At 74.4% G+C, this 54,455-nt stretch carries 59 protein-coding genes, 2 tRNA genes and 1 pseudogene (2 of these 62 cut by a window edge); 30 read left to right on the forward strand and 32 right to left on the reverse strand.

The genetic code is table 11. The features are described 5' to 3' along the window. From QSK00_RS25130 to QSK00_RS25140, 3 genes are all read left to right on the forward strand, one after another. Positions 1-380, forward strand: the 3' end of a protein-coding gene (locus QSK00_RS25130; RefSeq protein ID WP_285595291.1) for an aromatase/cyclase. It extends 610 nt beyond the left edge of the window; only the last 380 of its 990 coding nucleotides appear in the window; the start codon falls outside the window, past its left edge; the stop codon is at positions 378-380. Further along, positions 380-1,621: an NAD(P)/FAD-dependent oxidoreductase gene (locus QSK00_RS25135; protein WP_285595292.1), complete on the forward strand. Its 1,242-nt coding sequence runs from the start codon at positions 380-382 to the stop codon at positions 1,619-1,621. The genes QSK00_RS25130 and QSK00_RS25135 overlap by 1 nt, the downstream gene beginning before the upstream one ends. Positions 1,622-1,713: 92 nt before the next feature. Then, positions 1,714-2,319 carry a response regulator transcription factor gene (locus tag QSK00_RS25140; protein ID WP_285595294.1) on the forward strand — a complete coding sequence of 202 codons (606 nt, stop codon included), beginning with the start codon at positions 1,714-1,716 and terminating at the stop codon, positions 2,317-2,319. Positions 2,320-2,329: 10 nt separating this feature from the next. Here QSK00_RS25140 and QSK00_RS25145 read toward each other — a convergent pair whose 3' ends face one another. The 4 genes from QSK00_RS25145 to QSK00_RS25160 are packed head-to-tail and all read right to left on the reverse strand — an operon-like array spanning position 2,330 to position 6,424. Continuing rightward, the gene (locus tag QSK00_RS25145; RefSeq protein ID WP_285595296.1) at positions 2,330-2,527 is read right to left on the reverse strand and encodes an acyl-CoA carboxylase epsilon subunit; all 198 of its coding nucleotides are present in this window, start codon (positions 2,525-2,527) and stop codon (positions 2,330-2,332) included. An 11-nt stretch (positions 2,528-2,538) separates the two neighbouring features. After that, positions 2,539-4,182, reverse strand: a complete 1,644-nt coding sequence (locus QSK00_RS25150; RefSeq protein WP_285595298.1) for an acyl-CoA carboxylase subunit beta — start codon at positions 4,180-4,182, stop codon at positions 2,539-2,541. Between the two features lie 11 nt (positions 4,183-4,193). After that, complete coding sequence (locus tag QSK00_RS25155) at positions 4,194-5,141, reverse strand: MBL fold metallo-hydrolase (protein WP_285595300.1); 948 nt, start codon at positions 5,139-5,141, stop codon at positions 4,194-4,196. Further along, a complete protein-coding gene (locus tag QSK00_RS25160; RefSeq protein WP_285595302.1) occupies positions 5,138-6,424 on the reverse strand; it encodes an acyltransferase domain-containing protein in 1,287 nt (428 codons plus the stop codon). The genes QSK00_RS25155 and QSK00_RS25160 overlap by 4 nt, the downstream gene beginning before the upstream one ends. A gap of 142 nt (positions 6,425-6,566) precedes the next feature. Between QSK00_RS25160 and QSK00_RS25165 the strand changes: the two genes are divergently transcribed. Beyond that, positions 6,567-6,701 (forward strand): hypothetical protein, encoded by a 135-nt coding sequence (locus tag QSK00_RS25165; protein WP_285595304.1) that lies wholly within the window; start codon positions 6,567-6,569, stop codon positions 6,699-6,701. A gap of 6 nt (positions 6,702-6,707) precedes the next feature. Here QSK00_RS25165 and QSK00_RS25170 read toward each other — a convergent pair whose 3' ends face one another. The 6 genes from QSK00_RS25170 to glp all read right to left on the reverse strand — a co-directional run bounded on the left by QSK00_RS25170 (position 6,708) and on the right by glp (position 11,882). After that, on the reverse strand, positions 6,708-7,769 hold the full coding sequence (locus QSK00_RS25170) for a winged helix DNA-binding domain-containing protein (protein ID WP_285595306.1): 1,062 nt from the start codon (positions 7,767-7,769) through the stop codon (positions 6,708-6,710). Positions 7,770-7,843: 74 nt separating this feature from the next. After that, a complete protein-coding gene (locus QSK00_RS25175) occupies positions 7,844-8,278 on the reverse strand; it encodes an SRPBCC family protein (protein ID WP_285595308.1) in 435 nt (144 codons plus the stop codon). A gap of 168 nt (positions 8,279-8,446) precedes the next feature. After that, positions 8,447-8,522 (reverse strand) — tRNA-Ala (locus QSK00_RS25180). Positions 8,523-8,678: 156 nt separating this feature from the next. Further along, positions 8,679-9,686: a divisome protein SepX/GlpR gene (sepX, locus tag QSK00_RS25185; protein WP_285595310.1), complete on the reverse strand. Its 1,008-nt coding sequence runs from the start codon at positions 9,684-9,686 to the stop codon at positions 8,679-8,681. 273 nt (positions 9,687-9,959) lie between these two features. Further along, entirely contained in the window at positions 9,960-10,634 is a 675-nt protein-coding gene (locus QSK00_RS25190) for a GNAT family N-acetyltransferase (RefSeq protein ID WP_285595312.1), read from the reverse strand. Positions 10,635-10,649: 15 nt separating this feature from the next. After that, the gene (gene glp / locus QSK00_RS25195; RefSeq protein WP_285595316.1) at positions 10,650-11,882 is read right to left on the reverse strand and encodes a molybdotransferase-like divisome protein Glp; all 1,233 of its coding nucleotides are present in this window, start codon (positions 11,880-11,882) and stop codon (positions 10,650-10,652) included. 125 nt (positions 11,883-12,007) lie between these two features. Here glp and QSK00_RS25200 point away from each other — a divergent pair, with 125 nt between their 5' ends. The 3 genes and pseudogenes from QSK00_RS25200 to QSK00_RS30455 form a co-directional block, all read left to right on the forward strand. Next, positions 12,008-13,363, forward strand: a complete 1,356-nt coding sequence (locus tag QSK00_RS25200) for a UTP--glucose-1-phosphate uridylyltransferase (RefSeq protein ID WP_285595318.1) — start codon at positions 12,008-12,010, stop codon at positions 13,361-13,363. After that, positions 13,360-13,986: a 5-formyltetrahydrofolate cyclo-ligase gene (locus QSK00_RS25205; protein WP_285595320.1), complete on the forward strand. Its 627-nt coding sequence runs from the start codon at positions 13,360-13,362 to the stop codon at positions 13,984-13,986. The genes QSK00_RS25200 and QSK00_RS25205 overlap by 4 nt, the downstream gene beginning before the upstream one ends. Positions 13,987-14,050: 64 nt before the next feature. Further along, positions 14,051-14,206: pseudogene (locus tag QSK00_RS30455) on the forward strand (FmdB family zinc ribbon protein); the annotation flags it as partial. 14 nt (positions 14,207-14,220) lie between these two features. Here QSK00_RS30455 and QSK00_RS30460 read toward each other — a convergent pair. Continuing rightward, positions 14,221-14,454, reverse strand: coding sequence for a hypothetical protein (locus QSK00_RS30460; protein WP_352231171.1), 234 nt, complete (start codon positions 14,452-14,454; stop codon positions 14,221-14,223). Positions 14,455-14,647: 193 nt separating this feature from the next. Further along, positions 14,648-15,544 (reverse strand): DMT family transporter, encoded by an 897-nt coding sequence (locus tag QSK00_RS25215; RefSeq protein WP_285595324.1) that lies wholly within the window; start codon positions 15,542-15,544, stop codon positions 14,648-14,650. 141 nt (positions 15,545-15,685) lie between these two features. On the opposite strand from QSK00_RS25215, the gene QSK00_RS25220 reads away from it, so the two are divergent. Next, positions 15,686-16,474: an SAF domain-containing protein gene (locus QSK00_RS25220; RefSeq protein ID WP_285595326.1), complete on the forward strand. Its 789-nt coding sequence runs from the start codon at positions 15,686-15,688 to the stop codon at positions 16,472-16,474. 127 nt (positions 16,475-16,601) lie between these two features. Here QSK00_RS25220 and QSK00_RS25225 read toward each other — a convergent pair whose 3' ends face one another. Continuing rightward, positions 16,602-17,138, reverse strand: coding sequence for a MogA/MoaB family molybdenum cofactor biosynthesis protein (locus tag QSK00_RS25225; RefSeq protein WP_285595328.1), 537 nt, complete (start codon positions 17,136-17,138; stop codon positions 16,602-16,604). 46 nt (positions 17,139-17,184) lie between these two features. On the opposite strand from QSK00_RS25225, the gene QSK00_RS25230 reads away from it, so the two are divergent. Further along, positions 17,185-18,255, forward strand: a complete 1,071-nt coding sequence (locus tag QSK00_RS25230; RefSeq protein ID WP_285595330.1) for an NAD-dependent epimerase/dehydratase family protein — start codon at positions 17,185-17,187, stop codon at positions 18,253-18,255. 156 nt (positions 18,256-18,411) lie between these two features. On the opposite strand, the gene QSK00_RS25235 is transcribed toward QSK00_RS25230, so the two are convergent. Continuing rightward, on the reverse strand, positions 18,412-19,863 hold the full coding sequence (locus tag QSK00_RS25235) for a hypothetical protein (protein WP_285595332.1): 1,452 nt from the start codon (positions 19,861-19,863) through the stop codon (positions 18,412-18,414). 160 nt (positions 19,864-20,023) lie between these two features. Between QSK00_RS25235 and QSK00_RS25240 the strand changes: the two genes are divergently transcribed. From QSK00_RS25240 to QSK00_RS25250, 3 genes are read left to right on the forward strand one after another with little or no spacing between them, the layout of a single operon-like run. Then, positions 20,024-20,716, forward strand: coding sequence for a glycosyltransferase family 2 protein (locus QSK00_RS25240; protein ID WP_285595335.1), 693 nt, complete (start codon positions 20,024-20,026; stop codon positions 20,714-20,716). Continuing rightward, entirely contained in the window at positions 20,713-21,483 is a 771-nt protein-coding gene (locus QSK00_RS25245) for a TIGR04282 family arsenosugar biosynthesis glycosyltransferase (protein WP_285595336.1), read from the forward strand. Before QSK00_RS25240 ends, QSK00_RS25245 begins: the two co-directional genes overlap by 4 nt. Before the next feature lie 5 nt (positions 21,484-21,488). Further along, positions 21,489-22,235: a class I SAM-dependent methyltransferase gene (locus tag QSK00_RS25250; RefSeq protein ID WP_285595452.1), complete on the forward strand. Its 747-nt coding sequence runs from the start codon at positions 21,489-21,491 to the stop codon at positions 22,233-22,235. Positions 22,236-22,305: 70 nt separating this feature from the next. On the opposite strand, the gene QSK00_RS25255 is transcribed toward QSK00_RS25250, so the two are convergent. Further along, on the reverse strand, positions 22,306-23,739 hold the full coding sequence (locus tag QSK00_RS25255; RefSeq protein ID WP_285595337.1) for a S1C family serine protease: 1,434 nt from the start codon (positions 23,737-23,739) through the stop codon (positions 22,306-22,308). A 229-nt stretch (positions 23,740-23,968) separates the two neighbouring features. Between QSK00_RS25255 and QSK00_RS25260 the strand changes: the two genes are divergently transcribed. Continuing rightward, entirely contained in the window at positions 23,969-25,417 is a 1,449-nt protein-coding gene (locus QSK00_RS25260; RefSeq protein WP_285595339.1) for a HAMP domain-containing sensor histidine kinase, read from the forward strand. A gap of 12 nt (positions 25,418-25,429) precedes the next feature. Here the strand turns inward: QSK00_RS25260 and QSK00_RS25265 are convergent, their stop codons facing one another. Continuing rightward, a complete protein-coding gene (locus tag QSK00_RS25265) occupies positions 25,430-25,606 on the reverse strand; it encodes a hypothetical protein (RefSeq protein ID WP_285595342.1) in 177 nt (58 codons plus the stop codon). A gap of 226 nt (positions 25,607-25,832) precedes the next feature. On the opposite strand from QSK00_RS25265, the gene QSK00_RS25270 reads away from it, so the two are divergent. After that, positions 25,833-26,717 (forward strand): heparin lyase I family protein, encoded by an 885-nt coding sequence (locus QSK00_RS25270; protein WP_285595344.1) that lies wholly within the window; start codon positions 25,833-25,835, stop codon positions 26,715-26,717. 7 nt (positions 26,718-26,724) lie between these two features. On the opposite strand, the gene QSK00_RS25275 is transcribed toward QSK00_RS25270, so the two are convergent. The 3 genes from QSK00_RS25275 to QSK00_RS25285 form a co-directional block, all read right to left on the reverse strand. Continuing rightward, complete coding sequence (locus QSK00_RS25275) at positions 26,725-27,417, reverse strand: response regulator transcription factor (RefSeq protein WP_285595346.1); 693 nt, start codon at positions 27,415-27,417, stop codon at positions 26,725-26,727. Between the two features lie 102 nt (positions 27,418-27,519). Continuing rightward, positions 27,520-28,089 carry a hypothetical protein gene (locus QSK00_RS25280; RefSeq protein WP_285595348.1) on the reverse strand — a complete coding sequence of 190 codons (570 nt, stop codon included), beginning with the start codon at positions 28,087-28,089 and terminating at the stop codon, positions 27,520-27,522. 51 nt (positions 28,090-28,140) lie between these two features. Further along, on the reverse strand, positions 28,141-29,088 hold the full coding sequence (locus QSK00_RS25285; protein WP_285595350.1) for a helix-turn-helix transcriptional regulator: 948 nt from the start codon (positions 29,086-29,088) through the stop codon (positions 28,141-28,143). Between the two features lie 64 nt (positions 29,089-29,152). Here QSK00_RS25285 and QSK00_RS25290 point away from each other — a divergent pair, with 64 nt between their 5' ends. Continuing rightward, a complete protein-coding gene (locus QSK00_RS25290) occupies positions 29,153-30,070 on the forward strand; it encodes a DNA-3-methyladenine glycosylase family protein (protein WP_285595352.1) in 918 nt (305 codons plus the stop codon). 11 nt (positions 30,071-30,081) lie between these two features. Further along, complete coding sequence (locus tag QSK00_RS25295; RefSeq protein WP_285595354.1) at positions 30,082-30,651, forward strand: TIGR03086 family metal-binding protein; 570 nt, start codon at positions 30,082-30,084, stop codon at positions 30,649-30,651. Between the two features lie 45 nt (positions 30,652-30,696). Here the strand turns inward: QSK00_RS25295 and QSK00_RS25300 are convergent, their stop codons facing one another. Further along, on the reverse strand, positions 30,697-31,578 hold the full coding sequence (locus QSK00_RS25300; RefSeq protein WP_285595356.1) for a class I SAM-dependent methyltransferase: 882 nt from the start codon (positions 31,576-31,578) through the stop codon (positions 30,697-30,699). A gap of 46 nt (positions 31,579-31,624) precedes the next feature. Beyond that, complete coding sequence (locus QSK00_RS25305; RefSeq protein WP_285595454.1) at positions 31,625-32,665, reverse strand: YeiH family protein; 1,041 nt, start codon at positions 32,663-32,665, stop codon at positions 31,625-31,627. A gap of 90 nt (positions 32,666-32,755) precedes the next feature. On the opposite strand from QSK00_RS25305, the gene QSK00_RS25310 reads away from it, so the two are divergent. The 6 genes from QSK00_RS25310 to QSK00_RS25335 all read left to right on the forward strand — a co-directional run bounded on the left by QSK00_RS25310 (position 32,756) and on the right by QSK00_RS25335 (position 36,626). Next, positions 32,756-33,547, forward strand: coding sequence for a GntR family transcriptional regulator (locus QSK00_RS25310; RefSeq protein ID WP_285595358.1), 792 nt, complete (start codon positions 32,756-32,758; stop codon positions 33,545-33,547). Next, the gene (locus tag QSK00_RS25315; protein ID WP_285595360.1) at positions 33,544-33,870 is read left to right on the forward strand and encodes a rhodanese-like domain-containing protein; all 327 of its coding nucleotides are present in this window, start codon (positions 33,544-33,546) and stop codon (positions 33,868-33,870) included. Before QSK00_RS25310 ends, QSK00_RS25315 begins: the two co-directional genes overlap by 4 nt. Continuing rightward, on the forward strand, positions 33,867-34,271 hold the full coding sequence (locus QSK00_RS25320; protein ID WP_285595361.1) for a nuclear transport factor 2 family protein: 405 nt from the start codon (positions 33,867-33,869) through the stop codon (positions 34,269-34,271). The genes QSK00_RS25315 and QSK00_RS25320 overlap by 4 nt, the downstream gene beginning before the upstream one ends. A 20-nt stretch (positions 34,272-34,291) precedes the next feature. Beyond that, positions 34,292-34,957 carry an SDR family NAD(P)-dependent oxidoreductase gene (locus QSK00_RS25325; RefSeq protein WP_285595363.1) on the forward strand — a complete coding sequence of 222 codons (666 nt, stop codon included), beginning with the start codon at positions 34,292-34,294 and terminating at the stop codon, positions 34,955-34,957. Positions 34,958-35,143: 186 nt separating this feature from the next. Next, positions 35,144-35,216, forward strand: a tRNA-Arg gene (locus QSK00_RS25330). Positions 35,217-35,363: 147 nt separating this feature from the next. Then, entirely contained in the window at positions 35,364-36,626 is a 1,263-nt protein-coding gene (locus QSK00_RS25335) for a TMEM143 family protein (RefSeq protein WP_285595366.1), read from the forward strand. A gap of 4 nt (positions 36,627-36,630) precedes the next feature. Here QSK00_RS25335 and QSK00_RS25340 read toward each other — a convergent pair whose 3' ends face one another. The 3 genes from QSK00_RS25340 to QSK00_RS25350 form a co-directional block, all read right to left on the reverse strand. Continuing rightward, positions 36,631-37,257, reverse strand: a complete 627-nt coding sequence (locus QSK00_RS25340) for a polysaccharide deacetylase family protein (RefSeq protein ID WP_285595368.1) — start codon at positions 37,255-37,257, stop codon at positions 36,631-36,633. 59 nt (positions 37,258-37,316) lie between these two features. After that, on the reverse strand, positions 37,317-37,892 hold the full coding sequence (locus QSK00_RS25345) for a LamG domain-containing protein (protein ID WP_285595370.1): 576 nt from the start codon (positions 37,890-37,892) through the stop codon (positions 37,317-37,319). A 120-nt stretch (positions 37,893-38,012) separates the two neighbouring features. Further along, a complete protein-coding gene (locus tag QSK00_RS25350) occupies positions 38,013-38,276 on the reverse strand; it encodes a hypothetical protein (protein ID WP_285595372.1) in 264 nt (87 codons plus the stop codon). Positions 38,277-38,383: 107 nt separating this feature from the next. Between QSK00_RS25350 and QSK00_RS25355 the strand changes: the two genes are divergently transcribed. Continuing rightward, positions 38,384-39,319 (forward strand): DUF808 domain-containing protein, encoded by a 936-nt coding sequence (locus QSK00_RS25355; RefSeq protein WP_285595374.1) that lies wholly within the window; start codon positions 38,384-38,386, stop codon positions 39,317-39,319. 65 nt (positions 39,320-39,384) lie between these two features. Beyond that, a complete protein-coding gene (locus tag QSK00_RS25360) occupies positions 39,385-40,230 on the forward strand; it encodes an SDR family oxidoreductase (RefSeq protein ID WP_285595376.1) in 846 nt (281 codons plus the stop codon). 22 nt (positions 40,231-40,252) lie between these two features. Here the strand turns inward: QSK00_RS25360 and QSK00_RS25365 are convergent, their stop codons facing one another. Then, the gene (locus tag QSK00_RS25365; RefSeq protein ID WP_285595380.1) at positions 40,253-40,552 is read right to left on the reverse strand and encodes a hypothetical protein; all 300 of its coding nucleotides are present in this window, start codon (positions 40,550-40,552) and stop codon (positions 40,253-40,255) included. Between the two features lie 219 nt (positions 40,553-40,771). On the opposite strand from QSK00_RS25365, the gene QSK00_RS25370 reads away from it, so the two are divergent. Next, on the forward strand, positions 40,772-41,950 hold the full coding sequence (locus tag QSK00_RS25370) for a cytochrome P450 (protein ID WP_285595382.1): 1,179 nt from the start codon (positions 40,772-40,774) through the stop codon (positions 41,948-41,950). Here the strand turns inward: QSK00_RS25370 and QSK00_RS25375 are convergent. Beyond that, positions 41,947-42,726: an aldo/keto reductase gene (locus tag QSK00_RS25375; protein WP_285595384.1), complete on the reverse strand. Its 780-nt coding sequence runs from the start codon at positions 42,724-42,726 to the stop codon at positions 41,947-41,949. The two genes, QSK00_RS25370 and QSK00_RS25375, sit on opposite strands and share 4 nt — an antisense overlap. 12 nt (positions 42,727-42,738) lie before the next feature. Between QSK00_RS25375 and QSK00_RS25380 the strand changes: the two genes are divergently transcribed. Continuing rightward, a complete protein-coding gene (locus QSK00_RS25380; RefSeq protein ID WP_285595385.1) occupies positions 42,739-43,794 on the forward strand; it encodes a flavin-containing monooxygenase in 1,056 nt (351 codons plus the stop codon). Between the two features lie 30 nt (positions 43,795-43,824). Continuing rightward, positions 43,825-44,619, forward strand: a complete 795-nt coding sequence (locus tag QSK00_RS25385; protein WP_285595387.1) for an MOSC domain-containing protein — start codon at positions 43,825-43,827, stop codon at positions 44,617-44,619. A gap of 107 nt (positions 44,620-44,726) precedes the next feature. Here the strand turns inward: QSK00_RS25385 and katG are convergent, their stop codons facing one another. The 3 genes from katG to QSK00_RS25400 all read right to left on the reverse strand — a co-directional run bounded on the left by katG (position 44,727) and on the right by QSK00_RS25400 (position 48,820). Continuing rightward, positions 44,727-46,904, reverse strand: coding sequence for a catalase/peroxidase HPI (katG, locus tag QSK00_RS25390; protein WP_285595456.1), 2,178 nt, complete (start codon positions 46,902-46,904; stop codon positions 44,727-44,729). Between the two features lie 22 nt (positions 46,905-46,926). Then, positions 46,927-47,394 (reverse strand): Fur family transcriptional regulator, encoded by a 468-nt coding sequence (locus tag QSK00_RS25395; protein ID WP_285595389.1) that lies wholly within the window; start codon positions 47,392-47,394, stop codon positions 46,927-46,929. Between the two features lie 97 nt (positions 47,395-47,491). Continuing rightward, positions 47,492-48,820 carry an ammonium transporter gene (locus QSK00_RS25400; protein WP_285595391.1) on the reverse strand — a complete coding sequence of 443 codons (1,329 nt, stop codon included), beginning with the start codon at positions 48,818-48,820 and terminating at the stop codon, positions 47,492-47,494. A gap of 161 nt (positions 48,821-48,981) precedes the next feature. Between QSK00_RS25400 and QSK00_RS25405 the strand changes: the two genes are divergently transcribed. The 3 genes from QSK00_RS25405 to QSK00_RS25415 all read left to right on the forward strand — a co-directional run bounded on the left by QSK00_RS25405 (position 48,982) and on the right by QSK00_RS25415 (position 51,961). Further along, entirely contained in the window at positions 48,982-50,100 is a 1,119-nt protein-coding gene (locus QSK00_RS25405; RefSeq protein ID WP_285595393.1) for an NDMA-dependent alcohol dehydrogenase, read from the forward strand. Positions 50,101-50,135: 35 nt separating this feature from the next. Beyond that, positions 50,136-51,059, forward strand: a complete 924-nt coding sequence (locus QSK00_RS25410; RefSeq protein ID WP_285595395.1) for an AAA family ATPase — start codon at positions 50,136-50,138, stop codon at positions 51,057-51,059. 77 nt (positions 51,060-51,136) lie between these two features. Beyond that, positions 51,137-51,961 carry a VWA domain-containing protein gene (locus tag QSK00_RS25415; protein ID WP_285595397.1) on the forward strand — a complete coding sequence of 275 codons (825 nt, stop codon included), beginning with the start codon at positions 51,137-51,139 and terminating at the stop codon, positions 51,959-51,961. Positions 51,962-52,029: 68 nt separating this feature from the next. Here QSK00_RS25415 and QSK00_RS25420 read toward each other — a convergent pair whose 3' ends face one another. The 3 genes in view from QSK00_RS25420 to QSK00_RS25430 are tightly spaced (each overlapping or abutting the next) and all read right to left on the reverse strand, a layout consistent with a single transcriptional unit that may run on beyond the window. Further along, positions 52,030-52,290: an acyl carrier protein gene (locus QSK00_RS25420; protein ID WP_285595399.1), complete on the reverse strand. Its 261-nt coding sequence runs from the start codon at positions 52,288-52,290 to the stop codon at positions 52,030-52,032. Then, positions 52,290-53,876, reverse strand: a complete 1,587-nt coding sequence (locus QSK00_RS25425; protein WP_285595402.1) for an amino acid adenylation domain-containing protein — start codon at positions 53,874-53,876, stop codon at positions 52,290-52,292. The genes QSK00_RS25420 and QSK00_RS25425 overlap by 1 nt, the downstream gene beginning before the upstream one ends. Continuing rightward, positions 53,873-54,455: the 3' portion of an LLM class flavin-dependent oxidoreductase gene (locus QSK00_RS25430; protein ID WP_285595405.1), read on the reverse strand. The gene runs 431 nt beyond the window's last position; only the last 583 of its 1,014 coding nucleotides appear in the window; the start codon falls outside the window, past its right edge; the stop codon is at positions 53,873-53,875. Before QSK00_RS25430 ends, QSK00_RS25425 begins: the two co-directional genes overlap by 4 nt.

Raw genomic sequence — 54,455 nt, forward strand, 5'->3', positions numbered from 1 at the left:
AGGACGAGCCGGGCGTGCAGGTGATGTCCATGGACACGCGCTCCACGGACGGCTCGCTGCACACGACGGAGTCGGTGCGGGTGTGCCTGCCGGACGGCGGCATCGTCTACAAGCAGACCGCCACCCCCGCGGTGATGGCCGCCCACACCGGCCGGTGGAGCATCACCGAGGTCCCGGCGCGGCCCGGCCGGGTGGTCGCGACCTCGGCCCACACCGTGGTGCTCCGACCCGAGGAGGTCGCCGCGCTCCTCGGGACCCGCGACCTCGTGCGGGCCCGCGCCATGGTCCGGCACGCCCTCGGGACCAACAGCCGGACCACCCTGGCGCACGCGAAGGCCTTCGCCGAGGGCCGGGCCGCGACCGGGCGGGCGGCGGCCTGATGGACGTCGTCGTCGTCGGCGCCGGACAGGCCGGCCTCCAGGTCGCGGCATCGCTGCGCGATCACGGCCACGACGGCCGGGTGGTCCTGCTCGGCGCCGAGGACGACGCGCCCTACCAGCGCCCGCCGCTGTCCAAGCACTACCTCGGCGGGCCGGGCGGCTCCCGCTCGGTCGCCCTGCGCGGGCCCGCCTGGTTCGCCGAGCACGGGATCGACCTGCGCACCGGGGCCCGGGTGAGCGCGATCGACCGCGCCGCCCGCTCGGTCCGGCTCGCGGACGGCACGGCCGTCGGTTACGACCACCTCGTCCTCGCGCTCGGGGCCCGGCCCCGGCGGCTCCCGGTCCCGGGGGCCGACCTCGCGGGCGTGGTCACCCTCCGCTCCCTGCCCGACGCCGACGCGCTCCGGCTCGCCCTCGCCCGGGACGTCCTCGACGTCGTGGTGATCGGCGCCGGCTTCCTCGGCCTCGAGCTGGCCGCGGCCGCCCGCACGCTCGGCCACACCGTGACCGTCGTGGAGCGGGCCGCCGCCGTCCTGCCCGGCGCGCTCTCCGCGCCGACCGCGGACGCCCTGGCCGCCGCCCACCGGCAGCAGGGCACCACGCTGCTGCTCGATCGACGCGTGGAGGGGTTCCTCGGCCGGGACGGTGCGGTGCGTGCCGTCCAGCTCGCCGACGGGACCCGGCTCGCCGCCGACCTCGTGGTCGTGGCCGTCGGCGCCGTCCCGCGCACCGGGCTCGCCCGCGCCGCGGGGCTCGCCGTCGGCGACGGCGCGCCCGCGGGTGTCGAGGGTGTCGAGGGTGTCGAGGTCGACGCGGCCCTGACGACCACGGACCCCGCGATCCGCGCCGTCGGCGACTGCGCCGCCTTCCCGTGCCCCGTCGGCGGGGCCCGCATCCGCGTCGAGTCCGTGCAGAACGCCGTCGACCAGGCCCGTTTCGTCGCCGCGTCCCTCCTCGGGACCGCAGCCGGGCCGACGTACTCCGACCTGCCGTGGTTCTGGACGAGCCAGCACGGCCTCACGGTGCAGATCGCCGGCCGAGCCGCCGGCCGGGACCGGACGAGGACCCTCGGGGACCCCGGTTCCGGCCGGTTCTCCACGCTGCGCTTCGGCGACGGCGTCCTCCGGTGCGTGGAGTCGGTGAACCGCCCCGCCGAGCACCTCGCGGCCCGGCGGCTCCTCGCCGCCGGCACGGTCGTGACCGCCGAGGTCGCAGGCCGTGCCGATTTCGCCCTCTGCTGAACCCCCTCCCCGTGCCGCTAGAGTGATCTCCGGGACGGCACCGGCCGGGGGGCGGCATCGCCGCGACGGAGCGTGGTCGGAGGGGCAACGCCGTGATCGACGTGATGATCGCCGAGGACATGCACATGGTCCGGGGGGCGCTCATCGCGCTGCTCGATCTCGAGCCCGACATGCGCGTGGTCGCCGACGTGTCCTCGGGGGACCGCATCCTGCCCGTCGCGCGGCAGTTCCGTCCGCACGTCGCGGTCATCGACATCGACCTGCCCGGCACCGACGGCCTCACGGCGGCCGCCGAGCTGCACGAGAAGCTGCCCACGACCCGGACCCTGATCCTCACCAGCCTCGGCCGCCCGGGCACCCTCCGCCGCGCGCTGGCGGCCAAGGTCTCCGGCTTCGTCCTCAAGGACGCGCCGCCGTCCGAGCTCGCGGACGCCGTCCGGGGCGTCGCCGCCGGACGGCGGGTGATCGACAGCAACCTCGCGCTCTCGGCGTGGGACAGCGGCGAGTGCCCGCTGACCGGTCGGGAGCTGGAGGTCCTGGCCCTCGCCGCCGACGGCACCGACGCCGACGACATCGCCGGCCGCCTCTACCTCTCCCTCGGGACGGTCCGCAACTACCTGACCTCGGCGGCCACCAAGCTCAACGCCCGCAACCGGGTCGACGCGGTGCGGATCGCCCGCGACGCCGGCTGGCTCTGACCCCGGCACGTCACGCGACGCGCCGGTCCGACCCGGTGACCACCCACGAGCCCGGCGCCCGGTGCACCTCGGGCCGCCACCACGTCGGGGGCACGTCCGGGACCGGTGGCCCCGCCCGGGTGCCTCCGAGCGCCGCGGCCAGGGCGACGACGACGGCGGCCAGCTCCTCCGGGGTCGGAGACCCGGAGGTGACGACGATGTGGTCCATCGCGCGCTCCCTCAGACCGGCGGGTTGCCGTGCTTGCGCACGGGCGAGGCCCGGTACTTGGCCCGCAGCATGTCCAGCGACCGGATGAGCGTCAGGCGCGTGGAGGCCGGGCAGATGACGTCGTCGACGAGGCCGCGCTCGGCCGCGTAGTGCGGGTCGACGAGCTCCTCGCGGTAGCGCGCGAGCATCTCGGCCCGGGCCGCCTCGGGGTCGTCGGCCGTGGAGATCTGACGTCGGAAGATGACGTTCACCGCCCCCTCCGCCCCCATCACGGCGATCTCGTTGGTCGGCCACGCGAACGACAGGTCGGCGCCGATCGACCGCGAGTCCATGACGATGTAGGCGCCGCCGTAGGCCTTGCGCAGGATGAGCTGGATCCGGGGCACCGTGGCGCTGCAGTAGGCGTAGAGCATCTTCGCGCCGTGCCGGATGATGCCGCCGTGCTCCTGGTCGGTGCCCGGGAGGAAGCCGGGGACGTCGAGCAGGGTCACGAGCGGGATGCTGAACGCGTCGCAGGTCTGCACGAACCGCGCCGCCTTGTCCGACGCGTCGATGTCCACCGTGCCGGCCATCGACCGCGGCTGGTTGGCGACGATCCCGACGACGTGGCCGTCGAGCCGGGCGAGCGCGCAGACGATGTTGGTCGCCCAGCCCTCCTGGAGCTCGAGGAAGTCCCCGTCGTCGACGAGCTCGGTCAGGACGTCCCGCATGTCGTAGACGGCCGTCGTGTCCACCGGCACCAGCTCGAACATCCGCTCGTTGCCCCGGTCGACGGGGTCGTCCGTCGGCTCGACGGGCGGGGTGGAGCGGTTGTTCGAGGGCAGCATCGAGAGCAGGTGACGGACCTCGGCCAGGCACGACTCCTCGTCGTCGTGCACGAAGGTCGCCACGCCCGAGGTGCTCCCGTGCACGTCCGCCCCGCCGAGGCCGTTCTGGTCGATGGTCTCGCCGGTGACGGTGGCGACGACGTCCGGCCCGGTGATGAACATCTGCGCGGTGCCCCGCACCATGAAGATGAAGTCGGTGAGGGCGGGCGAGTAGGCGGCCCCACCCGCACAGGGTCCGAGGATGACGCTGATCTGGGGGATGACCCCCGAGGCCTCGGCGTTGCGGCGGAAGATGCCGCCGTACCCCGCGAGCGCCGTGACCCCCTCCTGGATCCGCGCCCCGGCCCCGTCGGACAGGCTCACCAGCGGTGCGCCGGTCGCGATCGCCATGTCCATGATCTTGTGGATCTTCTGCGCGTGCGCCTCCCCCAGCGACCCGCCGAAGACCCGGAAGTCGTGCGCGTACACGAAGACCGTGCGGCCGTCGACGGTGCCCCATCCGGCGACCACGCCGTCCCCGTGCGGCCGGTTCGCGTCCATGCCGAACGCGGTGGCGCGGTGCCGGCGCAACGGCTCCAGCTCGACGAAGGAGTCCTCGTCGAAGAGCAGGTCGAGGCGCTCGCGCACGGTCAGCTTCCCCTGGGCGTGCTGCCGTTCGGTGGCGGCCGACGGCCGCACCCGGAGCTCGGTCTTGAACCGGGTGAGCTCGGCGGCGTGGTCGCGCAGGTCGACGGGTCGGCGCCCGAACAACGGGTGCACGGTGGCACCGGCGGTCGGCGGATCGGCCGGGGCCGGCCGGACGGACAGGGGGACGGCGGGGTCGGTCATGGTGATGCTCCTCAGGCGTGGCAGTCGGGGAGTCCGCCGTGGAAGGCGACCATCTCGCGGAAGGACGCCCCGACGTCGAGGGGACGACCGGGTCGGTGCGGGTCGGCCTGGTCGGCCAGGGCCCGGTGCAGGTTGCCGACCAGTCGCTCCGGGTCGACGAGGTCCGCGAACTCCCCCAGGTCGGCGGCCCGGGCGATCTCGAGCGCTCCGAGGCCCGCCGCGGCGCCCTCCCGGGCGAGGCCCTCGACCCAGCGGAGGTAGCGGGCCGTCCCGGCGAGGATCTCGGGTCCGCCCACCGGTCCGTGGCCGCACACCACCGTGGTGGCGCCGAGGCCGGCGAGCCGGTCGAGCGCCGTCAGGGACCCGCTGACCGAGCCCATGAGGCAGTAGGGCGTCACCCCGGACATGGCCACGTCGCCGGCGAGGAGCACCTTGCGGTCGGGCACCCAGACGACGACGTCGTTGGTCGTGTGGGCGGGTCCGACGTGGATCAGCTCGACCCGGAGCTCCCCGGCCCAGAGCGTGAGGCGGTCGGCGAACGTCACGTCGGGCAGGACCAGGGGATCCTCGCCCCAGTCCACGTCCGGCCACAGCGTCCGCAGCCCGAACCCCGCCTCGGCCATCTCCTGCCGGGTGCGCTCGTGGGCGACCACCACCGAGCCGGGGGCGAAGGCGGCGTTGCCGAAGACGTGGTCGCCGTGATGGTGGGTGTTGACGAGCACGTCGGGGACGCCGCCGACCACCCGGCCGACCGCACCCCGCAGCCGCCGCGCCCGGCGGGCGGTCGCGGCGGTGTCCACGAGGACGCTGCGCCCCTCCCCGACGATCAGGCCGGCGTTGCTCACGCACCAGCCGCCGCCCTCCGCGACCGCGGCGAAGACGCCGTCCGCGACCTCCTGCAGATCCTCCTGCGGGGACGGCGGGGCCGATCCGGCTCGCACGGACGGGGTGAGGGTCATCGCTGCTCCCGGGGGTGATCGACGGGCGGGAACCCGTCGGGGTCGATGGGGTGGCCCTCCAGCCAGAGGGCGAGGGCGGCCTCGAGCACGGCACGCCGGTCCGGGACGTCCCCGGGCGCCAGCGACACCACCGTGCTCCGGCCCGAGCGCACGGCGCGGTGCCGCCGGGCGAACGCCGAGAGGACCTGACCCGGCCCCGTCTCGAGCAGCATGCGGTCACCCCGGGCGAGCAGCGTGTCCAGCGCCGGCCCGAACCGGACGGTGTCCGCGAGCTGGCGGGCCCAGAACCGCGGACACCGGGCGTCCTCGGGCCGCAGGGGCGCGGCGGTGTAGCCGCTGACCAGCGTGCACCACGGGGTGCCGGGCTCGGGGGGTTCCGCGTCGCGCAGCAACCGCTCCACCGCGGGTTCCATCGCAGCGCTGTGGAACGGCGTGGTGGCGGGGACGGCGCGGGCCACCAGGTCGTGCCCGGCGAGCACGGCGGCGACCGCGGCGAGCTCGTCCGTCGGTCCGGCCAGCATCGTCTGGCGGGCGGCGTTCACCGCGGCGACCCCGACGCCTCCGGTCAGGTGCGGCGCGAGTTCGGCGACGGACGCCGCCACGGCGAGCATGCCCCCGGGGACGTCCACCGCCGCGGCGACGCGGTCCCGCACCATCCGGGCGGCGGCCTCCGGGGCCAGGACACCCGTGAGGGCGGCGGCGACGAGCTCACCGGCGCTGTGGCCCAGCACCTCGGCCGGCTCGACGCCCCAGCGCAGCACCGCCGCTCCCAACGCCACCCCGAGCGTGAACAGCAGGGGCTGGGCGCGCCGGGCGTCGTCGAGCTCGACGCGGGGCCGGGCGGCGAGCCAGTCCGAGCGGATGGCCCGGCCCTCCTCGCCCCAGGTGTCCAGCACCCGGTCCACGTCCCGCCGGAACCGCGGGTCGGCGGCGGCGAGCCCGGTCAGCATCCCCGGGTGCTGCGAGCCCTGGCCGGGGAACAGCAGCGCGACCGGGCGGGGGCCGCCGGGACGGGGCGGGACCACGGGGGCGCCCGCGATGTCCCGCGCCGCCGTGGCCGGGGTGGTCACCACCCCGGCCCGCACGGTGCCGCGCCCGGCCGGGCCGATCCGGACGACCGTCCGGCGGCCGGCCAGCTCGGCCGAGCCGAACAGGCGCCCGCGCACCCAGCGCTCGTGCTCGGCGTCCTCGGCCGACCACAGCACGAGCCGCGGTGCGGCTGCGGTCCCGCCGGCCCCGGGCGTCCCGGTCCCGCCGACGGGACGGTCCTGAAGCGTCGTCATGCCGGCTCCCTCCGTCGCCGACGAGAGTCCGTCGCCGGTCTCGCGGCCCCCTCGAGCGGGGCGTCGAGCACGGGTCCGGCCCCCGTCGAGAACCGCGGGCGAGGGTGATCGGGGACACCCACCCCGACCGAGCGGAGATCCGATGTCCCCCACCGGCTGCAGCGAGACCCACCACGCCACCACGGTCGTCGACCGCCCGGTCCGTGACCGCGCCCGCGACGAGTTCCCCGCCGACGACGCCCACGACGAGCCGCACCTGGTCCGCGGTCTCGACTAGGGCGCGTCAGTCCGCCGCGGCGAAGGCCTCCAGCCGCGCGATCTCCGCGTCCAGCTCCGTGCCGGCGGACGCGGGGACCGCGGCGAAGAGCGACGCCCGGACACGGCCCGCGTCCCACTGCCACGTGCCCGCCACCCGCCCGTCCACGAGGACCACCGGGGTCGACTGGGGCATCCGGGTGTGGAACACCTTCTCCCGGTGCTCCGCCGGCACCACCCCGGCCCGCTGGGCATGGCCGAGCAGCAGGAGTGCGTCGAAGTTCGACAGGAGCCGGACGGGGGCGTGGACGTCCTCGTCCGGCAGCGGCGCACGCGGGAGGTCGACGAGCTCCCGGCCGTCGGGATCGACGAACGGGCGGAGCTCCATCCGGGCCAGGACGCCGCGGGTCGCCGTCACCGTCCACCCCGCGAACCGCGCCACGTCCGGCGGGCTCGCGGGGCCGTACCCACGCAGGTAACGCTGCACGAGCCGCTCCTCCGCCGCCGGGAGGTCCCCCGGCCGCCGGCGGGGGAGCCAGGTCCGGGCGAGTCCGTAGACGTGGGCGCGGGGCTGCTCCCAGGTGCCGGCGGGTGGGACGCGGACCAGGTCGGTCCAGAGCTGCGCGGCCGTGAACGCCGACCGTGGGAGGCCCGCGGCGTCGAGGACCTCGACGATCTCCGCCTGGCGGCGGGGACCGTCCGCCAGCACGTCCTCGACGATCGCGGCCACCCGCGGGAGATCGAGCTCGCGGGCGTCCGGGAAGGTCCGACGGAACCACGTCCGCCGGGCCTCGCGCACCGCCAGGCACAGCGGGGCGTGGTCCCCGGCGGAGACCATGTGGATGGTCGAGCGCATCACCCAGCCCTGCACCACCCGGCGTCGGGAGAGGGCGTCGGTGAGGTCCTGCCGGCGGAAGTCCGCCAGCCGCGAGAAGAGCCCGACGTAGGCGGACGGGGCGTACTGGGTCTGGAGCCCGCCGAGGCGCTCGATCCCCTGCTCCGGCCCCAGCGCCGCCCGCTCGAGCAACAACTGGCGGGCCAGCAGGCTCCGGTTCAGCCGTCGCCACGACAGCGTCCGTGGTCGCACCACCCTGTCGTCCCTCCTCGCCCGCCGGGAGGCACCAGCCTGGCGCGGGCGCCTCGAGCCGTGGTCGAGGCGCCCGATCAGGCGCCCAGGGCGCGCTCCCGCAGGAACACGCCCTCGCTGTCCAGCAGCGACGTCACCACGGCGTGCACCCCCCGGTCGGCCGTCGCCGCCATCAGTCCGCCGATGGCCCACGTCAGGCGGACCGTGCACGCGTCCGTCCCGCCGGTCAGGACCCGGCGTTCGAACCAGTGCCCGAGCCCGAGCGAGGCGCTCACGGCGGCGAACCGCGATCCTTCCTCCACGAACGCCACGCGGTAGTCGTGGCACCACATCCCCGTCGAGGTCAACGTCAGCCGCGCCCCCGGCACGAGGCCCTCCTCGGAGAGGTCGACGTGCGCGACCGCCGGGTTCCAGCTCGGCCATCGCCCGACGTCGCGCATCAGCTCCCACACCACCTCGGCGGGGGCGGGGACGTCGACCCTGCGGACCCACTGCATCGTCGGACCTCCCACGTCGTCATCGCACGGGACAGACGACCCCCGCCGACTCGAATCGCGCACGAAGCCGGCTCGGCCCGAGACGCGAGGGCCGGCCCGCGGTCGGGCGGGCTCGCCGACCCGACACCACCGGGAACGACGAAGGCCCGGCCCCCGACGGGGACCGGGCCTCTCGTGAACTGCTGGTGGAGCTGAGGGGAATCGAACCCCTGACCTACTCGATGCGAACGAGTCGCGCTACCAACTGCGCCACAGCCCCGACGACGTGGAACTCTACGCCACGACGTGCGGCGGGCGATCAGCGGGTGGGCCCGGACGCCGCCGGCCCCGTCGTCGGGTGGAGGCCCACCGTCCGCCGTCGGGGGATGGCAGCGGTCGGTGGGCGTCCACCCGGCGACGGGGCCGGAGTATCGGTTCAGGCGCCGCGGCGATAGGCCGGGACCCGGTGGTCGTCCAGGTCGCAGAAGGCGGGGTCGTCGTCGGTGTCGTCGACCAGCTCCGTGCCCGCGGGCACCTCCGGCGCCGGGGTGCGCGGCGCGATCCACCGCGGCCCGGGCACCTCGTCGTCGAGGAACTCGTCCTCGCGCCGGGCCTCCGGGACCTCGGGCAGCTCGTGCTCGCCGGACTCGTAGCGACCCCACCGCTCGGCCTCGGCGAGCCGCTCCTCGTGCTCGACCTGGCGCTCGCGGCGGGCCTCCAGCGCGCGGCGCTCCCCGGAGAGCCGGGCGGCACGACGACGACGGACCTCGTCCTCGATGCGGGTCTGCCGCCGGAGGAAGACCAAGTAGCCGGCCAGCCCGACGACGGTGACCACGAACAGCCACCAGAGCGCCGAGGAGACCACCAGCGCGGCGAACACCGAGAGCACGGCGACGACGATCAGCGCGATCGCCACCCGCTGGCGGAACGCGTAGCGGGCGTGGGCCGCCGCCTCGGCCGCCTCGGCGTCGAAGCCGCCCCGGCCGGGCCGGTAGGTACGTGGCCGAGCGGCGGGAGCGTCGTCGTAGCCGGCCTCGTACCCGTCGTCGTACCCGTCGTCGTACCCGTCGTCGACGGGCTCGTCGCGACCGTCCTCGTAGCCGTCGTCGTACTCGTCGTCGTACCCGAGGTCGTCGTCCTCGTGGAGGTCCGCACCGCGCCGGGCGCGGTCGAGGACCCGCCCCTCGGGCGCGGCCTCCGGCGCCGACGCGAGGACGTCCTCGTCCCGGACCTCGTCCGTCGTGCTGGTCATCGTGACCTCCTCGTCCCCCGTCGCTGTGCCCGTCGCCACGGCAGCCACCGGCCGCTCCGGCCGGGCGAGCACCCGCGCGCTCAGATCGGCGTCGGCGGGCCTCGGCACCATCTGGCGACGCCGGGCGACCACCGGGACGAGCACCGCGAGCCACGCGACCACCAGCGCGGCGAAGACCAATGAACTCGGCACCCGTCCACCTCCCCGACCCGATGGCCCGTTCCTCCGACCGCCAACCACGCTAGTCACACGAGCCCCATCAGCCCCGGAACCGCGACGGCGTGTCGTGTGCGAACCGTGACCATCACCCTCCAGTGAGGGAAGGAGTCGGCGGGGTCGACCGGCCGATGACCACTCGATGGGCTGGTCAAACCCTGAGGTCGCTGGGCCGTGTGGGTGGTCCAGCGCCGGTCGAGCGTCGTCACCGGCCGTCAGGACCGCACGACCCGCCGTGAGGACCGCAGGTCAGGCGCGTTCGGCCCGCCCGGCACGGAGCAGCCGGGCCACGAGGCCGTCCGGGAGGACGTCCTCGGCGGTGACCGCGAGCACCACGTGGTCGCGCCAGTCGCCGTCGACCTCGAGGTAGCGCTTGAGGAGCCCCTCCTCGCGGAAGCCGAGCTTCCCGAGCACCCGCAGGCTCGCCGCGTTCTCCGGTCGGACGGTCGCCTCGACGCGATGCAGCCCCACGCGGGAGAAGCAGTGGTCGACGGCGAGGGCCACCGCCGCCGTCGTCGCACCCTTGCCGGCGTGCTCGGCCGAGACCCAGTAGCCGACGTAGGCCGACAGCAGCGGCTCCCGGACGATGTTGCCGACCACGACCTGACCGGCGAACCGGCCGTCGACGGTGAGCGCGTACGGCAGGGCGGTGCCCGCCCGCCCCATGGCGCGCAACGTGCCCCAGCGGCCGGGCCACTCGACGAGGGCGTTGTGGTCCGACCAGCGGCCGGGGGGCATCGGCTCCCAGGGCGTCAGGTAGTCCTCGTCGCGCAGCCGCAGCCGCGACCACTCCCGGCCGTCGGTGAACCGCACGGGGCGCAGCGTCACCACCCCGGCGGGCACACGCAGCGACCGCAGCCGGTCGGGCCACCCGGGGTGCCGACCGGTGGGTCTGGTCCCTCCCCAGATCGGCGCGCCGCCCATGGGGAGCAGTGTGCGCTAGCGGGGGGACAGGAACGCCACCCGGACCGGGGTGTCGAGTCCGGCCTCGGTGGTCTCCTCGTCGAGCACGATGAGCGCGTTCGCCTCGGCCAGCGACGAGAGCAGGTGCGAACCCGCCGTCCCGAGCGGCTGGGCGAGGTACTCGCCGGAGGTGCGGTCGCGCAGCAGGCGCCCCCGCACGTAGCTGCGGCGGCCCGGCCGGGAGCTCACCGGGGACAGCAGGCGCGCGGTGACCTCGCGACGGTGCAGCTCCGGGCGGCCCAGCGCGAGCCGGATGAGGGGCCGGACGAGGATCTCGAAGACGACCAGCGCCGACGTCGGGTTGGCGGGCAGCAGGAAGGTCGGGATCTCGTCGTCGCCCAGGCGCGCGAAGCCCTGGACACTCCCGGGGTGCATGGCGACGCGGCTGGTGTCCACCGGGCCGAGCTCGCCGAGCTCGGCCGCGACCGCCTCGCCGTGGGCGCCGCCGACGGCCCCGGCGACGAGCACGACCTCCGCGAGCCCGAGCCGCGCCTCGACGGCCTCGCGCACGGTCGACGCGTCGGCGCCGACGATGCCCACCCGGGTCACCTCGGCGCCGGCGTCGCGGGCCGCGGCCGCCAGCGCGTAGGAGCTGACGTCGACGACCTGGCCCGCGGCGGGGGTTCGGTCGACGTCGACGAGCTCGTCGCCGACCGCGATGACCGACACGCGGGGGCGGGGGTGCACGAGGACCTTGGTGCGGCCGACCGCGGCCAACAGCCCGACCTGGGCGGGCCCGACCACGACGCCGCGGCGCACGGCGACGTCGCCCGGAGCGACGTCCTCCCCGGTACGCCGGACGAACTCGGCGCTCGCGACGGGGTGCTTCACCGTGACGCGGGCGCGGCTGGACGGCCCGGCGTCGTCGGTGTGGTCGTGCGGGGCGACGGCGTCGGCGAGCGTCGGCAGCGGGGCGCCGGTCGCCACGCGCACGGCCTGCTTGGGGCTGAGGCGGTGCGCCTGGCGGGAGCCCGCCGCGACCTCCCCGACCACCGGCAGCTCGACGGGCTCGACGTCGGCCGAACGCACGTCGACCGCGCGCACGGCGAACCCGTCGACGGCGGCCTGGTCGAATCCCGGCAGCGCGCGATCGGCCACGACCTCCTCGGCGCAGAGCAGCCCCTGTGCGTCCGAGATCGCGATCCGGATCGGGGCCGGGCGCACCGCGGCGTCGAGCACCCGTCGCAGCTGGGCATCCACGGTCCTCACGGACCCATCGTGCCCCGGAGGAGGGGCCGGGCAGCGTAACGACGCGCCCTCAACGCGGGTGTCCGACCCCTTCGCTAGCCTCGCGGTACCGGGCGAACCACCCACGACGAGTACCGGAGCGCGCATTGACCAGCGACCACCCCGCCGTCGAGAAGTTGGCGAAGGCCGGGGCCCATCCCGTCGAGGTCGCGGCCTTCCGGCGTCGGCTCGCGCAGCTCTCCGACCCCGACGCCGGCCTGGTCCCGGGTGACGTGCTCTCGCCGGTCGAGCCGTTGCCGCGCCTGGACGACCTGCCCGAGCCCGACGCGGAGACCACGCGCTCGGTGCTCGACCGGCTCGCCGTCGTGAAGCTCAACGGAGGCCTCGGTACGTCGATGGGGCTGGACGGGCCGAAGTCCACGCTGGAGATCAAGCCCGGGCAGAGCTTCCTGGACGTGATCGCGCGCCAGACGCTCGCGCTGCGCGCGTCCACCGGGGCGCGGCTCCCGCTGCTGCTGATGGACTCCCCCACCACGCGCCCGCCGTCGCTGGAGCGGCTGGCCGCGCACGCGGGCCTGGCCGACCAGGGCCTGCCGCTGGACTTCCTGCAGGGGATCGAGCCGAAGCTCGACGCGGGCTCGTGGGAGCCGGTGGAGTGGCCGGCGAACCCGGAGCTGGAGTGGTGCCCGCCGGGGCACGGCGACATCTACACGGCCCTCGCGGCCAGCGGGATCGCCGCGTCCCTGGTGGAGGCCGGGGTGCGGTGGTGCTTCGTCTCCAACGCCGACAACCTCGGTGCCCGCCCCGACCCGCGGATCGCGGCGTGGCTCGCCGAGCAGGAGGTGCCCTTCCTGCTCGAGGTGGTGCGGGGCACGGAGTCCGACCGCAAGGGCGGGCACCTCGCGATGCGCGACGGGAGGCTCGTGCTGCGCGAGTCCGCCCAGGTGCCCGACGGCGACCCCTCGTTCGGCGACCTCACGCGCTGGCACTACTTCAACACCAACAACATCTGGTTCGACCTGCAGGCGATCACCGCCCTGCAGGAGGCCGACCCGGCCGCCCCCGACCTCCCGCTGATCGTCAACCGCAAGACCGTCGACCCCACGGACAAGACCTCCACCAAGGTCATCCAGCTGGAGACGGCGATGGGCGCGGCGGTCTCCTCGATCGCCGGCGCGGGGGCCCTGGAGGTGCCGCGGACGCGGTTCGCGCCGGTCAAGACGACCGACGACCTGCTCGTCGCCCGCTCCGACCTCTGGGAGCTGCGCGAGGACGGCACGATGGTGCCGCACTTCGAGAGCAAGCCGCCGGTGGTCTCGCTGGACAAGGCGCACTTCGGGATGCTGCGCGACTTCGAGGCGCGCTTCCCCGCCGGGGCGCCGTCGCTGATCGACGCCGAGCGCCTCGAGGTGCGCGGGGACGTCACCTTCACCGGCCCGACGACGGTGCGCGGCACGGTCGTCGTCGAGGGCCCGGCGGAGGTGTCCGGGACGCTGTCGTGACCGCGAGCAAGACCGAGCTGCGGGCCCAGCTGCTGGCTCGCCGTCGGGAACGGTCGGAGGCCGCCCGGTGGCAGGACGCCGCCAACCTCGCGGCCTCGCTGCCCGGCGTCCTCGACTCGCTCGGCGCCGACCCCGCCCGGCCGCTGTGCCTGTACGTGCCGGTGCGCTCCGAGCCCGGGGCGGCGCCGAACGGGGCGCTGCCGCTGCTCGACGCGGCGGTCGCGATCGGGCGCCGGGTCCTGCTGCCCGTCGTGACGCGGGCGAGCGGAGCGACGGGGGAGAGCGAGACGGGTCCGCTGGACTGGGCGGGGTTCCGCGACCGCGGCGACCTGGTGCCCGGGCCGCACGGACTGCTCGAACCCTCCCGACGGCGGGAGGGGCCGGCCGCGATCGCGTCCGCCGGCGTCGTGGTGGTGCCGGCCCTCGCGGCCTCGCCCGACGGGGTGCGGCTCGGGCGGGGCGGCGGGCACTACGACCGGTCGTTGCCGCTGGTCTCGGGCTCGACGTCGATCGTGGCGGTGGTGGCCGACGACGAGCTCCTGCCGGAACTCCCCCACGAACCGCACGACGTGCGCGTGCACGCCGTGTGGCGTCCGACGGCGGGGCTGATCGGAACAGCCTGAGGTGTGGCGTTGTTGGCACTCCCGTCGGGTGAGTGCCAGATACACTCCCCCGCGACCCTCCGGGATGACAGGAGTGCACGTGCCCACCTACCCCTATGCCTGCACCGAGTGCGATCACCGCTTCGAGCAGGTCCAGGCGTTCACCGACCCCTCGCTGACCGAGTGCCCCGTGTGCGGCGGACGGCTGCGCAAGGTGTTCTCGTCGGTCGGCATCGTGTTCAAGGGCAGCGGTTTCTACCGGAACGACAGCCGGTCCGGCTCGACCTCGAGCACCTCGGGCTCGTCGGACTCCGGGTCGTCGTCCGCGTCGTCGGACTCCGGCAGCTCGTCGTCGTCGAACTCGTCGTCGTCCTCGTCGGACTCCGGATCGTCGTCCTCGAGCACGTCCTCGTCGTCCGGGACGTCGGGATCCTCGGGCGGTTCGTCCGGGTCCTCGTCGAGCGGGACCTCGTCCTCGTCCTCGTCCACGGCGACCAAGAGCGCCTGACGAGAGAGGTCCGGGTCGACGACCCCGAGTCGTCGACCCGGACCCACACGCGGCTCGACCCGCTCCCCAGCGGTCGGCGGCCCCGTGCTCCGTACAACGAGAGACGCGCCCGCCCGACGCGCGTTGCCTCGGAACATGTTTCGGCGACAAGTCTCACCCGGTCGACCGAACGGGTCAGAGCACCCGACGACCGCCCGTGGCCTTCGTGGTCCGGCCGGCGGAGGGCGTGCCCTCCTGGGCCGCCAGCACCGGCGAGCGCGCCAGCAGGAACACACCGACGGTGAGCAGCGCCGCCCCGGCCACGCCCCCGAGCACCCACCACCCACCGGCGACCTGCTCGCCGAGCAGCCCGGTGCCCCACAGGAACGCGAGGATGGGGTTGCCGAGGGTGAGGCCCGGCTGGCTCGCGAGGAGACGGCCCGCACGCAGGCCGCTCTGCAGGGTCCAGAACGCGACCGGACCGACCGGGATGAGCAGGTAGCTCTGCCAGGTGGTGAAGACCTCGCCGAGGCCCCCCGCGGCGAGTGCGTCGGCCATCGCCTTGATGATCACGGCGACGAAGCCCGACCCGATGCCGGCCGCGATCCCGAAGAACGCGGCCTTCCCCACGGCACGCGAGGTCTCCGCGATCCACACGCACACGCCCAGGGCGGCCAGCGTGACGATCGTGCCGAGCACCCACTTCAGGTCGCCGGCCGCGAGGGCGGCCCCTCCGTGGGGACGCAGCGACGCGAGCAGCACCACCAGCCCGACGCTCATCAGGCCCACGGCCGACCACTCGTAGGGCCGGAGCGCACCGCCGAGGATCCACCAGCCGACGAGCAGGGTGAACGGCAGTTCCATCACCAGCACGGGCTGGACGAGCGAGATCGACCCGAGCTGCAGCGCCAGCACCTGGCAGATCACGGCCCCGCCGAAGATGACGATGCCGAACAGCCAGGGCGGCCGGCGCACCATGTCCCGGAACGAGCCGGCCGACAGGCCCCGCTGCCGCGCGCTGTCCTGCGCCGCCTTGCGTTGCAGGGTGAGCGCCAGCGCGTTCCCGAGACAGGCCAGGAGGACGAGCACCACGGCCATTCGGGTGCAGCCCCTCACGTGTCCGGCGGATCGGATGGAGCCCGGCCATCCACAACCGGCGCCCTCCGAACCCATTGTCCACAAGCCGTGGACGCCACGCCCGGTGGGTGCGTTCTGACCCCTACCGTCGGATTCGTGAAGCTTTCCGGACGGCGGGTCGGGGCCCGCGGGCGCGGGCCCGTCGGGTGGCGCCGGGCCCTGCTGCTGCGGCGACTGGCCGCGGGCGGGCTCGTGGCGCTGGCCGGGGTGGTGGGCGGGCTGGGCGCCGCGTCCCCGGAGGTGACCGGCTCCCCGGTCGTGGTGGCGGTCCGCGACCTCGCGCCCGGCATCCCGCTGGCCCCGGGCGACGTGGCCGTGGTGGACCGGCCGCCCGACACCGTGCCGGACGGGGCGGTGACCGCGCCGGACGCGGTCGTCGGCGGGCACCTGGTCGGCGGGGTCCGGGCCGGGGAGGTGCTCACCGACGTGCGGCTGGTCGGGCCCGACGCGGCCCGGGCCTCGGCGGGGGCGCCCGACGCGGCGGGCGTGCCGCTGCGTCTGGCCGACCCGGCGCTGGCCGGGCTCGTGCGGCCGGGCACCCAGGTCGACGTGGTGGGCGGGGCACGGGGCGGCGGGGAGGGCGGGGCGATCCTGGCGTCCGGCGCGCGGGTCCTCGCGGTCCTGCCCGCCGAGGACCGCACGAGCAGCCCCGTCGTGCTGGTCGCGCTGCCGGGTCCGGTCGCCGCCCGCGTCGCGGCCGCGACCACGGGGCAGGAGGTCACCCTGACCCTGCGGGTCCGGCCGGGGCCGCCTGCGAGGGCTACACCACGCAGCTTCCCGGGCCCCCGGAGCTGCCTGACGTCACCCTCGCGGAGGAGGCGGAGCAGGAGGCCGCGTCCGACTCACCGCTCCCGGTCGTGGTGCGGCGGCCGCTCGGCCTCGTAGAAGCTGCGTGGGTCCTCGTCGCGCACCCGGTCGGCGTCGTCCCGCTCGTCCGCGCTCGCCGGGGAGTCGGCGCCGAACAGCGCCTCGCGGGCCCGGCGTCGGGCCCGCTCGGCGCGATCGGGGTCCGTCAGTTCTCCTCCAGCCCGGAGAGCTCGGCGATCACGTGCGCGATGAGCGGCGTCAGCGTCGCCATGCCGTCGCGGACGGCGGCGCGCGAGGAGGCCAGGTTCACCACGAGCGTCGAACCGGAGACGCCCACCAGCCCGCGCGAGAGGCCGGCGTCGACGGCGCCCGCGGCGAGCCCGGACGCCCGGATGGCCTCGGCGATGCCGGGGATCGGACGGTCGAGGACGCCGGCGGTCGCGTCGGCCGTCACCGCCCGCGGGGAGACGCCCGTGCCGCCGACGGTGATGACCACGTCGACCCCGCCGATCACCGCGGTGTTCAGCGCGTTGCGGATCGCGACCGACTCGCCCGGCACCACGATCGTGCCGTCGACGACCAGCCCGGCCTCGCCCAGCAGCTCGGTGACCAGCGGGCCGGTGGTGTCGGTCAGCTCCCCGGTGGAGATGCGGTCGTCGACGATGACGACGAGTGCCCGACCGAGCAGGTCGTCGCTGCCGCCCAGGTTCTCGATCGACGTCGTGCCCCGCGGGAGTTCCATACCCCAGACCCTAGTCGGCCCGCACCGAACGCCTACCGTGACCGCCGTGCGCGTCCTCCTGACCGGCGGTGCCGGTTTCATCGGCTCCGCGATCGCCGACCAGCTCGCCGAGCGTGGCCACACGCCCGTCCTCCTCGACGCCCTGCTGCCGCAGGCCCACGCCGACGGCAAGGCTCCGGAGTGGCTCGACCGCTACGAGCTGGTCCACGGCGACGTCCGCGACGCCGACCTGCTCGACCGGCTCCTCCCCGACGTGGACGCGGTCTGCCACCAGGCCGCGATGGTCGGGCACGGCGTCGACCCCAACGACGCCCCGGCGTTCGCCGAGAACAACGACGTCGCCACGGCCGTGCTGCTCGCCGCGATGTACCGCTCCGGGCACCGCAAACTCGTGATGGCGAGCTCGATGGTGGTCTACGGCGAGGGCCGCTACTCCTGCCCGGAGCACGGCGTCCAGCCGCCGCCCGCGCGCACGCAGGCCGACGTCGACGCCGGGCGCTACGACCTCCCGTGCCCGGTCTGCGGCCGCGACCTGCAGGGCGAGCTCATCCCGGAGGACGCCGCCCTCGAGCCGCGCTCCACCTACGCCGCCACGAAGCTCGCCCAGGAGCACCTCGCCGTCGCCTGGGCCCGCGCGACCGGCGGCCGCGTCTACGCCATGCGCTACCACAACGTGTACGGCCCGCGGATGCCGCAGAACACCCCCTACGCCGGCGTCGCGTCGATCTTCCGCTCCTCGCTCGAGCGCGGCGAGGCGCCCCGCGTCATGGAGGACGGCCGCCAGCGCCGTGACTTCGTGCACGTCAGCGACGTGGCCGGCATCAATGTCGCCGCCCTCGAGGCCGCCGAGGACACCACCCCGGCCGGCACCTGCGTCCCGCTCAACGTCTGCTCCGGCGAGGTCCGCACCATCGCCGACCTCGCGGGTCAGCTCGCCGAGGCGATGGACGGCCCCGCCCCGCAGATCGTCGGCGGTGCCCGTCCCGGCGACGTGCGGCACGTCACCGCCGACCCCGCCCGCGCGGCCGAGCTGCTCGGGTTCCGCGCCCGGGTCGGGTTCGCCGAGGGCATCACCCGGTTCGCGACCGACCCGCTGCGCGCCGCGATCCGTTCCTGACGACGGGTCGGGCGCGGCTCGCCGGGGTCTCCCGCTCCGGACGAACGGGTCGTCGGTTCGGGTCCGGGAGGCTCCGAGCAGACACGCGCGGCCGCCGCGACCGTGGCGCCCCGCGCACGCCCGTCGTCAGCAGTGGGCCACGGCTGACGCGCGGGTCTACCAGGTCGTGAACAGCAGGCTGTTGACCAGCAGTGCGAGCACCGCCTGGGCCGCGAGCCACCAGCGCACCGACCTCGCCGGCAGCAGGGCGCACGCCAGCACCATCCACGTGCCGAACGGCAGCCAGATCCGCTCGACCTCGGACTTGGAGAGCCCGGAGAGGTCGGCCGCCAGCACCGCGAGCACGGCCGCGCCGACGAGCGCGAGCAGCGCGACGGGGACCTGTTTCGGCCACCACGCGAGCCGGCGCAGGCCCACCACGACCGCGGGGCCGATCGCCAGCGCCAGGGCGGCGAAGTTGGCCCACACCCAGTAGCGGTAGGGACGCAGGAGGCCGAACTCGCCGGGCTGGTAGTAGCGGATCTTGACCTGCGTGTAGCCGTCGAACCAGAAGAAGCCGCCGAGGTGGAACAGGCCGACGACCGCCAGCACGCCGACGGTCGCGACGACGAGCGGCCACCACCGCCGCACCAGGACCGCGATCACGATCGGCGCGAGGCCGAAGGCGGCGAGCCCGTAGGACAGGAACAGGCTCGCGCCGAAGAGGAGCCCGCCGACCAGGCACAGCACCGAACCGAGCACGGTGCGCCGCACGGCGCCGAGGGCGAAGAACGCCACCGCCCAGGCGAACACCGCCGCGAACATCCCGTCGGCCGAGACGCCGACCCACACCGCGCCGGGGAACAGCACGCCGAAGGGGATGTACCGGCGGGCGAGGGCCCGGCCGGCCTCGACCGCGTCGGCCGACAGGGGCAGCTCCACCGAGCCCGGCCGCAGCGGGCCCCAGCGCACCCCGCCGAGCGCACCGATCGTGATCGCGACCGCCACCGCGGCCGAGGCGCCGACGAACAGCGTGACCAGCGAGGCCGCCTCGCCACCCGGCTCCCAGAACTCGGCGATCCAGACGTAGACCAGCGTGGCGAGCGGCGGGTGTCCCGAGGAGTGCGTGACGAGCGTGTCGGGGGTCATCCCGACGATGCGGTCGGCGAACGTCGTCAGGAACGGCCGCAGGCCCGGGTAGCGCCCGACCTCGACGAGGTACTCGGTGGGCGTGGTCAGCCGGTCGACGATCCCGAGCTGGTAGCCGTCGATCAGCGCCAGGCCGAAGGTCCACGCGGCCGCGGTGAGGTAGGTGACCAGCAGCAGCGGGCCCCAGCGCAGGCGCGCGGCGACCGTCGGGCCGGCGACGACGACGAGGAGGGCGATCACGACCGCCGCGACCCCGCCGCGCCGGAAGTGCGGCATCCACTCGGCGAGGACCGGCGGCCAGCCGACGAGGATCTTGACGCCGCGGTCGATCTCGGCCCAGCCGTAGAGGGCGGCCACCGCCACGAGGGCGCACCCGAGGGCCGCCGCGATCAGGTCGCCCCGCAGCCGCGGACCGCGCCGCCCGCGGGTGTCGGGGGCCTCGTCGTCCTGGGGGCGCGTGGGCCCGAGCACCGTGCTCATCGCCACGGAGCGTACGAACCCGGCGTCAGGGTGCGGTGAGCAGGGCCCGAGCGGCGGGGCAGGGTGCTCCGATCGGGCGTGGCTCACGTCCGCTTCACGGTGGACACGAGAAACCAACCCGGTTGTACACGGCGGGAAGCGACCTCATAGCGTGACCGGCGTGAGCGGTCGTGTCGATGTCGTGCTCCCCTGCCTCAACGAGGTGGAGGCGCTCCCCGGCGTGCTCGACGCGCTGCCCGACGGCTTCGACGCCGTGGTCGCCGACAACGGCTCCACCGACGGCACCCCCGAGCTCGCGGCCGGCCGCGGTGCGCTCGTGGTGCACGAGACGCGCAAGGGCTACGGCGCCGCCGTGCACGCCGGGCTGGAGGCGAGCCGCACCGAGGTCGTCGCGACCATCGACGCCGACGGCTCCCTCGACGTCGCCGAGCTCCCGGCCATGGTCCGCCTGCTGCTCGACACCGACGCCGACCTCGTCGTCGGGCGACGGGTGCCCGCCGCGAAGGGCGTGTGGCCGTGGCACGCCCGCCTGAGCAACCTCGTGCTCTCCGGCCTCATGCGGGTGCAGGGCGTCGGGGTGCGCGACATCGCACCGGTCCGCGTGGCCCGCCGTCAGGCGCTGCTGGACCTCGGCATCACCGACCGCGCCTTCGGCTATCCCCTCGAGCTGCTGATCCGGGCGGGCGCGGCGGGGTGGACCATCCGCGAGGTGGACGTGGCGTACCGGCCGCGGGCCGGCGGCCGCTCCAAGGTGTCCGGTTCGGTGCGCGGCACGGCGCGTGCCGTCCGCGACATGACGAAGGCCCTGGCCCGGACCCGCGCCCACGGCGCCTCGATCCGGGTGAACCGATGACCGAGCCGGCTGCGAACGCGTCGATCATGCAGGCCGATGAGGCAGTCCGCCGGGTGGTGCTGGTGCTGGCGAAGGCACCCGTCGCCGGGCGCGCGAAGACCCGGCTCACCCCGCCGGCCACCCCCCGGGGCGCGGCGCGCATCGCCGCCGCGGCCCTCCTCGACACCCTCGAGGCCGCCGCGGCCGTCCCCGGCGCGGCGGTCCTCGTCGCCCTCGAGGGCGACCTCGCCGACGCCGAGCGCGGCGACGAGATCGCCGGCGTGCTCGCCGCCCACACGGTCGTGCGCCAGCGCGGCGACGCGCTCGGCGAGCGCATCGAGGCGGTGCACGCCGACGCCGCCGACCTCTTCCCGGGCGCGGCGACCGTGCAGATCGGGATGGACACCCCCCAGCTCGACGCCGCCCTGCTGGACCAGGCGCTGCGGACGGTGGAGGCGGGCGCTCCGGCCGGAATAGGGATCGCCCACGACGGTGGTTGGTGGGCCCTCACGCTGCGCGACCCGCGGCGGGCGGCCATCATCTCCGCCATTCCGACCTCTCGTGACGACACCGGCCCCCGGACGCTCGCGGCCCTGCGTGACGCCCTCGGCGCGGAGGCGGTCGTCGAACTGCCCACGCTGTCCGACGTCGACACCGCCGACGACGCGGCCGCGGTCGCCGCGCTGGTGCCCGACGGTCGCTTCGCCCACGCGGTCGCAGAACTCCTCGGCGAGGTCGGCGCCGACCGTCGCACCATCGCAACAGTGTCCGGAGGTGGACGCCCGTGACGTCGATGACCAGCCCCATGACCGAGCCGTTCGCCGTCGTGGACGCGGCCCGGGAACGGGCCGGCTCGGCCGCCGACACGCTGGGCGGCACCGTCTTCGACGCCGCCCTGGCGGGGTTCAGCCACCGCCTCGTGCGCACCGACGGCATCGTGCTCCCGCTCGCGGTCCAGCGCTGGCAGGACGACGCCGACGAGCACGACGACTGGCTCCTGGAGCGCTGCAGCGGCGCGACGCTCGACCTCGGCTGCGGGCCGGGTCGCCTGGTCGTCGCCCTGGCCGACCGCGGCGTCCCGGCGCTCGGCGTCGACGTCTCCGTGCAGGCCGTGCAGCGCTGTCTGCAGCGGGGCGCCGCGGTCCTGCACCGGGACGCGTTCGAACGGCTGCCCGGTGAGGGCCGCTGGCAGCACGTGGTGCTCGCCGACGGCAACATCGGCATCGGGGGCGACCCGGTCGCCCTGCTCCGTCGCTGCAGCGAGCTCCTGACCGGCACCGGCACCGTCCTGCTCGAGCTGGAGCCCGGGACGGGCCTCTGGCAGGGCGCCGCGCACCTCGTGCGCGAGGACAGCGACGAGGACCCGGACGCGCCGCGCACGTGGTTCCCGTGGGCGGTCCTCGGGTCCGAGGCCGTCGACGAGGTCGCCGGGGCCGCGGGGCTGCGCGTGGTGGAGCGCTCCTGGTCGGAGACCGCGCTGCCGGACCCGGAGGGCACCGCCCGACCCGACGGCCGGGCGTTCGCCGTCCTCGCCCGCTGACCGGCCGACTCCCCGGGAGCCGTCCGACCCTGGGAGTCCGCTGACCCCGGCGGCCCGCTGACCCGCTGGGTCAGCGGCCTCCGATGACCTGGCTGCCCAGCGTCACGGACACCGTCCGCGGCGCCCCGCCGCCGGACACCACCGTCAGCGTCACGACCTGGCCCGGCGGGGTGGACTGCACCGCGGCGACCAGGGCGTTCGCGTCCTCGATGACGCGGTCGTCGACCCGGGTGACGAGGTCGTCGGGCTGCAGGCCGGCCGCCGCGGCCGGCGAGCCCGGCGTCACGGTGGCGACGGTCGCGCCCCGGGCGCCGCGGTCGGCGACCTGCACACCGATGATCGCCTGGGTGGCCCGGCCGGTCTCGACCAGCTCGGTCGCGATGCGCCGCGCGTGGTTCATGGGGATCGCGAACCCGAGTCCGATGGATCCGCCCTCCTGCCCGGCGCCGCCGCCGGTGACGCTCGCGATCGCGGTGTTGATCCCGACGATGCGACCCGCGGAGTCGGCCAGCGGCCCGCCGGAGTTGCCGGGGTTGATCGCGGCGTCGGTCTGGATGGCGTCGATGACGCTGCTCTGGTCGGCCGCCGACCCGCCGGCCGCGACCGGGCGGCGCAGCGCCGACACGATCCCGGAGGTGACGGTGCCGGACAGTCCGAGCGGCGAGCCCACCGCCACCACCGCCTGGCCCTGCCGGAGCTCGTTGGAGTCGCCCAGCGCCGCCGGCCGCAGGTTCCCGACCCCGGTCGCCCGCACCACCGCGATGTCGGCCGACGGGGCCGTGCCGACCAGCGTCACCGGGGCGCTCGAGCCGTCCGCGAACACCGCCTGCAGGCCGCCCGCACGTCCCGCGGCGAGGACGTGGTTGTTCGTCATGATCAGCCCGTCGGCGGAGATGACGATGCCGGACCCCGCGCCGGACGAGCCGACGATCTGCACCGTGCTCGGCAGGACGGTCGACGCGATGGCCTCCACCGAGCCGGCCGGGGCCGGCGGCAGCGGGTCGGAGTCGGACGTGGAGCCGAGCGAGGTCTGCGACACCGACGTCGAGGAGAACAGCGAGCCCGCGATCGCCCCGCCGATGAGGCCCGCGACCAGCGCCACCAGCGCGACGAGCACGAGGCTGCGCCGACCGACGCCCCCGCGGGAGGACCCGCCGTCGGGACCCGTCTCCGGGCGCCCCGGCCCAGGGGTGCTCCAGCCCGCGCCCGCGTCGGCGGGGAAGCCGCCGGGTGGGGTGGAGGTCATTCCCGACGACGGGGCGGGTCGGCCCCAGCCGTAGTCGCCGGCCGCCTCTCCCCCGCCACCGGTGCCGCCGAACGGTGCGCCGGACCAGGCGCGGGGGGCCTCGGCGCCGGGCGCCGCCGACGGTCCGTCGGACCAGCGCACTCCGCCACCGGCGCCGTGGCCGGTGCCGTGGCCGGCACCGAGGCCCGGCCGTTCGACCGTGGCCGGATCCGGCCCGACGCGCTCCGGCTCGCCGTCTCGCCGCGGCGTCTCGCTCATGGCTCCCCAGCCTTCCTCATCCCCGCCCCGCGGGCCCGGCGGGGAGGTCACGGTCCCGGTACGGCGGCCGCCCTGTCGCGGGTTCCCGCCGGGACCCCGCCGCCCTGTCGTTGTGATTCCCCACGACAGGTCGCCCCAGCGGCGGCGAGCACCCGCGACAAGCCGCCGCCGATCGTCACACGTTGCCCACGCACCTCCGGCACGGCGCGATCGAGGAGGATCGGGGGCGATGAGCACCCACCCGGAGCACGACGCGGCCGAGCACCCCGACCCGCCGTCGGGATGGCACGTGCTGCTCGAGATCCCGTTGCGCCGACGGGTGGCGATCCTGGTGTCGATCGGTGCGGGGCTGCTGGTCGCCCTCATCGCGGTGGCCGTCTTCCTCACCGCCTACCGGGCGCTCTACGACCAGCTCGACGAGAGCCTCGTCGAACGGGCCACCGCGGCGTCGTCGAGCGACCTCGCCGACCCGAGCCTGCTCTTCCGGGTCGTGTCCTCCGACGCCCTGGCCGCGGGCGACTTCCGGGTCGCGATCGTGTCGACGCCGAACCGCGCGCTCTTCCTCACCGGCAACCAGCCGCCGATCGGGGCCCCGGAGTTCGCGGTCGCCGCCGGGACCCCGGAGCCGCCGCGCACGGGCGTGGTGGACGGCGCGCCGTACCGCGTGGTCGCGGTGCAGGCCGGCAACGGCCGCGCGCTCGTGCTCGCCCAGGAGCTCGAGCCGACACGGCGCACGCTGTCGCGGCTGGCGGTCGTGCTCGTCGTCGTGGGCGGCATCGGGGTGGTGCTCGCCGCCCTGACCGGGGTCGCGATCGCCCGCGCGGGCCTGCGCCCGGTGGAACGGCTCATCTCGGCCACGGAGCGGGTGGCGCGGACCGGCGACCTGCAGCCGATCACCGTGACCGGTGGCGACGAGATCGCCCGGCTCACCCGCAGCTTCAACGCGATGCTCGCGGCCCTGGCCTCGTCGATCGACCGGCAACGACGGCTGGTCGCCGACGCCGGGCACGAGCTGCGCACCCCGCTCACGTCGCTGCGCACCAACCTCGAACTGCTCGTCGCGGCCGAGGAGGGCGCGGCGTCCGGCCGCCCGGACGCGCCCCGCCTGTCCGCCGAGGACCGCGCCGAGCTCACGGCCGACCTGCGCGCGCAGATCGACGAGCTCGCCACCCTCGTCGGGGACGTGGTCGAGCTCGCCCGCGACGACCCGCCCGAGGTCGCCGCCGAGCACCTGGACCTGTCCGAGGTGGTGGAACGGGCCCTCGACCGCGCCCGGCCCCGGGCCCCCGGCGTCACGTTCGCCGCCGAGCTCGCGCCCCTGGAGGTCGTCGGGGACGCGAGCGCGCTGGAGCGGGCCGTGCTCAACCTGCTCGACAACGCGGCCAAGTGGAGCCCGCCGGACGCCACCGTGACCGTGGTGCTGCGCGAGGGCGTCGCGCCCGAGCGCCCGGGCACCGCGATGCTCGAGATCGCCGACGAGGGTCCCGGGATCGCCCCCGAGGAGCGGGCGCTCGTGTTCGACCGCTTCTTCCGCTCCGCCGACGCCCGCACCATGCCGGGCTCGGGGCTGGGACTCTCGATCGTCGCCCAGACCGCGACCCGGCACCACGGGGGTGTCTCCGCGCACGAGGCGCCGTCGGGCGGGGCGCTGCTGCGGCTGTGGTTGCCGAGGGCCTGACCGGCCGCGCCCTCAGGCGCGCGCCGGCGCCGTCCGCCGTCGGCTCCGCAACGCCGCCACGGCGGCCACCACGCCCTGCCCGGCGAGGTCGAGCGAGTCGACCGTCACCGCCGCCAGCCACCCCATGGCGCGTCGCGCGTCGTCGAGCCCCGTCACCACGGCCCATCGGGCCCGTCCACCGTCCGTCACGCCTCCAGGTGTACGCGCTCCGGCGGTCGGCTTCCTGGGACGTCCGCATGAGTCCGCTGTGCATCGGGGTCCCCCGACCGCCCCGGACCACCGCGGAGGGCTCCCGGTCCGCCGGTCGACGGCACGCCGTCCGGGCGAACGTTCACCTGCCCGGCCGCACCCGCGTCGCACGGCACGTCGTTGGACCGGGCGTGTGCGGAGCATCGGGCGGCCCGGGGAGGAGTCGATGACCTCCACCCTGCCGCGCCACACCCCGGCACCGCAGCCGCCCCGGGCCTCACGCACCCGGCTGGTCCTCGCGGCCGTCCTCGCCGGCGCGGTGATCGCGGTCCCGGTCGCCCTGGTGGGCGGTCACGGGTCGGCGGGCCCGGCCGTGCCGGCGGCGGCGCGGCCCACCGACGCCCCCGCCCCGAGCACGACGCGCGTGGACCCGCTCGCGGCCGGACGCGCCCTCGCCGCGCGGCCCGCGACCGGGGACGGCGTGTTCGACAGCGCGGTCGGCGACTTCGCGTCCCACTTCGACGACACGGGCGGCTCCGGCCTCGTCGACGGCGCCCCGCTGCCCCGCGTGGTCGACGGCCCCGGGATGCGGTTCGCGATCCCCGGCGGGGCGAAGCGCGCGGAGGTCCTCCCCCAGCTCCCGGAGTACCACGAGGGCGACGACCTCTGGGTGCACGACGTCAGCCGGCTGCAGGACCTGCCGACCGACACCGACACCTGGCAGCTCGTGCTGCAGTGGCACCAGCGGGCCAACACCGGCTCGCCGCCGATCGCACTGGAGGCCGGGCGCGGGCGGCTGCGCCTGGCCAACGTGGGGGCCGATCAGCAGGACCTCGGCCCGCTGCGACCCGACGACACCGTCGACGTCGTCCTGCACGTCCACTTCTCGCGGTCGCCGGCGGACGCACTCGTCGAGGTGTGGCGCGACGGGCGCCCGATGGTGCTCGGCCACCACCCACCGCAGGGGACCCTGCTCGACGGCGGCGACTACCTGAAGCTCGGCCTCTACCGCGACCCGTCGATCACGCAGGCCTCGTCGATGACGACGACCCGGCTGGTCGCCGGCCCCACCGCGGCCTCGATCAACGCGCAGGGCATCACACCCCGCTAGCCGGAGTTCACGCGTCGGCGCGCAGCACGTACCCGACGCCCCGCACCGTGTGGATCAGCCGCGGCTCGCCGTCGGCCTCGGTCTTGCGTCGGAGGTAGCCGATGTAGACCTCGAGCGCGTTGCCCGTCGTCGGGAAGTCGTAGCCCCAGACCTCCTCGAGGATCCGGCTGCGCGTGAGCACCCGGCGCGGGTTGGCGATCAGCAGCTCGAGCAGGCTGAACTCGGTGCGCGTGAGCGTGATCGGCCGGTCGCCGCGCTTCACGTCGCGGGTGACGGGGTCGAGCGACAGGTCGGCGAAGGTCAGCGGGTCGGGCGTGTCGTCGCGGTCGCGGTCCTCCGGCGAGGTGCGCCGCAGCAGGGCCCGCAGTCGCGCGAGGAGTTCCTCGAGCGCGAACGGCTTCGCAAGGTAGTCGTCCGCGCCCGCGTCCAGCCCGGCCACCCGGTCGGACACGGCCTCCCGCGCGGTGAGCACGAGCACGGGCAGGTCGTCGCCCGCGCTGCGCAGCCGCCGACAGACCTCCAGGCCGTCGAGGCGGGGCATCATCACGTCGAGCACCAGGGCGTCGGGGCGCTCCTGCGCGATGGTGTCCAGGGCCTGCTGGCCGTCCGTGGCCAGCTCGACCTGGTACCCGTTGAACGCCAGGGACCGGCGCAGCGAGTCGCGCACGGCCCGGTCGTCGTCGACGACGAGGATCCGCATGGCCCCACTATGGACAGGAGTCCTGAGAGGCGCCTGAGGTGGCTCCGCCAGGTGAGCACGCACGGTCGCTGCAGCGGCCGTTGGTGCTCACCTGCGCAGCACCTAGAACTCCACCCGCGCCAGCCCCACGACCTCGGCGCGCCAGTCGGCGTACGCCTGGCCGATGGCGGCGTCGTCCGCGGTCTGGTCGGCCGGGCCCTTCGGGCCGGTGCCGGTGATCTTGGCGGCGATCTGCTCCGGGGTCCACGACGAGTCCGCGACGCGCACCGTGAGCCGCTCGGGCGCCCGCTCGGCGCGCAGGGCGTGGGCGAGCACGCGGAGCATCGCGGCGCGGGCGTCGGCGTCGTCCGGGGCGTCGCCGTCGACGTTGGTCTGCCCGCCGACGAGCAGGACGTCGGCGCCGGGCGCCAGGGTCGGCAGCACGGTCGCGGCCGCCCGGAAGCGGGACAGCAGGCCCTGGGTGAGGAACTGCTCGACCTTCGCGACGACGCTGCCCTCGCTCGGGGTCATGGCCACCGGCAGCTGCACGTAACCGTCGAAGCTCTGCCCGCTGACGACCTCGCCGAGACGTCCCGGGTCGTCCACCACGACGGCGTCCGCGCCCGCCGCCTTCACCGCCGCCGCCACCTGCTCGAGCCGCTCGCCACCACCGGTCACCAGCACCGTCGTCATGGACGGGGACCCTATCCAGCGCGACGGCCGCGCGGCACGGGCGAGATCGGTTCAGCGGGCCGGACCATAGATCGACACGACGGCCGCGGCGCGCGCCGCCATCTCCGCGCGCACCTCGTCGGGACCCAGCACCTCGACGACCGCACCGAAGCCGAGCAGCGCGCCGACCGCGGCACCCGTGGCGCGGAACGTCAGCTCGAGGCGGTCGTCCTCGACGGGGCGCGGCGGCTCGACCAGCTGCGGGGCCACGACGCGCAGCAGCCGCTCCCGCCACACCGGGTCCACGCGCACCGGGACGACGACGGGGTCCGGCGCGGCCTCGAGCCGGTCGCGCAGCTCGGTCCAGACCTCCTCGAGGTCCCGGTCGTCGGGACGCCGCGCGGGCGTGCCGGTGGACTCGGCGTCCTCGACGCGGTCGACCCGGAACATCCGCGGTGCCCCGCGCCGGGCCGCGACCAGGTACCAGACGCCGGCCTTGCTCACGAGCCCGTAGGGGTCGACGGTGCTCGTCGCCGTGCTGCCCGAGGAGGCCGAGCGGTAGCGCAGCCGTACCCGCTCGTCGCCGGCGACGGCACGCTGCAGGACCGCCAGCGCCGGCGTGTCCCTCACCGGACGCCGCCAGCCGTGCGGCTCCACGATCACCGTGCGGCGGACACGTGTGATGTCGGCGCGCCGCGCCTCCGGCACCGCGGCGAGCAGCTTGCGGACGGCCGACGCCAGCTCGCGACCGAGGTCGCCCTGCTGGTCGGTGAGGGCGAGCAGGGCCCGCATCTCGGTGTCGGTGAGCCCGGAGACGTCGGTGCGGAACCCCGGCATGAGCACCACCCCGCCGTGGCGCCCCCGCTCGGCGTAGACCGGGACGCCCGCCGCGGAGAGCGCCTCGACGTCCCGCGCGACCGTCCGCGTCGACACCTCCAGGCGCCGCGCGATCTCGGGGGCGGGCAGCCGGCCGTGCGCCTGCAGGAGCAGCAGGGTCGCGAGCAGCCGGTCGGAGCGCATGGCGTCGAGATTCTCGCAGAATCACGACAGCACCTGTCGAGTATGGCGGCGCATCGTCGGGACCATGAGCCTCACCTCCTGTGGCAGCAAAGCGTCGTTGCTGTCATCCAGCGGCAGGAACGCCACCTTCTCGATCGACCCCGACGGTCCGTTCTCGCTCACGGCGGCGCGCTCCTCGGTGATGCGCTGGGCGCCGGTCGCGCGGTACGGGCACGACGACGGGCCGCTCGTCATCGGCGCGATCGCCGACGACGACCTCGCGCCGCTCGCGATCACCGCGACCCAGGAGCGCCCGGACGGTCCGGTCGACATCACGACGACGGGGACCGGCTCCCCCGAGCGCGCCCGCGCCCAGGCGGCACGGATCCTCTCGCTCGACCACTCCGGGGCCGGGCTCGCCGCCGTGGCCGGGCACGACCCGGCCGTCGGGGCGGTCCTCGCCGCCCACCCCGGGCGGCGGCCGATCCTCTTCCCCTCGGTCTACGAGGCCGCCGCCTGGGCGGTGATCTCGCCGCGGATCGGCAAGGCACGCGCGGCCACGCTGACCCGGCGGATCGCCGCCGAGCACGGCACGCGGACGGCCGGGGTCGACTGCTTCCCGACGCCGGCCGCCCTGCTCGGGATCGAGGCGATCCCCGGGCTGCCCGCGGAGAAGGTGCGCCGACTGCACGGTGTCGCGCGGGCCGCGCTCGACGGCGAGCTCGACGCCGACCGGCTGCGCGCCCTCGGCCCGGACGGCGCCCGCGCGGCGCTGCGCCGGGTCCGCGGCATCGGCGAGTTCTGGGCCTCCGGCATCTGGCTGCGGGCCTGCGGCGTGGTCGACGAGTGGCCCGAAGAACCGCTCGCGACCGCCGCCCTCGCCCGCCTCCACGGCCGCGACCCGGCCGACTACGACGACCCGGCCGTCCTCGGGGCCGCGACCGCCCCGCTCGCCCCGTACCGGACGTGGATCGCGTTCCTGCTCCGCATCACCCAGGCCTGAGGGAGAGTCCGATGACCGACCCCCGCCCGCTCCTGTACCGCGCCGCCGAGCAGGTCGGCGCCCTCACCACCCCCGGCCTTCCGCTCGACGCCCCGACCCCGTGCGCGGGCTGGACCGTCGACGACCTGCTCGCCCACCTCGTCACCGTGCACCGACGGGTCGCGCACGTCGGCCGGGGCGGGCACCCGTTCGACCTGCCGCACCGCAGCCCCGTGACCGACCACGCCGTGGCGTTCGCCGAGGGCCGGCGCGAGATCGCGGAGGTCTGGCACGACGACGCCGTCCTCGACCGGGAGCTCACGGTGCCGTGGGGCACCGTGCCCGGCCGGGTCGCGGCGTGGGGGTACCTCCGCGAGTTCGCGACCCACGGGTGGGACCTCGCCGTCGCCCTCGGCCGCGTCGACGCGCTGGACCCGAAGCCGGCCGCCGCCGTGCTCGACTCCGTCCGGCACGCGCTGCCGGCCGAGCCGCGCGGCGGGGACATCCCGTTCGGCCCCGTCGTCGAGGTCCCCGACGACGCCGGGCCCTACGAGCGGCTGGTCGCCTGGCTCGGCCGCGATCCCGCGGCCGTGCGCGTCTGAGCCGTCCCGACGGCGGGTGCGCGCACCCGCCGTCGGGAACCCGCCTCAGAGTCGGACGGCCTCGAGCAGCTCGACCGTGCCCATGATCTCGAGAGTGTCCTCGTCGAGCGGGCGGCCGTAGGCGACCGCGAGGTCCTTGGCGCTGGTGGCGAGGGCCTTCCACCGCAGTTCGGAGAGGTGGACCTCCGGGGTGCGGCCACGCTGCTCGGGGTAGAACAGCTCGCCGATGTCGAGCCCGAGCGCCTGCTGCATGCCCCGGAACCGCGGGTGGCCGGAGACGAGGGTCGAGGCACTCGCGAAGTGCTCGACGGCGATGCGACTGCCGGGCGCCGAGAGCTGCTGGACCCGCTCGAAGAGCAGTTCCTCGGCCTCGGCGGGCAGGTAGGGCAGGAGGCCCTCGGCGAGCCACGCCGTGGGCACCGACGGGTCGAAGCCGGCGGCGGTGAGGGCGGCCGGCCAGTCGTCACGCAGGTCGGCGGTGACCGGGACGCGCCGCACCGTCGCGCGGGCCGACTCCTCGTCGAGCACGCGGTCCTTGAACTCGAGCACCGCGTCCCGGTCGACCTCGAACACGGTGACGGCGTCCGGCCACGGGAGGCGGAACGCCCGCGCGTCGAGCCCGGCGGCGAGGATCACCACCTGCCGGACGCCGCTCTGCGTCGCGTCGAGGAAGAACTCGTCGAAGAAGCGGGAGCGCACACCCATGTAGGTCGACATGGCGCTCCAGGTCTCCGCGGAGTCCGCGTCGGCGGTCGGGGTGCCGGGCAGCTTCACGTCGAGTCCGGCGCGGTCGACGAAGACCTGGGCGAACGGGTCCTCGACGAGCGGGTCCGCGTGCCGGCTCTCCACCGCTCGCGCCGCGGCGACCCCCAGGGCCGTGGCCCCGACGCTGGTCGTGATGTCCCACCGGTCCCCGTTGCTTCGCATGCCTAACGACTACCCGGTGCTCACAGCCGGAAGCGGACAGTGCGTATCAGCTCACAGTGAGTGCCTGGACGCCGAGGCTGCTCGCGGCCACCAGCCCCCAGAGGCATGCGCCCAGGAGCAGCGGGCGGACCCCGGCGCGGCGCAGGTCCGCGACGCGCATCGAGAGACCGATGCCGGCGAGGGCCGTCGTGATGAGGAAGGTGCCGACCGCGGTGAGCGCCGGGTGCCACGACGCCGGCACCACGCCGACCGTGGTCAGCGCCGAGGCCACGACGAATCCGACGAGGAACAGCGGGACGAGGCGCGTCCAGGGCAGGCGCTGCCGCGTCGTGGCGGCACCGCCGCCGCGCCGGGCCACCAGGAACGCGACCCCCATGACGACGGGGATGATCATGAGGCTGCGCGTGAGCTTCACGACGACCGCGTAGGTCCCGGCGTCGCCGCCGTAGGCGTAGCCGGCCGCCACCACCGACGAGGTGTCGTTGATGGCGGTCCCCGCCCAGAGGCCGAAGGCGTGCGGGTCGAGCCCGAGCAGGTGCCCGAGCGGCGGGAACGCCAGCACGGCGGCGATGTTGAAGACGAAGATCGTGCCCACGGCGTAGGCGACGGTCGACTCCCGGGCCTTCAGCACCGACTGCGTGGCGGCGATCGCCGACGCCCCGCAGATGGCGGTGCCGACGCCGACCAGCAGCGTCGTGTCCCGCTCGACCCCGAGCAGCCGGCCGAGGAGCCAGGCCCCGCCGAGGGCGACCGCCAGCGTGCCGAGCATGACCGGCAGCGACGACGCCCCCACCGAGGCGACCTGCGCCAGCGACAGCGTGGCGCCCAGCACCACGATCGAGGCCTGCAGCACCGGCTTCGACGCGACGGCGAAGCCGGGGCGCCACCGCGGGCCGGGCGTCAGGACGGTGGCCAGCAGCAGGCCGAGGACGATGCCGAAGACGGGTCCACCGACGACCGGGACCTCGGCTCCGGCGGCCGTCGCGACGGCCGCGACGCCCACCGCGGCGGCCAACCCCGGCCCGACGTCGCGCACTCCGGTCGCGGTCCGCTCGACGAGGGTCGGTCCCGTCCGGTCCGTGAGCATCACGTCGTGCCTCCCCATCAAATGTCCGTACCTTTGTGTCCGGACATTAGACCGGGCAGGATGGGCGGTCAAGCGAGGGAGGTGGACGACATGGGCCCACGGGCACTGCAGCGGGCAGCCGGCACGCCGCTCTGGAGCCAGCTCCAGGACGACCTCCTGCGCCGCATCCACGCGCACGAGTTCGACGCGGCGTTCCCCGGCGAGCTCGCCCTCGTCGAGGAGTACGCGGTCAGCCGGCACACCGTGCGGCAGGCGCTCTCCCAGCTCCGCGCGGACGGCGTGGTCATCGCCGAGCGTGGGCGGGCGCCCCGGGTCGCGCGGACCGGGCCACCACCCGCGATCGACCAGCCCGTCGGGGAGGCCTACAGCCTGTTCGCCGCCGTCGAGGAGGCCGGGCGGCGGCAGACCAGCGAGGTGCGGCGGCTCGAGCGGGTCGCCGACGGCGTCGTCGCGCGGCGGCTCGGCCTGGAGGAGTCCACCCCGCTGCTGACCGTCGAACGGCTCCGACTCTCCGACGGCGAGCCGCTGGCCTGGGACCGGGCGTGGTTGCCGTTCGCCGACGCCGCGTCGCTCGTCGGGACCGACCTCACCCGCACCGCGCTCTACGCCGAGCTCGCCGCGCGTGCCGGACTGCACGTCGACGGCGGGCGCGAGCGCATCCACGCCGAGGTGGCCGCACCCGCCGTCGGGAAGCTGCTCGACATCGCGCCGGGCGCGCCCGTCTTCCGGATCGAACGGCTGGGCACGGCGGGCGACCGGCCGGTGGAGTGGCGGCACACCGTCATCCGCGCGGACCGCTTCCACCTGACGGCGAGCTTCGGCGCCCGGCCGGCGCCGTGGTCCATCCAACGCGACGACGCCCACGCCGGAGGAGCCCGATGACCGAGATCGATCCCGACGAGGCCCGACGCCGCCTGGCGGCCGGCGAGGCCGTGCTCGTCGACGTCCGCGAGCCCGCCGAGTGGGCCGCCGGGCACGCCCCGGACTCGCTGCACCGGCCGCTCGCCCAGCTCGACCCCGGGGAGTTCGCGGGGCGGACGGTCGTCACCACCTGCCGCGGCGGGGGTCGCGGCGGGCGGGCCGCCGACCAGCTCGCCGCGGCCGGGGTCGACGCGGCCAACCTGACGGGAGGCCTGCGGGCGTACACCGAGCACGGCGGGTCGCTCGTGCGCGACGACGGCTCCCCCGGCACGCTCGATGGATGAGCCTCGACGACACGCTCGCCCGCTGGCACACCATGGTGGAGCAACGGGACATGAGCGACCTGCCCGGGATCGTCCACCCCGACGCGGTCTTCCGGTCACCGGTGGCGCACACGCCCTACCCCTCGCGGGACGCGGTGGTCCTGGCGCTCTCGACCGTGCTCACGGTGTTCGAGGACTTCCGCTACCACCGCACGTTCCGCGAGGGGCACGACGCGGTGCTGGAGTTCTCCGCCACCGTCGACGGGAAGGCGCTGCGCGGGGTCGACCTCATCCACGTCGACGACGACGGGCTGATCACCGAGTTCGAGGTGATGGTGCGCCCGCTGTCCGGGCTGCAGGCCCTCGGCGCGGCGATGGGACAGCGGGTCGGCGCGCAGCTGACCACGTTCAAGGACGCCTGAGCGCGGGCAGCCAGGGCCCCGTGACGACGATCGCGATCATCGGGGCCGGACGGGGACTGGGCGCGTCGACGGCGCGCCGCTTCGGGGCCGAGGGCTTCGACGTCGCGCTGGTCTCCCGCAACCTCGACCGCGCCCGTGGCCTCGCCGCCGATCTCACGGCCGAGGGTGTCGCGGCGCACGGGTTCGCGACCGACGCGCGCGACCCGGCGGCCCTGGCGGGCACGCTGGAGCGGATCACCGAGACCGTCGGGCCGATCGAGGTGCTGCAGTACAGCCCGCTGCCGCAGAAGGACTTCCTGCGCCCGGTCCTGGAGACCACGGCCGCGGATCTGGTCGGACCGGTGGAGACGTCGATCTACGGACCGGTCGCGGCGGTGCACCAGGTGCTGCCGGGGATGCGCCACCTCGGCCGCGGCACGGTGCTGTTCGTGAACGGCGGGTCGGGGGCGCGGCCGTCGTCCCGCGTCGCCGGGACGTCGATCGCCTTCGCCGGGCTCGGCGCGTTCGCCACGATGCTGCACGACGAGGTGGCCGCCGACGGCGTGCACGTCGCGCAGCTGATCATCCCGGGCGCGATCGAACCCGGGCACCCGCGCAAGGACCCGGCCGTCCTGGCGGAGACGCTCTGGTCGATGCACACCGGCCGCTCCGAGTTCCGGGTGTTCGCCGAGTCCTTGGACGCGTGACGAGCTCGCCGAGAGGCACGCCAGGCAGGTCTCCGGACCCGGTTTCCTGCCTGGCGTACGTCTCGCGATCACCGCGCCCGCTCGCCCGTTCGCGAGGGTCACGTGAGGCGCGTCGTCGGGCTCCGACCCCTGCCCGGCGTACCACTCGCGCGGCCGAGCGGCCGGGAGCGGTTACGCTCACCCCGGGCCCCCGTAGCTCAGGGGATAGAGCACCGCTCTCCTAAAGCGGGTGTCGCAGGTTCGAATCCTGCCGGGGGCGCCCTGTGAGCCGCTCGCGCGCCGCGAGCCGCCTTGCGCAGCGGTGCCGGTATCGTCCGGATCCGCCGTCGCCCCGCGTCGGCCGATCCGGTCCTCGCGCAGGGCCGGGGCTGTCCCCGACCCCGTCCAGCCTCCCGAGGGGCCTGCCGTGACCGGCGAGCGATTCATCCCGTTCCGCAAGGCGACCGTCGTCGAGATGTGTGTGGACCGCGAGCCGGAGGCCGAACGGGAGTCCTTCCGCGCGTTCGCCGATCTCCTGTCCAGCCTGCTCCACCACGAGTTCCGAGGACGACTCGAAGCTCTCAAGGACGCCTACTACCCGTTCAATCCGGACACGGACACGCACACGGTCGTCGAGCCCGGCGAGGCCGAACGCGCCGAGGCGCAGGAGCTCGTGGCGCGCGAGCTCACCGACCTGGCCGAGGACGCGAACTTCGAGCGCATCTCCGCCGAGGACCTCGGCCGGGCGTTCGAGCAGGAGTCCCTGATGAAGGTCCGGCTGGACGTCGACTTCGACGACTTCGAGCAGGTCGTCTTCTACCGGCGCGGCGAGACCGTCCGGACGGAGGAGGTCAGGCAGTTCTTCGGCCTCCGTCGCCGGACCATGACCTTCACCAACTACGGGAAGGTCCTCGTCCACGTCCGGTTCAAGGACGCGTCCTACTTCGAGGAGAAGGGGCGGGACGTCGCGAAGCTGCCGTTCACCCCCGGCTCGACGATCATCAAGCTGTTCCAGGACGTGCCCCGCGCCGACCTCGAGATGCTGTTCCCCAACGCGCAGGTGCGGATGCGGCGCATCGACAAGCTCCTGATCGGCGTCCCCGCCGTCGTCTCGGGTGTCATCGTCGTCGCCACCAAGCTCATCGCGGCCCTGCTGCCGCTGTTCCTGCTGCTCGCCTTCTGGATCGGGGTCCGCCGCCAGCCCGTGGAACTCCAGAGCGGGCAGCTCCTCGCGCTCGGGGCCGGCCTCGTGGCGTTCGGCGGCTACGTGGTCCGGCAGATCAGTGCGTTCAAGAACCGGCGCATCCAGTTCATGAAGACGCTGTCCGAGAGCCTGTACTTCCGCAACCTCGACAACGACGCCGGCGTCTTCCACCACCTGCTCGACGCGGCGGAGGACGAGGAGGTCAAGGAGGCGGTGCTCGCCTACCACTTCCTGCGCGCGGCGGGCGAGCCGCTGACCGCCCGGGAGCTGGACGAGCGCATCGAGGACTGGTTCGCCCGCACCTGGGACGCGGAGTTCGACTTCGAGGTCGACGACGGCGTGGCGAAGCTGCGTCGGCTGCGCCTGCTCGACGAGGACGCCGACGGCCGCCTGGGCGCGGTCCCGCTCGACGAGGGCAAGCGCCGTCTCGACGAGACCTGGGACGACCTCTTCGACTACAACACCGTGGGCGCCCCGTCCCGCTGAGCCCTCAGGCCAGGGCGGAGAGCGTCACCGCCGACAGGCCGCGCCGGGCGGTGCGCTCCAGCAACCCGTCCACGGTCCCGGCAACACCGGCTCGCTGCGGGCCCTCGTGCAGGACGACCACCGCGCCTCGGCGCACGACCGGGGCGAGCCACGCGGCGGTCGTCGCCGTTCCGGCGCCGGAACCCGCGACCGCGACGGCCGTGCCCAGCACGCAGCGCAGCCCCTCCTCCTCGGCGACGGCGAGATGACGCGGGGTCGGCCAGCCGGAGCCGGGCCGGAACCAGCGCACCGCGCCGTGGGTCTCGAGCAGCGACTGCGTCGCCCGCAGGTCCGCGCGGAACTCCGCGAGCGGCAGCCGCCACGTCGGCCGGTCACGCCACGTGTGGTTGCCGATCTCGTGCCCCTCGGCCGCGATCCGCGCCACGAGGTCCGGATGCGCGGACGCCCGCTCGCCGATCAGGAAGAACGTCGCCCGCGCCCGGTGCCGCGCGAGGACGTCGAGCAGCGCCGGCGTCGTCGCCGGGTCGGGACCGTCGTCGAACGTCAGGACGAACCGCGGTGACCGGGTCGGGACGGAGAAGAGCACCCGACCCTGCAGGATCGGGCCGAGGGCGGTGAGCGGGGTCGACATCGACGTCCATGATGTCCGCTCGTCGGGGGGGCTCCCCGCCGTGGAACGACCGCGGACGCTCAGCCCGTCCGCTCGACCCGGTCCCGGTCCCGGTCCGGGTCCGCCCGCCAGAAGTCCCCGAGGAACCGGCGGAACGTCCCGAACGCCGTGGTGGGCGCCGGCTCGACGTCCACGACCGGAACGGGCTCGAGCTCCTCCGGCTCGTCGACCTCGTCCATCACCGGCCGGTCCCAGCCCTCGACCGCGAACTCGTCGGGGTAGTCGATCCACAGCGACGGCTCCAGGAGCCGGACCGAGATCCACTGGTGGTCGTCGGTGAGCGACACGATCTCGACCGCCGGCACCCGGAAGGCAGCGGCCAGCCGTTCCGAGCGGCGCCGGAAGTCGATCGGCAGCTGCCCGGACCGGAGCTTGACCGAGAACCGCGCCGGGGCGCCCTCGTCGAGCGCGATCCGGCCGATCGTCGGCACCTGCAGGATCGCCCCCGGCGGCGGCATCACCTGCGCCAGGTGCGTGGTCAGACAGGCGTTCGTCCAGATGTTGCGGAGCTCGTGCGAGAGCGCCGCCACCTCCCGGTGGTGCCACTCCCGGTCCGCCCGGCACGCACCTGGCGTGAGCGGCGCGATGAGCCACATGATGTCCCCCTCGTGTCCCCCTGTGGGGAACAGTAGAGGGCACGATCCGTGCATTCGGTAGTCAATTCGACGCCAGTGTCATCACGAATGGACGAACCCGACGTCGAGAGACTCCGACGATCAGCGTTTCCGACACGCCTCGTAGATCGCGCGGTACTGCTCCCCGCTGAGCCGGCCGTCCGCGTGCGCGGCGTCCATCGTCTTGACCCACCCGCCGTCGGGAAAGGGGTCGGTGTCGGCCAGGCTCGTCCCGGCGGGCGTCGCGTCCGGCCACGAGTGCGCCGACAGCGCCCGCACGGTCTCGTCCAGCGAGACCCGGCCCGCCTCCAGGTCCAGCAACCACCGGTCCGGCACCGAGTCCCCCGGCTGCCACGATCCCGCCACTGCCCACCTCCGTGTGTCAGGTCACACGACTCCACCACAGGGATCCGTTCCGCGCGACCCCCGAGGCGGGCCACCGGGCGGCGCAATCAGGACATAAGCTCCGGGTCATGGCAGCCGGACTGTTCGCCCTGCTCGACGACGTCGCGGCGCTGGTGCGGTTGACCACCGCCTCGCTCGACGACGTCGCGGGCGCGGCCGGGCGCGCCAGCGCGAAGGCGGCCGGCGTGGTCGTCGACGACGCGGCGGTGACCCCGCGCTACGTCCAGGGTCTGGAGCCGAGGCGGGAGCTGTCGATCATCGGGCGCATCGCGCGCGGCTCGCTGATCAACAAGATCGTCATCATCCTGCCGGTCGCACTGCTGCTGAGTCAGTTCGCGCCGTGGGCGCTCACCCCGATCCTCATGCTCGGCGGGCTCTACCTCTCCTACGAGGGCGCCGAGAAGGTGTGGGAGAAGGTCACCGGCCACGAGGAGCACGCCGAGAAACGCAACGAGGAGGTGGCCGCCGCCCCTGAGGAGAACGAGAAGAAGGTCGTCTCCTCCGCGGTGCGCACCGACTTCATCCTCAGCGCCGAGATCATGGTGATCGCGCTGAACGAGGTCGCCTCCGAGGGGCTCGTGTCGCGGGCGGTCATCCTCGCCTTCGTCGCCGTGGTCATCACCCTGCTGGTGTACGGCGTGGTGGCGCTGATCGTGAAGATGGACGACGCCGGGCTCGCCCTGTCGAGGCGCGAGACCCCCGCGGTCGCGGGCTTCGGCCGCGGCCTGGTCAAGGCGATGCCGATCGTGCTGGCGACCCTGTCGAACGTCGGGATCGTCGCGATGCTCTGGGTCGGCGGGCACATCCTGCTGGTCGGCGTCGACGAGCTCGGCCTCCACCCGCCCTACGCGTTCGTGCACCACCTCGAGGAGCTCCTCGGCGGCGGGTTCCCGGGCTGGCTGGTCAACACCCTGTGCTCGGCGCTGATCGGCCTCGTCGTCGGCGGGATCCTCGTCGCGGTCATCCACCTCCTGCCCAGGCGCTCGTCCGAGCAGCACGCCTGAGCGTCCGTTTCGCGACGGCGGGGCGCGGCAATCCGCGCGCCCCGCCGCCGAGCACGAGGACCTCCATGACGAACCCGCCCGCCCAGGGCCAGGACCACCCCGGCCACGAGGCGCTGCTCGACCCGCCCGCCGATCACGGCGAGCAGAGCTATCGCGGCAGCGGCCGGCTCGAGGGCAAGGCGACCGTGATCACCGGCGCGGACAGCGGCATCGGTCGCGCCGTCGCGATCGCGTTCGCGCGGGAGGGCGCCGACGTGGTGCTCGGGTACCTGCCCGCCGAGGAGGACGACGCCCGCACCACCGCGCGGTGGGTGGAGGAGGCCGGGCGGCGCGCCGTGCTCGTGCCGGGCGACCTCGCGGAGCCCGACCAGTGCCGCGCGCTGGTCGCCCGGGCCGTCGACGCACTCGGCCGGATCGACGTGCTCGTCAACAACGCCGCGTTCCAGATGGTCCGCGACTCGCTGGAGGACGTCCCGGACGAGGAGTGGGACCACACGATGGCCGTCAACCTCGGGAGCCTCTTCCACGTCACGAAGGCGGCGCTGCCGCACCTGCGGCCGGGCGCCTCGATCATCAACACGACCTCGGTCAACTCCGACCAGCCGCCGCCCGGGCTGATCGTCTACGACACCACGAAGGCCGGCATCGCCAACTTCACCGGTGCGCTGGCGCAGCAGTACGGGCCGAAGGGCATCCGCGCGAACAGCGTCGCGCCCGGGCCGATCTGGACCCCGCTCATCCCCGCGACGATGAAGCCCGAGGACGTGGAGGGATTCGGCACCTCCACCCCGCTCGGCCGCCCGGGCCAGCCCGCCGAGCTCGCGCCCGTCTACGTCATGCTCGCCTCGGACGAGTCGAGCTATGTCAGCGGAGCCCGGATCGCGGTGACCGGAGGCACGCCGATCCTGTGATCGGCCCGCCCGGCCTGGCTCTCTAGACCGACCGGAGGATGGCCCGCGCCGACGACGGCTCGTCGACGTCGTCGCTCGTGTGCACGAGGGAGAGTCGCGACCCGGGGCCGCCCGGCTCGTCGATGGCCGCGAGGGCCTCGATGAAGTAGCGCAGCAGCGACTCCGGCGGGATCGACCGGGAGAGCCGCACCTCGCGCGTCACGGGGTCGGCGACCCAGGCCGTCCGCCCGTCCAGCTGCTCCCAGTACACGCTCACGCCGGCCTCGGCCAGCAGGGGCAGGGCCGCCAGCGGGTCGGGAACGGAATCGGAGGAAGCGTTCACACCGGGACGTCCGCACCACGGGCACCGGCCGGATCGGCGTTCGTTGAAAGTTGGGCCGAACCTCCGCGGGACCGGTGGCAGGCGGCGCAACGGGATCGACGATGTGGCGTCACTGCCACGGGGTGCCAGGAACGACGCTTTCCTGTCACGAGGGGACCGGATTTCCGCTCGACGGCAAGATGGTGTCCTGGGTCACCCCGGGTCGATCACGATGTCGCCGTGACAGCCGTGCGTGACATCCCGGTCAGCGACGTCGACCTGTTCGCCGACGACGCCCGTGTGGACCCCTATCCGATCTACCGCGAGCTCCGCGACGCCGGACCCGTCGTCGAGATGGCGCAGCACGGCCACTACGCCCTGCCGCGCTACGCCGACGTCCGGGCGGCGCTCATGGACTGGCGCACGTTCTCCTCGGCGAAGTCGGTCTTCGTCGACGAGGAGACGAACCGGACCCTCGAGGGCATCACGCTGTGCTCCGACCCGCCGGACCACTCGATGATGCGCTCGGTGCTCGGCCGTCCCCTGCGGCCCGACCGCATGCGCGAGATCGCGCCGACCATCGAGGCCGAGGCCGACCGCGTGGTCGACCGGGTCGTCGACGCCGGGCGCTTCGACGCCGTCACCGAGCTCGCCGAGCACCTGCCGATGGCGGTCGTCTCGCAGCTGGTCGGGCTCGGCGAGGAGCACCGGATGAAGATGCTGGAGTGGGCCGCGGCCATCTGGGACGTCCAGGGCCCGCGCAACCAGCGGTTCCTCGACGCCGGGCCGAAGGTCGGCGAGTTCCTCGACTTCGCGGCGAACGACGCGGTCCCCGGACGCATCGACCCGAACGGCTGGGCGGCGCACCTCTACGACGCCGCCGACCGCGGCGAGATGCCTCGCGAGAAGTGCCCGGTGATGATGCTCGACTACGTGACGCCGAGCCTCGACACCACGATCCTCGGCATCGCGTCGACGATCGCGCTGTTCGCCGACCACCCCGACCAGTGGGAGCTGCTGCGCGCCGACCGCTCCCTGATCCCGCACGCGATCAACGAGGCGCTGCGGATCGAGACCCCGGTCCCGCAGTTCACCCGCGTCCTCACCGAGGACCACGAGATCGACGGTGTCGCGCTGCCCGCCGGCAGCCGGGTCGCCCTGCTCTACGGCTCGGCCAACCGCGACGAGCGCAAGTACCCCGACCCGGACCGCTTCGACATCACCCGCAAGCCGTCGGACCACCTCGCCTTCGGCCGCGGCGAGCACGTCTGCGTCGGGATGCACCTGGCCCGCCTGGAGATGTCCGCGCTGCTCGAACGGCTCGCCGACCGGGTGGCGCGCTTCGAGGTCGTCTCGCGCACGCCGATGATCAACAACGGGTTGCGGGGCTACGAGCACCTCGAGATCGCCCTCGGCTAGGGCCGGCGGCGCATCCGGTCGATCGCGCGGAGGTCGCGCGGCGACAGGCGCACGCGGGCCACACCGAGGTTCTCGGCCAGCCGCTCGGGCGAGGTCGTCTTCGGGAACGCGATGAGACCCCGGTCCAGGTGCCAGCGCAGCAGCACCTGGGCCGGGGTGGCGCCGACCCGGTCGGCCACCCGCCGCGCCGTCGGGTGCGTCGTCAGACGGCCCTCACGCAGCGGGCCCCACGCCTCGGTCGCGATGCCGTGCCGCCGGTGGAAGGCCTGCATCGCGCGGTGCGGCGTGCGCGGGTTGGCCCGGATCTGGTGCACGGCCGGCACCACCCCGGTCGCGTGGACGAGCGCCCGGATCCCGCGGCGGGAGAAGTTGGAGACCCCGATCGAGCGCGCGGACCCGGCGTCGCGGAGGTCGATCAGCGCGCGCCAGGTCTCGACGTCCCGGTCGCCGGGGCGGTGGACGAGGAACAGGTCGACGTGGTCGGTGCCCAGCCGGTCGAGGCTCTCGGCCAGCGCCGCCCGCGGGTCGCCGTGGCGGCCGTCGTCGAGCTTCGTCGTGATCCAGACGTCCTCGCGCGGGATCCCCGACGCGCGCAGCCCCTCCCCCACGCCCGCCTCGTTGCCGTAGCCCTGCGCGGTGTCGACGTGCCGGTAGCCGAGCTCGAGCGCGGTCCGCACCAGGTCCGCGGTGTCCTCGGGCGGGACGTGGTAGACGCCGAGCCCGAACTGCGGGACCGACCTGCCGTCGTTGAGTGTCTTCCGGGGGATGCCGTCCATCAGAATCCGATGATGGACCTCGACGTGGCCGTCGTCGGCGCCGGCTTCTCCGGGCTGCTCGCCCTGCACCTGCTGCGCGAGCGCGGGTTGCGGGTGCACGGGTTCGACGCGGCCGGGAACGTCGGCGGCACGTGGTGGTGGCACGCCTATCCCGGCTCGCACCTCGACACCTCGTGCGAGCACTACCAGTACCGCGTCTCCGCGGAGCTCTACCGCGACTGGGGCTGGAGCGAGCGGTACCCGGCCGGCTACGAGGTGCAGCGCTGGTTCCGGTTCGTCGCCGACCGGCTCGACCTGCGCCGCTCGCTCTCCCTGCGCACGCGGGTCGTCTCCGCCGTTCCCGACGACGGGGGGTGGGCCCTGGAGACCGTCCCCGGCGGTCCGGTCCGGGCGCGGGAGCTGGTCGTCTGTCCCGGCCGTCGCCCCGTCGAACCGCGCGTGGACACCGCGGCCTTCGGCGGCCTCGTCGTCCGGACCGCCGCGTGGCCCGAGGACGGCCACGACCTGACCGGCCGACGGGTCGGGATCCTCGGGACGACGCCCGCCACCGTGCAGCTGGTGCCGTGGATCGTCGACCGGGTCGCGTCGCTGGTCGTGGTCTCCGACGGCGCCGTCGACGTGGTCCGCCGCGACAACCCGGTCTACGGGTGGCAGGAGCGGGCGGACTACCGGTCCCGCTTCCCCGCCCCCGGTGAACCGGTCGCCCCGGTGGCCGACCGCGCCGCCATGCGCGCCCGCACCGCCGATCCGCGTCTGGTCCCGGACGGTCCGCCGGGTCACGTCGGGCTCGACGACGGCTATCTCGAGGCCTTCGCCCGGGACCACGTGACGCTGGTGGGGTCCGCGCGCGTGCACCCCGCGGGGCTGGTGACCGCCGACGGCACCCGCCACGACCTCGACGTCCTCGTGGTCCCCGACGCCTTCGACGCCGGACCGCCCGCCCTCGCGGGGATCGGGGACGGTCCGGGACGGCACCTCGTCGTCGCGCGACCCGGCCACGTGCCCTGCCTGGATCTGCAGGACCAGGTCGAGGCCGTCGTCGGCGCGATCGCGGGACGTACGGTCTGAGCGAGAACCCCCGACCCGAGGAGTGACGACGTGCAGGTCGCGACCCTGACCCGCTACCCGGTGAAGTCGATGCTCGGGCAGGAGGTGCAGCGGGCGGTCGTCGGGACCACCGGGCTGGAGAGCGACCGGTGGCGGGCGCTGCTGGACCCGACCACGGGCTACGTCTGCACCGCGAAGCACCCGCGGCTGTGGCGGCGGCTGCTGCAGTACAGCGCCGCGGTCCGGGACGACCGGGTGCTGGTGACGACCCCGGACGGCGAGACGATCGACGCCGAGGACCCCCGGCTCGTGGAGACGCTCACGGCCGACCTCGGCCGGGCGGTCGAGCTCCGCGCGCAGCGACCGGCGGGCTCGTCGGTGGAGCGCCCCGACCCGGAGGAGGTGCTCGCGCAGGGGGTCGATGCCGAGGTCGAGGCCCCGACCCTGGAGATCGCCCAGGGCAGCGAGGGCGACACCTTCGTCGACCACTCCCCGGTCCACCTGATCACCACCGCCACGCTCGACCACCTCGGCGTGGAGGCCCTGCGCTACCGCCCGAACCTCGTGATCTCCTCCGACGGCGAGCCGTTCGCCGAGAACCGGTGGGTGGGCCGCGAGCTGCACGTCGGTGAGGTCGTCCTGCGACCCACGCTGCCCACGCCGCGGTGCTCCGTGCCCACGCTCGAGCACGGCGGGCTCCCCCGGGAGCCGAGGGCCGTCACGCCGCTGATGCGGGAGAACCGCGTCGACGTCCCCGGCTTCGGGGTGCTGCCGTGCGCGGGCGCGTACGCGGAGGTCGTGCGCGGCGGGACCGTCGCGCTCGGGGACGCCGTCTCGCTGCGCTAGACGACGACGGCCCGGGCCGGTTGCTGATGGCAACCGACCCGGGCCGTGTGCTTCGCCGGTGAGCACTCAGTGGGGCTCAGCCCACTGGGTGCTCACCCGAGCGGAGCTCACACGTCGTAGCGGTCCAGGTTCATGACCTTCACCCAGGCCTTGACGAAGTCGCGGACGAACTTCTCCTCGGACCCGGCCTCGGCGTAGATCTCCGAGACGGCGCGCAGCTCCGAGTTCGAGCTGAACACGAGGTCGTTGCGGGTCCCGGTGTAGCGGACCCCGCCGTCGGTGCCGCGGGCCTCGTAGACGCCCTCCTCGCTGCCGGAGGCCGACCAGGTGAGGTCCGGCCCGAGCAGCGTGGTGAAGAAGTCGTTCGTCAGCTGCCCGACCCGCTCGGTGAACACGCCGTGCGACGAGTCGCCGGAGTTCGCGCCGAGCACCCGCAGGCCGCCGACCAGCACAGTCATCTCGGGCGCGGTGAGGTTGAGCAGGTTCGCCCGGTCGACCAGCAGGTACTCGGCCGGGAGCTGGTGGCCCTTGCCGAGGTAGTTGCGGAAGCCGTCGGCCTTCGGCTCGAGGTAGGTGAACGAGTCGACGTCGGTCCACTCCTGGCTCGCGTCCGTGCGGCCCGGGGTGAACGGCACCTCGATCTGCACGCCGGCGTCCGCGGCGGCCTTCTCGATCGCCGCGCCGCCCGCGAGGACGATCAGGTCGGCCAGCGAGACCTTGCCGGACGACTGCGCGATGCCCTCGAGGGTCGAGAGGGTGCGACGCAGCTCCTGGGGGTCGTTGACCTCCCAGTCGATCTGCGGGTCGAGACGCACGCGAGCGCCGTTGGCACCACCGCGCTTGTCACCGATGCGGAACGTGGACGCCGAGGCCCAGGCCGCCTTGACCAGCTGCGCCACCGTCAGGCCCGAGTCGAGGACCTGCTTCTCGAGCTCCTCGGCCTCGTCGTGCGACAGGAGCGGGCCCTCGTGCTTGGGCACCGGGTCCTGCCAGATCTGCGTCTCCTGCGGGACCCAGGCGCCGATGTAGCGCTCGATCGGGCCCATGTCGCGGTGGGTCAGCTTGTACCAGGCGCGGGCGAAGGCGTCGTTGAACTCGGCCGGGTTCTGGTGGAACCGCCGCGAGATCTCCTGGTAGACCGGGTCGACCTTCAGCGAGATGTCGGTGACCAGCATCGTGGGCTGGCGGGTGAGCTCACCGGTCTCCGGGTCCGGCACCGTGTTGGCGCCGCCACCGTTCACCGGGCGGTACTGCCACGCCCCGGCCGGCGACTTGTGGAGCTCCCACTCGTAGCTGAACAGGTTCTCGAAGTAGCCGTGGCTCCACTTCGCCGGCGTCGAGGTCCAGGTGACCTCCAGGCCGGAGGTGATGGTGTCGCGGCCCTTGCCCTTGCCGAACTCCTGCTTCCAGCCGAGCCCGCCCTGCTCGATGGGCGCACCTTCGGGCTCGGGGCCGACGTACTGGTCGGGGTCGGCCGCACCGTGGGTCTTGCCCAGGGTGTGCCCACCGGCGATGAGGGCGACGGTCTCCTCGTCGTTCATCGCCATCCGGCCGAAGGTCTCGCGGATGTCGCGCGCGGCGGCCAGCGGGTCGGGGTTGCCGTCCGGGCCCTCCGGGTTGACGTAGATCAGGCCCATCTGCGAGGCGCCGAGCGGCTGCTCGAGCTGCCGGTCACCGGTGTAGCGCTGGTCGCCGCCGAGCCAGTAGTTCTCCGGGCCCCAGTAGGTCTCGTTGTCGGGCTCGAAGACGTCCGGGCGACCGCCGGCGAAGCCGAAGGTGGTGAAGCCCGAGATCTCGAGGGCGCGGTTGCCCGCGAAGATCATGAGGTCGGCCCACGAGAGCTTCCGGCCGTACTTCTGCTTGACCGGCCAGAGCAGGCGGCGGGCCTTGTCCAGGTTGCCGTTGTCGGGCCAGCTGTTCAGCGGGGCGAAGCGCTGCATGCCCATGCCGGCGCCACCGCGGCCGTCGGCCAGGCGGTAGGTGCCGGCCGAGTGCCACGCCATACGGATCATGAAGCCCGAGTAGGTGCCGAAGTCGGCGGGCCACCAGTCCTGCGAGGTCTTCAGCGTCTCGTCGACGTCGGCCGCGAGCTGGTCGAGGTCGACGGTCGCGAACTCCTTCGCGTAGTCGAAGTCCTCGTCCATCGGGTTCGACGCCTGCGTGTGGCTGCGCAGGATCCGCAGGTTCAGCTGGTTGGGCCACCAGTCGACGTTGCCGCCACCCTCGGTCGGGTGGGCGAGCCGCCCGGCGTGGACGGGGCAGCCGCCCGCGTCCTCGGTGTTCATGTCGGCTTCGCGGGTGACGTGCTCAGACACGAGTGTTGCCTCCGTGGGGTCGAGACGTGGTGGACGCGTGCGCGGCTTGACAGGTGGGGCAGAGGCCCCAGAAGACGACCTCCGCCTCGTCGATCACGAAGCCGTGGTCGTCCGAGGCGGTCAGGCACGGGGCGGCGCCGACGGTGCAGTCGACGTCGACGATCGTGCCGCAGGACCGGCACACGAGGTGGTGATGGTTGTCCCCGACCCGCGTCTCGTACCGCGCCGGTGAACCCTCGGGCTCGATCCGGCGCAGCAGGCCCGCCGTGGTCAGCGCCCGCAGGACGTCGTACACGGCCTGGTGGGAGACCGCCCCGAGGTCGGCACGGGCGAGACCGAGGATCTCCTCCGTGTCGAGGTGCGGGTGCTCGTGCACCGCGGCGAGCACCGCGACGCGCGGACGGGTCACGCGCAGACCGGCCTCGCGCACCTGGCGCTCGTACGCGGTCGTCGTGGACACGGCACCGAGCCTGCCCGCCAAACTGGAACGAGTCAAGTTTCGCGGGGGATCGGCAGATTTCGCACCGGTGACGGCGGGGTGGCCGCGGCGGCCGTCCTCACCGCTCCGGACGCTGCTCGGTGAGCGTCGCCCCCGTCCGGCGAGAGCTCGCGCCGGCCGCCAACGGCGAGAAGTCGTAGCCGCTCTCGGCGTGCTCGGCCTCGTCGACCCCCTCGACCTCGACCTCCCGGTCCACCCGCAGACCGATGGTCCGCGCGATCACCCAGGCGATGAGCACGGTGACGACGAACGAGTACGCCAGCACGACGAGGACGGCCACGGCCTGCTTCCCGAGCTGGGCGAACCCGCCCCCGTAGAGCAGTCCGTCGGCGCCCGCCGGGTTGGTCGCCGTCGACGCCAGCACCCCGAGCAGGAGCATCCCGACGAGCCCGCCGACGCCGTGCACCGCGACGACGTCGAGCGAGTCGTCGAAGCCGTAGCGGAACTTCAGCCGGACCGCGCTCGCGCAGATCGCGCCGGCCGCGAGCCCGATCGCGACCGCCCCGAGCGGCTCCACGTAGGCGCACGCGGGGGTGATGCCGACCAGTCCCGCCACCGCGCCCGAGGCGGCCCCCAGCGACGTCGGCCTGCCGTCGCGGATCTGCTCCACCACCAGCCAGGCGACGACGGCGGCCGAGCCCGCGAGCATCGTCGAGACGAGGGCGGTCCCCGCCACGGCGGTGGCGCCGAGCGCCGACCCGGCGTTGAACCCGAACCAGCCGAACCACAGCAGGCCCGCACCGAGGAGCACGAACGGGAGGTTGTGCGGACGGACCGGGTCGCGGGGCCACCCGCGCCGCGTCCCGACGACGAGCGCGAGCGCCAGCGCCGAGGCCCCCGAGTTGATCTCGACAGCGGTGCCGCCCGCGAAGTCGAGGGCGTGCAGCCGGTTCGCGATCCACCCGCCGACCGCGTCGGGCGCGACGGCGCCGTCGATCGCGAACACCCAGTGCGCCTCGGGGATGTAGACGAGCGTGACCCACACCGCCACGAACAGCGTCCACGGCCAGAACCGCACGCGCTCGGCGACCGCGCCGGCGAGCAGGGCGACCGTGATGATCGCGAACATCAGCTGGAACATCGCGAACACGCCGGTCGGCACCGCGCTGGAACCGGCGCCGACCACCTGGGTGTCGAGGTGGCGCATCCCGGCATCGGAGAACCCGCCCACGAGCCCGCCGGAGGAGTCGGACCCGAACGCGAGCGACCAGCCGTAGGCCACCCAGACGATGCCGACCACCCCGAGGCAGACGAACGTCGTCATCATCGTGTTGAGGACGGCCTTGGTCCGCACCATGCCGCCGTAGAAGAGCGCCAGACCCGGCGTCATGAGCATGACGAGACCGGTGGCCGTCAGCATCCAGGCCGCGCTGCCCGAGTCGATCACGCGCGGAGTCTGCCACGCGCTCGGACGTGCGCGACCGAACATGTGACACGGATGTGACGCCGCTGCACCCGGCTGTGGGGGCTGGCGACGGGCGCCGATCCATGTGAGCATCGCCACCGCTGCATGTGTGACGTGTCCATCGTCGAGGAGGACGTTTCCCTATGAAGACCAAGGCTGCTGTCGTCTACGAGACCGGCAAGCCGATCGAGATCGTCGAGCTCGACCTCGCGGGCCCGGAGGAGGGCGAGGTCCTCATCCGGTACACCCACGCCGGGCTCTGCCACTCCGACGTGCACATCGCCCACGGCGACCTCGAGGCGCGGCTCCCGATGGTGCTGGGCCACGAGGGCGCGGGCATCATCGAGGAGGTCGGTCCGGGCGTCACGCGCGTGAAGCCGGGCGACCACGTCGTCTGCTCGTTCATCCCCAACTGCGGCGTCTGCCGCTGGTGCGCCACCGGCCAGCAGGCCATCTGCGACATGGGCGCGAACATCCTCTCCGGCGAGCTGCCCGGCGGCCGCTTCCCCTTCACCGGCCCCGGCCCGGAGAAGAACTACGGCGCGATGTGCATGATCGGCACGTTCAGCCAGTACGGGACGATCAGCCAGACCTCCGTGGTCAAGGTCGAGGACGACCTGCCGCTGGACAAGGCCGTGCTCGTCGGCTGCGGCGTCCCCACCGGCTGGGGCTCGGCGGTCTACGCGGCCGACGTGCAGCCCGGTGAGACGGTCATCGTCTCCGGCGTCGGCGGCATCGGCATCAACGCCGTGCAGGGCGCGCGCTTCGCGGGCGCGAAGAACCTCATCGCCGTGGACCCCCTGGAGAACAAGCGCGAGAAGGCCATGGAGCTCGGCGCCACGCACGCCGTCGGCTCGATCGAGGAGGCCGCCGACCTCGCGCGTCAGATGACCAACGGCAACGGCGCGGACAAGGCCGTCGTGACGGCGGGCCTGGTCACCCAGGAGATCGTCACCGGCGCCTTCGACGCCATCGGCAAGGGCGGCACCGTCGTCCTCACCGGTCTCAACAAGCTGACCGAGACGAACGTCCAGCTGCCGGGCTCGATCATGACGCTGTTCAAGAAGACGGTGAAGGGCACGCTCTTCGGCGACTGCAACCCGACCACGGACATCCCCAAGATCCTGGGCATGTACCAGAGCGGGGACATCAAGCTCGACGAGCTCATCACGAAGACCTACACCCTGGAGCAGGTCAACGAGGGCTACGACGCCCTGCTCAACGGCGACAACGTCCGCGGCGTCCTGATCCACGAGCACTGAGGGCGCCGAGCCCCCAGGAACGGAGTACGAGCACGTTGGCGGACACCGTCGCCACCGTCGGGCGCGGCCGGGAGACCGAACTCCTCCAGGCCGCGCTCGACGGCGGTACCCATGTCGTCCTCGAGGGCCCGCCGGGCACCGGGAAGTCGACGCTGCTCCGCGGCGTCGCGCACTCCCGCAGCATCGGCTTCCACTTCGTCGAGGGGAACGCCGAGCTGACGCCGGCGCGGTTGGTCGGGCACTTCGACCCGGCCCGCGTGCTGGCCGACGGCTACGTCGAGGAGATCTTCGTCGACGGGCCGTTGGTGTCGGCGCTGCGCGAGGGCGGGCTGCTCTACATCGAGGAGCTCAACCGCGTCCCCGAGGAGACCCTGAACGTCCTCATCACGGTGATGAGCGAGGGTGAGCTGCACGTGCCCCGGCTGGGGCGCATCGCCGCGGAGCCCGGCTTCCGCATGGTCGCGGCGATGAACCCGTACGACGCGGTCGGCACCGCCCGGATCTCCGCGGCGCTGCACGACCGCACCTGCCGGATCGCCATGGGCTACCAGTCCGCGGCGGACGAGACGCAGATCGTGGCGGGGCGGGCCCCGGTGACCCCCGACGGCTGGCGCGAGAAGGCCGTCGACCTGGTCCGCCGGACCCGGGAGCACAAGGACCTGCGCAGCGGCTCGTCGGTGCGCGGCGCCATCGACCTCGCGCGGGTCACCGTGTCGCTGGCCGCCGCCCGCGACCGGGCGGTCGACGACTGGCGGGTCGGGCTCGACGCCGCCACCGTCGCGCTGTCGGGTCGCATCAAGGTGATCGAGTCGGCCCGGCGCACGCCCGAGGAGGTCATCCGCGAGCTCTACGAGGCGGTGTTCGGGCGGGAGCCGTCGGAGTCCGACCCGAGCCAGGACTCCGGGGACGATGATGCGTCGGGGGGAGCCAGAGCCCGCCCGGCGCGGGCAGCGGGGTAGACCGGCCGTCCCGGCAGAAGGCGGCGCCCACGACGTCCCGCTCGGACCTCGCGCGTCGGCACGAGGACTTCGAGTCGGTGTCCCCGCAGGTCGGGGAGATCGACCAGGAGGCCTTCGACGCGCTGATGCGCGAGGACCCGGGTGCGGCGATGGAGCTCCTCGTCGACCTGACGAAGGCGACCGACGAGACGCTGCGGGAGAAGGCCCGCCGACTGGCGGGCACGATCCTGCTCGAGCGTTCCAAGGTCGGGCCGTCGCGGGCCCGGGGGTCCTCGAAGCTCCGGCTCCGCCCGGCCGACCGGGGCGGGGACCTCGACGTCGACGCGTCGATGGAGGCCCTCACCGAGGCGCACGCGGGGGGTCTGCCGCCGCACCTCGAGGACCTGTACGCCGTCGACTGGGCCCAGCCGGGGATCGCGCTGTGCCTGCTCGTCGACACCTCGGGGTCGATGACGGGCGGCCGGCTCGCGGCGGCCGCCCTCACCGCGGCCGCGTGCGCGTGGCGGGCGCCGGAGGAGTTCGCGGTGGTGTCCTTCGAGCGGGAGGCGACGGTACAGCGCGGGCTGCACCAGCCGACCCCGCCGGAGACGCTGGTCGACCAGCTCCTGGCCCTGCGGGGGCACGGCGTCACGGGGCTGTCGGCCGCGATGCGGTCGGCCGCCGACCAGCTCGTGGCGGCCCGGTCGTCGCGTCGGGTGACCGTGCTGCTCTCCGACTGCCGGTCCACCGACGACAAGGACCCGATCCCGCTCGCGGCGTCCCTGGACGAGCTGCTGATCCTCGCGCCGGCCGACGACGCGTCGGACGCCGTCGCGCTGGCCGAGGCGGTCGGCGCACGGGTGGAGACGATGGCCGACCCGTCGGACGCCCCGGCCGCCCTGGCGAGGCTGCTCGACGCGTAGGTGGCTTCGCCCTGTGAGTACTTTTCCGTGTCCCGGCACGGAAAAGTACTCACAGACGCGGAGCGCACCTAGGCCGGCTCGGCGCCCATCTCGGCGAGGAAGTCCGCCATCGACGCGACCGAGCGGAACCGCTCGATGTCGAAGTCGTCGAGTGGCAGCTGCACGCCGAAGGTCTCCTCGAGCGCGACGATCAGCGTCACGAGCGCGAGCGAGTCGATGAGCCCGGCCTCGAGGAGGTCCTCGTCGACCGAGGGGACGTCGATCCCGGCGCGGTCGCTCACCACGTCCGCCACCTGGGCACGGAGCGCGGCCGTGGTCTCGGTCAACATCACTCGCTCTCCTTCGGGGCCGGCCGGAAGCGCTCCCGCAGCACCGGCCGATCGATCTTTCCGTTCACGTTCTTGGGCAGCTCGTCGAGCACGTCCCACTTCGCCGGCACCATGTAGCGCGGCAGCAGGGCCGTGACCGCGCGCCGCATGTCGTTCACGGGCAGGGATGCCCCGGCCGCGACGGAGTACGCGCAGCAGATCGTCGTGCCCTCGAACCCGCCGAGGTCGACGCCGACCACCGCGCACTCCTTGACCCCGGTCACTGTGTTGACCGCGGTCTCGACCTCGCCGAGCTCGATCCGGTACCCGCGCGACTTGATCTGCGAGTCGGTCCGGCCGAGGAAGTGCACGACGCCCTCGTCGTCGACCCGCGCGAGGTCACCGGTCTTGTAGATCCGCCGGCCGTCGGGCCCGGTGACGAACGCGGCGTCGGTCTTCTCCTGGTCGCGCCAGTAGCCCGGCGACAGCCCGACCCCGCCGATGTACAGCTCGCCGATCTCCCCGACCGGGGCCGGGGCGCCGTCCTCCAGCACGATCAGCGACTCGCCCGCGCACGGCACCCCGATCGGCACCGGCACGGACTCGTCGGCCGGCACGGCGGGGACGTCGTGGTACGACGACGCGATCGTCGCCTCGGTGGGCCCGTAGAGGTTGGTGAACCGCACGTGCGGCAGCTTCCGCATCCAGTGCGCGAGGATCGGCGTCGGCAGCACCTCGCCGCACCACAGCAGGCGCTCGAGGGCCGGGAAGTCGTGTTCGGCGACGGCCTCGAACCGCGCCAGGTAGGTGAGCACCGAGGGCACCGAGAACCACTGCGTCAGCTGGCGGTCGCGGATGAACGCGGCGGTCTTCCGGGCGTCGAGACCCAGCGACGCCGGCACGAGGTGCAGCTCCGCGCCGGCCGCGAGCGTGGCGTAGATGTCGAACGTCGACAGGTCGAAGTGCAGGGGCGGGTGCGCGGAGATGCGGTCGCCCGGCTTCGTGCCGAAGTGCCCGAGGGCCCAGTCGACGAACGCCGACACCATGTCGTGCGTGATCATCACGCCCTTCGGGATCCCGGTGGAGCCCGAGGTGAAGAGCAGGTGCGCGAGGGGGTCCTTCCCGGGGACGCTGCCGGGTCGGGTCGCGTCGAGCGCTTCGATGTCCGACCGGGAGAACGCGGAGGTGAACCGCTCCCCCTCGAGGGGCGACTCCAGCGACCCGACCGTGAGGTCCGAGAGCCCCTCGGCGACCAGGCCGTCGACGAGCTTCGTGGCCGTGGCGTCGGCCAGCAGCACCGACGGCTCGGCGGAGCGGATGATGCGGGCGACCCGGGTCGCCGGCGACGCCGAGTCGACCGGCACGTAGACCGCACCGGCCTTCAGCGTGCCGATCAGTGAGGCGATGGTCCACGGCGTCTTGGCCGCGAGCACGCCGACCCGGTCGCCCGGGGCCACGCCCCGGTCGACGAGCATCGTGGCGATGCGGTCGGTGACGGCGTCGAGCTCGGCGTAGGTCAGCCGCTCCACGCCGTCCGGACCGATCAGCGCCGTCGACCCCGGCGACCGCTCGGCCGAGGCGACGAGGAGGTCCTCGAGACGGGTCATCGCGGGACGACCCCCGCCCGGCGGAACACCTCGCCGATGTGGTCGAGCTCCTCGGCCGACGGCGGGATGTCCAGCACGAAGACCCGCGTGCCCTGCGCCGCGTAGTGCGCGATCGCGGCGGCGACGCGGTCGTAGGAGCCGACCAGGTACGGGCAGAAGGTCTGGTAGTTCTGGAACGGCCCGAGCCAGAACGGGTCGGGCTCGCCGGAGCCGTCGTCGACGACCTCCTGGCCGCGAGCGGCCTCCGAGAGCTGCGCGTGCCACGACGAGTCACTGGCGCGCATCGCCATCGAGTGCGCGATCTGTCCGCGGCGGTCGGTGGGGAACCGCTCCTCGGCGACCTTCCAGGCGTCGGCCGTGTCCTCGCGCGCGACGATCCCGACCCGGACACCCCCGCCGTCGGGAGCCTCCCCGGTCTCGCGCCCGAGCGGCTCGGGGTAGCGGATCGGCACCGCACCGAGCGCCTCGGCGGCGGCACGCCCGGCCGGGGACGACCCGGAGATCAGCACCTCCGGCATCAGCTCGGCCGGCAGCGCGGGCGCGAGGCGCAGGTTGTGCACCTGGTGCCAGCGACCCTCG

The organism is Actinomycetospora sp. NBRC 106378, from assembly GCF_030269685.1.
Classification (GTDB): domain Bacteria; phylum Actinomycetota; class Actinomycetes; order Mycobacteriales; family Pseudonocardiaceae; genus Actinomycetospora.

What these genes read in the sequence shown, in the direction of transcription:
- QSK00_RS25135 (WP_285595292.1), top strand. Translation starts at nt 380, where the DNA reads ATGGACGTCGTCGTCGTCGGCGCCGGACAGGCCGGCCTCCAGGTCGCG.
- QSK00_RS25145 (WP_285595296.1), bottom strand. Translation starts at nt 2,527, where the DNA reads ATGGACCACATCGTCGTCACCTCCGGGTCTCCGACCCCGGAGGAGCTG.
- QSK00_RS25150 (WP_285595298.1), bottom strand. Translation starts at nt 4,182, where the DNA reads ATGACCGACCCCGCCGTCCCCCTGTCCGTCCGGCCGGCCCCGGCCGAT.
- QSK00_RS25155 (WP_285595300.1), bottom strand. Translation starts at nt 5,141, where the DNA reads ATGACCCTCACCCCGTCCGTGCGAGCCGGATCGGCCCCGCCGTCCCCG.
- QSK00_RS25160 (WP_285595302.1), bottom strand. Translation starts at nt 6,424, where the DNA reads ATGACGACGCTTCAGGACCGTCCCGTCGGCGGGACCGGGACGCCCGGG.
- QSK00_RS25165 (WP_285595304.1), top strand. Translation starts at nt 6,567, where the DNA reads ATGTCCCCCACCGGCTGCAGCGAGACCCACCACGCCACCACGGTCGTC.
- QSK00_RS25190 (WP_285595312.1), bottom strand. Translation starts at nt 10,634, where the DNA reads ATGGGCGGCGCGCCGATCTGGGGAGGGACCAGACCCACCGGTCGGCAC.
- QSK00_RS25225 (WP_285595328.1), bottom strand. Translation starts at nt 17,138, where the DNA reads ATGGAACTCCCGCGGGGCACGACGTCGATCGAGAACCTGGGCGGCAGC.
- QSK00_RS25235 (WP_285595332.1), bottom strand. Translation starts at nt 19,863, where the DNA reads ATGAGCACGGTGCTCGGGCCCACGCGCCCCCAGGACGACGAGGCCCCC.
- QSK00_RS25245 (WP_285595336.1), top strand. Translation starts at nt 20,713, where the DNA reads ATGACCGAGCCGGCTGCGAACGCGTCGATCATGCAGGCCGATGAGGCA.
- QSK00_RS25250 (WP_285595452.1), top strand. Translation starts at nt 21,489, where the DNA reads ATGACCAGCCCCATGACCGAGCCGTTCGCCGTCGTGGACGCGGCCCGG.
- QSK00_RS25255 (WP_285595337.1), bottom strand. Translation starts at nt 23,739, where the DNA reads ATGAGCGAGACGCCGCGGCGAGACGGCGAGCCGGAGCGCGTCGGGCCG.
- QSK00_RS25260 (WP_285595339.1), top strand. Translation starts at nt 23,969, where the DNA reads ATGAGCACCCACCCGGAGCACGACGCGGCCGAGCACCCCGACCCGCCG.
- QSK00_RS25270 (WP_285595344.1), top strand. Translation starts at nt 25,833, where the DNA reads ATGACCTCCACCCTGCCGCGCCACACCCCGGCACCGCAGCCGCCCCGG.
- QSK00_RS25275 (WP_285595346.1), bottom strand. Translation starts at nt 27,417, where the DNA reads ATGCGGATCCTCGTCGTCGACGACGACCGGGCCGTGCGCGACTCGCTG.
- QSK00_RS25280 (WP_285595348.1), bottom strand. Translation starts at nt 28,089, where the DNA reads ATGACGACGGTGCTGGTGACCGGTGGTGGCGAGCGGCTCGAGCAGGTG.
- QSK00_RS25285 (WP_285595350.1), bottom strand. Translation starts at nt 29,088, where the DNA reads ATGCGCTCCGACCGGCTGCTCGCGACCCTGCTGCTCCTGCAGGCGCAC.
- QSK00_RS25290 (WP_285595352.1), top strand. Translation starts at nt 29,153, where the DNA reads ATGAGCCTCACCTCCTGTGGCAGCAAAGCGTCGTTGCTGTCATCCAGC.
- QSK00_RS25295 (WP_285595354.1), top strand. Translation starts at nt 30,082, where the DNA reads ATGACCGACCCCCGCCCGCTCCTGTACCGCGCCGCCGAGCAGGTCGGC.
- QSK00_RS25300 (WP_285595356.1), bottom strand. Translation starts at nt 31,578, where the DNA reads ATGCGAAGCAACGGGGACCGGTGGGACATCACGACCAGCGTCGGGGCC.
- QSK00_RS25305 (WP_285595454.1), bottom strand. Translation starts at nt 32,665, where the DNA reads ATGCTCACGGACCGGACGGGACCGACCCTCGTCGAGCGGACCGCGACC.
- QSK00_RS25310 (WP_285595358.1), top strand. Translation starts at nt 32,756, where the DNA reads ATGGGCCCACGGGCACTGCAGCGGGCAGCCGGCACGCCGCTCTGGAGC.
- QSK00_RS25315 (WP_285595360.1), top strand. Translation starts at nt 33,544, where the DNA reads ATGACCGAGATCGATCCCGACGAGGCCCGACGCCGCCTGGCGGCCGGC.
- QSK00_RS25320 (WP_285595361.1), top strand. Translation starts at nt 33,867, where the DNA reads ATGAGCCTCGACGACACGCTCGCCCGCTGGCACACCATGGTGGAGCAA.
- QSK00_RS25340 (WP_285595368.1), bottom strand. Translation starts at nt 37,257, where the DNA reads ATGTCGACCCCGCTCACCGCCCTCGGCCCGATCCTGCAGGGTCGGGTG.
- QSK00_RS25345 (WP_285595370.1), bottom strand. Translation starts at nt 37,892, where the DNA reads ATGTGGCTCATCGCGCCGCTCACGCCAGGTGCGTGCCGGGCGGACCGG.
- QSK00_RS25355 (WP_285595374.1), top strand. Translation starts at nt 38,384, where the DNA reads ATGGCAGCCGGACTGTTCGCCCTGCTCGACGACGTCGCGGCGCTGGTG.
- QSK00_RS25360 (WP_285595376.1), top strand. Translation starts at nt 39,385, where the DNA reads ATGACGAACCCGCCCGCCCAGGGCCAGGACCACCCCGGCCACGAGGCG.
- QSK00_RS25375 (WP_285595384.1), bottom strand. Translation starts at nt 42,726, where the DNA reads ATGGACGGCATCCCCCGGAAGACACTCAACGACGGCAGGTCGGTCCCG.
- QSK00_RS25380 (WP_285595385.1), top strand. Translation starts at nt 42,739, where the DNA reads ATGGACCTCGACGTGGCCGTCGTCGGCGCCGGCTTCTCCGGGCTGCTC.
- katG (WP_285595456.1), bottom strand. Translation starts at nt 46,904, where the DNA reads ATGAACACCGAGGACGCGGGCGGCTGCCCCGTCCACGCCGGGCGGCTC.
- QSK00_RS25405 (WP_285595393.1), top strand. Translation starts at nt 48,982, where the DNA reads ATGAAGACCAAGGCTGCTGTCGTCTACGAGACCGGCAAGCCGATCGAG.
- QSK00_RS25420 (WP_285595399.1), bottom strand. Translation starts at nt 52,290, where the DNA reads ATGTTGACCGAGACCACGGCCGCGCTCCGTGCCCAGGTGGCGGACGTG.
- QSK00_RS25425 (WP_285595402.1), bottom strand. Translation starts at nt 53,876, where the DNA reads ATGACCCGTCTCGAGGACCTCCTCGTCGCCTCGGCCGAGCGGTCGCCG.